The sequence below is a fragment of the Gemmatimonadaceae bacterium genome (assembly GCA_016720905.1).
Lineage (GTDB): Bacteria > Gemmatimonadota > Gemmatimonadetes > Gemmatimonadales > Gemmatimonadaceae > Gemmatimonas.
Window position 1 is genome coordinate 57,672 of sequence record JADKJT010000013.1, and the last position, 56,600, is coordinate 114,271.

Sequence of the window (56,600 nt, forward strand, 5' to 3'; positions counted from 1 at the left end):
TGGTGGCGACGGTGCTGTCGCGTCGCACGGCGGCCCCATTGGCCAGGGCACGCCACGGGCGCGGCGTCACCAGCGAGAGCGTGACGCGGGCCTTGAGATCGGGTTGATCAAAGCACGGAAACAGCAGGTTGGCGTCCGACGGCACCAGCAGGGTGTACAGATAGTCCTGGTTGTCGGTCGCATCGTGCGCGCGGATGATGCTCGCGCCCGCCGCCGCAATGGGCGACCGGAAGTCCACGGTCACGCGATTGTCGCCGGCGGTCAAACGCGCCGCGTCGATCGCGATGTGCGCGCCGTTCCAGACGGTGCGGGTCATTGGGACCGCACCACCGTTCACGCGAAGGGAATCGACCGCCAATCCGCGGAAGTCGAGGACGATGTCGCCGCCGGCCATGCGTTGGAACGCGACGGTCACGCGGCCACTGGCGGTGTCGCGGCGCGTGACATCGAGCGAGAGATCATATCGGACATCGGCAATTTGTGTCCGACGGGCGCCCGCCAATGCGCGCGACACTCCGGCACCCATCAGCGCCACCGTCGACGGCGCGCGTACGGCGGGGGTGGATTGTGCGGAAAGGGACAGGGCGAATGCGAGTATGCCAGTCGCGCAACCACCCACGGCGCCGCGCACCGCACGGCGCGCCGATGGTCCCCTGCTCACGCGATCGCATCCAGCACGTCACGCACCGTGCCCACCAGTTCGTCGATCTGCGCGGCGGAAACGATCAGCGGTGGCGCCAGTGCGATCGTGTCGCCGGTTTGCCGAACCAGCACGCCACGTCGGAAGCACTCCAGAAAAACCTCCTGCGCCCGGGCGCCGGGCGCGCCGTCGCGCGGCGAGAGCTCAATGGCGCCCACCAGGCCCACGTTCCGCACGTCCACCACGTGCTCGTGACCGCGCATCGTGTGAATCGACGATTCGAGATGCGGGGCCATCAGGGCGGCACGCGCGAACAGCCCTTCTGATTCGTACAGGTGCAGCGCGGCCAATCCGGCGGCGGCGGCCAGCGGATGTCCCGAATACGTGTAGCCGTGGAAGAACTCGATGCCCGGGGCCGCCTGCGACACGACCGTGTCATGTATGGCGCGGGCCACACACACCGCGCCCATGGGCACGGAACCGTTGGTGATGCCCTTGGCCAGCGTCATCACGTCCGGCGTCACACCGAATCTCGTGGCGGCAAAGGCCGCACCCGTACGCCCGAAGCCCGTGATGACCTCGTCGAAGATCAGCAGGATGCCGTGCTGGTCGCAGAGCGCGCGCAGTCGCTCCAGGTATCCGACGGGAGGAATCAGCACACCGGTTGAACCGGCCACAGGTTCGACGATGACCGCCGCTATCGTATCCGCACCATGGCGTGCCACCACGCGCTCCAGATCGTCGGCCAATTCCGCACCGAATGGCGGTTGCCCGCGGGAGAATGCGTTGCGCGCCAGATCGTGCGTGTGCACCAGGTGATCGATGTGCGGCAGCAATTGCGCCTCAAATGCCTGTCGATTGGGCGCAATGCCACCAACGGAAATGCCACCGAATCCCACGCCGTGGTATCCCCGCTGACGGCCGATGAACGCCACACGTCGCGGCTCGCCGCGCGCGCGGTGATACGCCAACGCCATCTTGAGCGCGGTATCCACGGCTTCGCTGCCCGACGTGGTGAAGAATACCCGATCGAGCGTTCCCGGAAGGAATCCGGCCAGCCGTTCGGCGAGGGCGAACGAGGACGGGTGACCCATCTGGAAGCCCGGGGCATAATCCAGCACCCCGGCGGCCTCTCGAATGGCGGCCACGATTTCCGCGCGGCCATGGCCGGCATTCACGCACCACAGCCCGGAGACGCCGTCCAGCACCTGCCGACCGTCGGCGTCCTGGTAGTACATGCCTTCGGCACTCACCAGCAGTCGCGGCGCCGCCTTGAACGCCCGGTTATTGGTGAAGGGCATCCAGAGCGCGTCGAGCGAGGCGCTGGCCTGAGGGAGAGAGGGAGGATTCATGCAGGCGAAGGTGGCGGCTTGGGCGCCGCCCGTCCAGTCGGCCAATCGAAAACAGGTGGAGCCCAACCCGGGAATAGATTTCCGTTCCGGCGTGTCCACCCTCCTGTGATGACTGTTACCACCCTTCCTGAGTCTGCGGCCGAACGGCAAGTCCGTTACGAATCGCTGGTCCTGCCGCACCTTGACCGGCTGCTGGGCTTTGCGGTGCGCCGTACGCCTGACCTGGGCGATGCGGAAGACGCCGTTCAGGATATGTGCATGCGGGCCTGGATGGCGTTCGACGACTTGAAGGACGCGACCAGCGTGCGTCCGTGGCTATTTCGTATCCTGCGCACGGTGCTGAGTGACTCGTTGGAGCGCAGCGGTCGCCGCAACCGACTGGTGCCCATGAGTCGGCTCGACGAGATACACGAAGATCTGGTGGCCGGGGAGGCGGACTCGGTTTTCGCTGAGGTCGCGGCGCGCATCGACGCGGAGATGCTGCAGGCAGCCCTGATGTCGATCCCTGAGGACTTTGCGACCGCGGTGGAACTGCACGACATCGATGGATTCAAGTATCAGGAAATCGCCGACATCGTTGGGGTACCCATCGGCACCGTCATGAGTCGCATCTCCCGCGGCCGTCGGCTGCTGGCCGGAGTCATCATGGAAAACCGATCGGCGTGGTCGCTGGGTGCGTCACCGGCGCAGGACGTACCGGATGCCTTGCGTGTCATTCGCGCCAACGGGTCGAATCGACGGAGACCGTCATGACTGAATCTTTGCACGCGATGCGCCCATCGGGTCAGCCCGAAGATGACGCGGCTCGCGAGGCGCGACATCAGGTGCTGGCCACGTTGCTCGGCGCCTACGCCGACGGCGAACTGCCGGTGGAAACGTGTTCGCAGATTGACGCGCATTTGCTGGGCTGTGGACGCTGCCGGAGTGAACTGCGCGTGCAGCAGGCGGTCAGTCTGCGTTTGTCGCGGAGCACCGTGCCCACGGCGACCGCCGCGCTGCAAGCCCGCATCCGTTCGGCGTTGGCGACGACGCCCACGCCGGTAGCCTCGGCGCCGCCTGTGTCGACTGTACGGCGGCCGGTGCGTCGGTGGGCGGCGGTCGGCCTGCTCCTCACAACCATCACCGCGTTCGCCGCTGTTATGCTGCTGCCAGGCGGGTCGCCGCAACTCGACCCGCAGCCGATGGTTGCCGGACCAGCGGTGCCCGCAATTGCCGGCATTCTCGCCGAATCTCGCCGCGTGTTGCAGGGAGACCTTCCGGGGCGCGCACGAGACCTCGAAGCAGTTCGACGGGCGCTGCCGTTTCCCGTGAATCCGATTGCGAATCCGGAGGCGCACCTGCTCGCCGCGTGGACCGCCGCTCTCGATGGCGAGCCGGCCGCTGTGCTGGCCTATCGCTGGAACGAGCAGGTGGTGCTGCAGTTTGTCGTGGCGGAGTCATCGCTGTTTCGCACCCCCGAATTGCGCCGTGCCTTTGCGGAGCGGCGCGCCGTGGTGTCGCAGGATGGTGCGCAGGGACTGATCGCGTGGCCGGAGGCCAGTGCGGGCTCGGTGCTGGTCGGCGATATGCCGTGGGTCACTCTTGTGCCGTTGAGTCGGGCCCACGTGCGCTGATCACCAACGCCGCGCTCGTTGTAGAGCGAGCGGGGCCATATTGCCAACAGGCGCCCGCTGAGGCTGATTGGAGAGGTGATGCCTTTCATCCCTTTCCCTCGCGACGCACGAAGGCGCTGCGGTCTCTTGGCGGTGGCGTGTTCATTGATGTTCGTCGAGACATCGTCAGCGCAAACGACTCCGCCGCGCGATTCAGTCGCGCGATCGGTCAGCGCCGATTCGCTCAGCGCGCGATTGGCCCGCGCCGAGGCCGATATCGCGCTGCTGCGACAGCAGGTCGCAACGGAGTCATCAACCTCGGTGCGTCTGCGCTCGCGGTTGCGTCTCGACCTGCACGCCCGCCTGCTCACCAATGCGTTCTTGACCACAGCTGACGCCAACAATCCTGAGGTGCCTATCTTCGCGAAAGCACCGGGAGGCGTCAGCGCGGAATACGGGGCGTCCGGTGGCCGGGTCCTGGGATTGTCGATTCGGCAGACGACCATTGGTGGTTCCGTCAGCGTGGATAGCGTGCTTGGTGCAACGTTTTCGTCGGACGTCGAACTCGATTTCTTTGCCGGTCAAACAACAGATGGACCGCCGCTCTTTCCGCCGCCCAGACTGCGGACCGTGCGAGGATTTCTCCGCTGGGAGCGCACGGAGCTCATGATCGGTGCGGATACGCCGCTCATGTCCGATCTCGACCCGGTCGGTGTGGCCGCGATCGGCATTCCTGATTTCTCCGCCGCCGGCAACCTCTGGAACTGGTTGCCGCAGGTGCGGCTTACCCGCGACGTCGGCGTGCTGCGCGCCGGCCACCACGCGGTGCACTGGGCGGTGCAGGGGGCGCTCATCAATCCGTTCAGTGGCGATCGCCACGTCGACGAAGTGGACGGCGTCGACGCCGGACTGCGATCGGCGCGCCCCAGCGTCGAAGCGCGGTTGCGCGCCCAATGGGGGCGGGAGCACGACCCCACCTCGTCACAGCGCATCGGTGACCGCGGTGGAGAGATCGGGCTGAGTGCGCATCGCGGATGGCTGCGCGTTTCCGGTGACTCCCTGACCGTGAGTCGCGCCGTCGGCGCGGACGTGCGCATCGGACTGTCATATGGGCTGGAACTGCGTGGTGAGGCGTATCAGGGGCGCTTGCTCCGCGGCCTAGGTGGTGGGGGAATTGGACAGAACTTCGCGCCGTCTTCCCGTGGTGAGACCCTCGGCGATCCATTGACCGACACGGCCGGTTGGCTCCAGCTCAACGCGCAACTGCGTCCGACTCTGATGGTGGGAAGCGGGTGTGGTACCGATCGGGTGCACAATGGGCAGCCGTCCCGGCAGCGGAACAGCGCCTGTGCCACGCATCTCGAGTGGCGACCATCGCTGCCCCTCCTGTTCGGAGCCGAGTTTCGGAGCATCGCGACACGCGGCCCCACCGGGCGGTATGCCACGCGTCACTTCAATCTCTTCTTCGGTATCGAACTCTGATGCGCTGGTGGAGCAGGCCGCACCGCATGCTGGCGATCGTCACCGTGGCGGCGCATTGCGTCGCCGTCCCGAGCGCCCGATCGCAAGGCGCAGTTGCGGGAACGGTTTCGATGCTCGAGCGCGGTTCAAAAGCCAGCAAAGACCTCGCGGATGCCGTCGTCTACCTGACGGCCGACGGCGTGATCGCGCGCGCCGGAACGCCGCTGGACAATACGATAGTGAATATGAAGGACCGGGAGTTCGTGCCGCACGTGCAGATCGTGCGGGTCGGTGGCAGCGTGGCCTATCCCAACAAGGATCCGTTCAGTCACAACGTGTTCTCAAACAGTGCCCTGGGCGCGTTTGATCTCGGGCTGTACCGCACGGGCGCATCGCGCGCCACCATCTTCCCCGCGCCGGCGTGTACGACATTTACTGCAGTATTGAGGCGAGCATGGTGAACTTGGTGCTGGCGGTCAGTACGCCGTATGTCGCGCGCGTCAATAGGAGCGGCGCATTTCAGGTGCCGGGCGTGCCGGCCGGCACCTACCGATTGCATGTCTGGCACGAACGGGCCGCGGAAACGGTGCAGTCGATCACGGTGTCGGCGTCGGGCCTCGATGGTCTCGTGATTGCACTGGATGCGCGGAGTTACGCGCCCGCGCCGCACCCCGATAAGTTCGGCAAGCCGTACGCATCCACGCGTGCCGATCGTTACTGAGCCGCACCGCCAACGGGGCATCGCGTGACCGATACGCGCGCCGACAACCCCGTCGACGCGTCCGGCCGCGGCGAAGGGGCACGTGCCGTATCGAGCATCACCTGGCGCGTGTTCGCCGGTACGGCCATCATCGTCGGCGTGGTCGTGATGGTCGCCTTGCTGATGGCGTCATCGGCGGCCCGTCGATCGGCGGACGCAACCGCGCGACGAAATCTCGAACAGGCGGCAGACCTCGTTGCCCAATTGCTGGCAGGACGCGAACGCAGTCTGGCCGGGGGCGCGCGCGTGTTCGTGCAGGGACCCTATTTCCGCACGCTGGTTGCAGAACGCCGCCGCGATGACATTCTCGATCAGACCTTTGAAGCCGTCGAGCAACTCGACGCCAAATGGGTGTTCATCACGGACGGCGTTGGTACACTGCTCGCCAAGTCGGACGAACCGTCCGCGTCCGGCGATGCATTGGGACGCGTGCCACTGGTGGCGAGCGCGTTGCGCGGCCTGGTGTCCGGCGGATTCGGCGTGTCCGGTGATTCGCTGCTCTTTCAGGCCACGGCAGTTCCGGTGGCGCTTCCGCGAGGGGCGCCGTTTGGTGTGCTGGTGGCGACCCGCGTGATCGACTCCTCGATCGCGGCCGATATCCGGTCTGCCACCGCGAGCGAGATTGTGTTCTTTGCCCGTGATCGCACCGGTCATCCGCATGTGGTCGCGTCCTCACTTCCGTCCACGGACGCGCTCCGCGCCGCCGTCTCCGGGCTCCTCGGGTATTCGCCGGGAGACAGCGTGGCAGGCAATGCGCCGCGGCCGCTGCGACGAGAGCTGACGCTTGCTGATGCCACATGGACCACCCAGAGTGCCTCGTTGGCGACAGCCGGTGGCGAGGTCATCGGCGGTTTCGTGGTCATGCGGCCACAGGATGGGGCCTTGGCGACGCTTGCCGGCGTTCGACGCTCCCTGTTCGCCGCCGGCGCACTCGGGTTCCTGCTGGCATTGCTGGCGGCATGGATTGCCGCGCGGAGTGTGACCCGACCGGTGCGCGCGCTGGCGGCGGCCGTGCGTCGCGCGGCCGACGGCAACTATGCCTCAACCGATGCATCCATGGCGACCGACGACGACAGCGGCGGCGACATCGGTTCATTGGCTCGAGCATTTGATGCACTGCTGGTGGACCTGCGCGACAAGGATTCACTGAGCGCCACGACGGCGGCGGCGGTTGCGGTCGATGAATCACGGCGCGATGCGCAAGCGACGTCCCAAAAGAAGCCTTCCCGCTCTGGCGTGTCGCGCGAGTTGTCATTGGGCGCAGCGGCGTCACGCACGGTGTCCGATGTCGGCGTGAAACCCGGGTACCTGGTACCTGCCCGGGTACCTGCTTGCCAATCGTTATCGCATCGAGGCGTGTATCGGCAGTGGCGGCACAGGCGTGGTCTACAAAGCGCGGGATCGCGTGCTGGGTGAGGCGGTGGCGGTCAAGCTGCTGCGACCCGAGTTCGCCATGGTCGATGACGCGGCCCGTGTGCAGCTGCGCGAGGAACTCCGCATGGCTCGCCGAATCACTCACCGAAACGTCGTACGGACACACGACATCGGCGAAAGCGACGGGGTCCCGTTCCTGACCATGGAGTACGTCGAGGGCGCGTCGCTTTCCACCGTGATTCGGGTGACGGGGGCCTTGCCTGTGCCGGCCGTGTTGTCGTTGGCACGTCAACTCATGCGGGCACTGTCTGCCGCACATGAGCAACACATCGTGCACGGGGACATCAAGCCGCAGAATCTGCTGGTTGGTCCCAATGGAGTGCTGAAGGTGACGGACTTCGGCGTGGCGCACGTTGTTAGAAAGGCCCAGCGTACCCCAGGGGTGATGACGCCAACTACCTCAAGTGTCGCGGGGCGCTTGGCTGGCGCGATTGTCGGCACACCCGAGTACCTCGCACCCGAGCAGCTCATCGGCGGTGCGGCGAGTGTCGCGACAGATCTTTACGAGGCGGGTATTGTCCTGCACGAATGCGTGGTGGGGGCGACGCCATCCGGCGCGGATACACCCATGGCGTTTCTGGCCAACAAGCTTGCCGAACAGCCGGAACGACGGTCGCGAACAGCCGCAGCGATCGCCTCCGACGCGCGGGCGACTCGTGCCGTACCCGGCGGACTTGAGGCGCTCATTGCGCAGCTGACGCGGCCCGACCCCGATCAGCGACCGACATCCGCCTCCATCGTCCTCGCCCGGCTCGCGCATATCGGTTGAGCTCGCCAACAACGATGTGTTTCGGGAATAAGACTGTCGGCTACGCCGTCGGCCTGTACGACTCCTTCCTGCGAGGCCCCGTTGTCGTGTGCGATCGTCCTGTGGTGCGCGGCGATGTCCTGGTCGACCTCGTGGCCACTGGCCAACTCTCCGAATCCGTCTTCCGTCGTTTCGATCGCTGCTGAGACGAGCACGTCGGGAACCACAACTCCGGTAGGGTTGCGGCGCGTCCCGAGGCCCGATGCTGACACGCTGCCGCGACGGCGCGCCGTCACGCTGTCGGAGTGGTACGGGCGGCGACTGACTGTGCATCGCTATGGGAGCTATCTCATGCTTCCGTTGTTCGCCGGTCAATACGTCCTCGGCCAGCGTTTGCTGTCGCAAAAAGACGGCGTCTACAATGGGACTCGTCGTGTGCCGATCGACGCCAATCTGCGTAGCGCGCATCGCGCGGTCGCATTTGGCGTAGGAACGCTGTTCACGGTGAACTCCGTAACGGGGCTTTGGAATCTGTGGGGCGCGCGACACGACGGTTCGGTCAGTACACGTCGCACGCTGCATGTGTTTTCGATGCTGGGCGCCGATGCCGGATTCGCACTGTCGGGACTGATGGCCAGTCGCGCGGTCCAACGCCGACCCGCTGATGCCCGCGCCCATCGCAACGTCGCTATCGCCTCCATGGGACTGGCGTCTGTCGGTGTCACACTCATGTGGTTCTGATCAACAACTCGACCGAGGCCGACCAATGCAACGCTTCATACGTTCCGCGACGCTCACCCTGCTGTTGATGGCCACTGCGTGCGGTGGTGGCGACGACGGCGGCACCACGCAACCCACACCAACCGCCGCGTCCATAACGCTGTCGTCCGCGACGAGCGGCGCGTTTGTGTCCATCACCGAGACCCGGGCCGTGACGGCGTTGGTGAAGGATGCAAGCCAGAACGTGCTCGCCAACGCGACGGTGAGCTGGTCGTCAAGCAACACCTCGGTGGCCACCGTCTCTGGCAGTGGCAGTGGGGCCACCGTGACGGCAACAGGCAACGGTTCGGCCACAATTACGGCCACCAGCGGGTCGGTTCAGGCCACGCTCACCGTGGACGTGCTGCAGAAGTTTGCAACCCTCGCGGTCACTCCGGCGTCGCCGTCGCTGGCCATCGGTGCCGTAGTGTCCCTTGCGGCCTCCGCGCGTGACGCGCGCAACACCACCATCGGGGGTGTCACTGGCACGACATTCGCTACCAGTGATCGCACCAAGGCCTTGGTCGATGCGGCAGGGACGGTGACAGCGATCGCGCCAGGTGCGGTCACGATCACCGCGTCGCTCACGCGCGATGGCGTGACATCCACCGCCAACGCGGCGGTCACGGTCTCGGCGCCAGCGGCCGTGGCGTCGTCGGCCAGCGTCAGTGCAACCGGTGCCAATGTGTTCACGCCGACGAGTGTGACCATCGGCGTTGGCGGCAGCGTGAACTGGTCCTTTACCGGAGACCACAACGTGCTGTTCTCCGGAACCGGTGCGCCGGCCGACATTCCCGTCACCAGCAGTGGGTCTATCAGTCGGGCGTTCAGCACGCTCGGCACATTCAACTATACCTGCTCGCTGCATTCCGGCATGAACGGCATCGTGACCGTGGCCGCCCCCAGCATCTTTGCGCAGATGAACGGCGCCAACGAACGACCGACGGCCAATGCCAGCACCGCCAATGGCGCCGCCCTGTTCACCCGCAGCGGAGCGACGGTGTCGTACACGGTCACCTATCAGGGCATCGGCAGCGCGCCGACTGGTCTACACATTCATGCACCAGCCACATCCGCCGTCGCTTCGGGCATCATCGTGGATCTGCTCACCACGCCGTTGCCCAATCCGAGCGGGGTGCTGACGGGCACGTTCACCGCGTCCAACATCCGACCCATCAGTGGTCAGCCCGTCATCTCGCTGGATTCGCTCTTCGTGCTGCTCCAAACCGGCAACGCCTACGTGAACGTCCACTCCAGCGTGTTTCCGGGCGGTGAAATTCGCGGCCAGACCGGGAACCCCTGAGTAACAGACGGGAGACGGACGACGGGAGACTGAAGAGTGACCGTCTCCCGTCTCCGGTCTCCCGTCTCCCGTCTCAACTACCCGACAAACAGCCCATCCGCGATCGCCGCAATCACCTCCGCATCGCGCCACGCAGATTCCAGCGCCGCCAGTTCGCCCTGCATCGCCTGACGCTCCGTGTCTTCGTGCATGGCAATCTCCAACGCGAGCCGTTCCGTCGGTGTTAGTCCGAGCACACCAACCGAGTCGTCCCAGAAGATGGAATTCTTGCGTCGACGGGTGTACCGCAAAATGCCACTGGCACGGATGTACTGCTCCGGATCACCGGCATCGGTGATCAGGCGCGTGGCATGCCGCCATTCACTGCTCGTGCCACCACGCGGGTTCAACCGCGAGAGCAACTGCCCGGCGATCTGTCCCGCCTTCGGGCCGCTGAGTTCCGTGATGCCATTCTGATGCGCCAGGCGAAAACTCCAGGGTTGACGGTCGTGCGTGGCCACAATCTCCATCCGCACGACGTGACTGAACCGGAGTGGTCGCAACGTACCGTCTGGCGTGCGCACATGCGCCAGCACGCGATCATAGTTCAGTCGCGCTTCGATCTGTTCCAACGGCTGTTGCACGCCATGGCGAATGAGCCGACTGCCTGTTGCCATGGCGGCCACGCCGGCAAGGGCGGCGACCGTGCCGAAGGCCATGGCGGCGCCATTCACGAGCGCGCCGGTGCTTGCGGATGCGGCACGCTGCCATCGGTGACGGCGCATGCGGCTACCGTATCGCCACGCAGCGAACTCCGGACGGAGCGGCTTGCCGACACGCACCAGATCCAACATAAGCAACACAGTCGCCAGTCCGATGTTGTCTGTGGAGACACGAATGGGGGTTGCGCGATACGCGCGTTCACATTCCTCCACCGCTTCCCATCGCTGTTCCAACGGCGACAAATTCCAGCTCTCGCAGGAACGGCAGATCACCCAGAGGCGTGCGCGAACGGGGTCAAATGCCAGGCGGCGGCCCACTGGAAATGATTCCACCGTCTCATTCCGCCCCAGATTGGCATGGCAATACAAGCACGTTGAATACATGACCACTGGAGAGTGGTGCCGCGCAGGCGGCGTGGGAAGGGTACTGACGCCGCATGATTACCCCGGGCTCGACGAATTGAGCCGAGGGTGTGATGGGACAGACTGGCAACGAACTCAGCCATCCGCCAACTTCACGCGATGATTACACCGCCACATACCGACCGCCCGGAGCCGGATAATGCGGCCCAGCATGCGTGTGCACAGTGCGCGCGTCTCGATCGCCGAGGGTTTCTGGGGACGGCGTCAATGGTCTCGATCGGTGCCTTGCTGGCCGCCTGTGGCGACGGGGTATTCGATGGTCCCGAATCGCGGCTGGAGCTGGTCCGTGACCCGATTCGGATTGATCCTCGATTGTATCCGGACCTCCAGACGGTCGGCGGGCGTGCGGTGATCACCGCGCCGGGACGCGCCCCGATGGTGGTGGAAACCACGGCGGTTCGCCAGTACCGCGCGTTCTCGCTGGTGTGTCCGCACAATGGCACGGTCGTCGGTGTTGTTGAAGATGGATATACCTGTCCCAATCACGGGGCGCGGTTTTCGCGCAATGGCGTGTGGACTGGTGGACAGTCAACCGTCGACCTGACGCCGATTGTCGTCACGGTCGATTCGGACGGCAGTCTGAATGTTGGCGGCGTGGTCGCGCCGCCGGGTCCCCCCGTACTGGCCGTCTCGCAGAGTACAATTGCCTTCGCGTCAACGGTCGGTGGTGCCGTGCCCGCGGCGCAAACCGTAACCATCTCGAATGCAGGTGGAGGGGCGCTGACCGGCGTCACGCTCGCGCTCAACTATGGAAGCAATCAGTCATCGGGATGGCTGGCGGCCTCATTGTCGACGTTGGCGACGCCATCCGTGCTGACACTGACGGTCGCTCGCGGCACCCTTGGCGCGGGCACCTATACCGCGACCATCCGTGTCTCGGCGCCGGGTGCCAGCAACGACGCGCAGACGATTGCGGTGACGCTGGTGGTGATCGACACCAGCACACCTCCCGCGGTGCAGCTTTCCGCATCGGCCCTCAGCTTTTCCAGCGACATCGGCCTGTCGCCAGCGGCCAAGGCGGTGCAAGTGATCAACTCGGGCAGCGGAACGGTTGGTGGGCTGTCGATCGGTATCACCTACGGAGCTGGCGCGTCCGGTTGGCTATCGACGTCGTCGTTGAGTGGCACGTCGACGCCCAGTACCTTGACGGTCCGGCCCCTCACCGCGGCGCTGGCCGTCGGAACGTATTCCGCGTCGATTACAGTCTCCGGCGCCGGCGTCGCTTCTCGAACGCTCACGGTCACGCTGACGGTCGCGGTAAGCGGTCTGGCGGTCACCATCGCAGCCTGGCCGGCGCTCGCCAACGTGGGTGGCGTGGCAGGTTCCGTGGGGACGCTCAATTTCACGGCGGTGGCCGTTGTACGAAGCGGAGCCAACAGTTTTGCCGCGTTTTCGCTCACCTGTCCCCACGCGGGCACCACAGTCCAGGTCCAGAATGGCCAGAGTTTCCGGTGCCCCAACCACGGGGCCTTGTGGAATGCCAATGGGGTCCTCCTCCCCAACTCGCCCCAGCGCACCAGCGGGCTGAATCCGCTGCATGTGACGTACACGCCGGGCGATCCGGTGCTGTATGTCTCGTGACGGCTCCACGAACGCGGTGGATTTCGCGGTCGGCCAATTGAACCGACCCCGTAGGTCGGCTATGATTCGTGACTGCGTCGCCCTCTGTCACGTATCGTCCAAGTTTCGATTCCATGCCGACTTACGAGTTCCGCTGCCCCGACGGCACGATCATCGAACGGATCTACAAGATCTCTGAAGTGCCTGCCGAGATCCCTTCGCCAAACGGTGACGGGATGGCTGTGCGCATTATTTCCGGCGGTGCGGCCCTCCTGTTCAAAGGTTCGGGATTCTACATCACCGACTACGGCAAGGACGGCAAGAAGGATCAGCGCACGGCAGGGGGTGGCGACAGTGCGTCTTCGGGTGCGTCGGGGTCATCCGATAGTGGTACGGCCGGCAAGAGTGACAGCAAATCGTCTGATAGCAAGCCCGCCGCCAGTCCTCCCTCGTCGCCGAAAGGCGACTGACCGCCGCGAGTTCGGTTTCCCGCGACCATCAATACGTGAATCAGGCTGAGGCACTTCGCGCCGAGATTGCGCGCGCCGCGCGTGCATTGGGTGCGCCCGATGACATCGCCCCGGTACTCGAACGCCCAAGAGATCCGGCGCATGGTGATTGGTCCACCAATATCGCCATGCTTCTCGCCAAGTCGTTGGGGCGCAAGCCGCGCGAGATCGCCGAAGCGTTGGTGAGTTCGATGGATATGGCGACCGTCGGCGTATCAAGCACCGACATTGCCGGCCCCGGATTCCTGAATTTCCGGCTGGATGCCGGATACCTTGCCAAGGGGCTCCTGCCCATTCTCGCCAACCCCGAAGGATGGGGCCACGCGGACGTCGGCCACGGCGCGCGCGTGGTGGTGGAGTTTGTGTCCGCCAATCCGACAGGCCCATTGCACGTGGGCCACGGCCGTCAGGCGGCACTGGGCGATGCGATCAGTACGCTGCTCGAGTGGACCGGGTGGAACGTCGACCGCGAGTTCTACTACAACGACGCGGGGACGCAGATTGCCAACCTCGCCCGCAGCACACAAGCGCGCGTGCGGGAATTGTCCGGACAGCCGCTGGACATCCCGGAGGGCGGATATCACGGCGAGTACATTCGCGAAATTGCGCAGGCGTATGTCCAGCAACATCCGGCAGATGCCGCCGGGAATGATCTGGAGGCCATGCGCGCTTTTGCCGTCGCCGCATTGCGTCATGAGCAGGACCTCGACCTGCAGGCATTTGGCGTGGACTTTGACACGTACTATCTCGAAAGCTCCCTGTATGCGGACGGTCGCGTCGACAAGACGGTGAATGCCTTGCAGGCGTCGGGTTTCAGCTACGAGGAAGATGGGGCGTTGTTTCTGCGCACCACGGCGTTCGGCGATGACAAGGATCGCGTGATGAGGAAGAGCGCGGCCAAGGGTGGCGACTATACCTACTTCGTGCCCGACGTGGCGTATCACGTCACCAAGTGGGAACGTGGCTACCACCGGGCCATCAATGTGCAGGGTGCGGATCACCACAGCACCACCACGCGCGTGCGCGCCGGACTGCAGGCGTTGCGCATGGGCATCCCGGCCGGATATCCCGACTATGTGCTCCACCAGATGGTGACCGTGATGAAAGGCGGCGAGGAGATGAAGATCTCCAAGCGCGCTGGCGCGTACGTCACCGTGCGCGATCTCATTGACGAGGTGGGCCGCGATGCCGTGCGGTATTTCTACCTGATGCGCCGCGGTGATTCACAACTGGTGTTCGATATCGATCTGGCGCGCAGTCAGTCCGAGGAGAATCCGGTCTACTACGTGCAAATGGCCCATGCGCGCATGTGCGGCATCTTTCGCGTCGGCGAGATCAATGCGGCGACAGTCAGCGCGGAGGGCGTCGACCTCGCAGTGCTCGCCGAGCCGGCCGAACAGGAGCTCATCAAGCAGTTGCTGGATTTCCCGTCGATGGTGCTGGCCGCCGCCGAGCAGCTCGAACCGCATCGCATGGCCGCGTGGTTGCTGGAAACCGCGCGCGCGGCGCACACCTGGTATCACAAGCACCACGTCCTCGGCGAGCCCGAGGCCATTACGCGTGCACGCCTCGTGTTGGCGCGCGCCACGCAGCTGGGTCTTGCCGCCGGGCTGCGGATTCTCGGACTTTCCGCGCCGGAGCGCATGTGAGCATGGGTGACGCCAACACCGTCCTGGTGGTCGGGTCCGTCGCACTCGACTCGGTTGAAACCCCCTTCGGACGTGCCGATGACGTCCTCGGCGGATCCGGAACATTCTTTTCGTCGGCGGCCTCGCATTTCGCACCGGTGCAGCTGGTGGGTGTGGTGGGCGACGACTATCCCATCGACCAACTCAACGTCCTCGGCGAGCGTGGTGTCGATCTGTCGGGCGTCGAGCATGCGGCCGGGTCGAGCTTTCGGTGGCGTGGTCGGTACCGGCACGATCTCAATTCCGCCGAGACGCTGGAGACGCATCTGGGCGTGTTTTCGCATTTCCGCCCCAAAATTCCGGAACAGTTTCGCCGCGCGCCGTTCGTCTTCCTCGCGAATATCGACCCGCGTCTCCAACTGCAGGTGCTGGAACAGGTGGAGAGGCCTCGACTCGTGGCGTGCGATACGATGAACTTCTGGATTGAGTCGCGCCGTCCGGAACTCATTGAATTGCTGGGACATGTCGACCTTATCACGCTCAACGATGGCGAGGCGCGTCAACTCACCGGGCTGACCAATCTGGTACAGGCGGCGCGCTGGATTCTCGAAAAGGGCCCGAGGCATGTGCTCATCAAGAAGGGCGAGCACGGGGCGTTCATGTTCACGAACGACAGCGTGTTCTTTGCGCCGGCGTATCCGCTCGAATCGGTATTCGACCCGACGGGAGCCGGCGACTCCTTCGCCGGCGGGTTCATCGGGTACCTGGCCATGACGGGCGATCTCAGCGATCGCTCCATGCGGCGCGCCGTTGTCGTTGGATCGGCCATGGGTTCGTTTGCCGTCGAGCAGTTTTCCAACACGCGCCTGCTGCAGATCACGCGCGCGGACATTGATGCACGAGTGCAGGAGTTCCGGCAGTTGGTGGCCTTCGACGCGGATCTCGAGACGTGACGGGCGCTCAGGGACAACCGCTCGACTATCGCTCGGCCGGCGTCGACATCGAGGCGGCGGACGACGCCAAGCATCGGCTCGCCAGGCTGGTGCAGTCCACGATGACCTCGGGCGCACGCGGTGTCTTTGGCGGATTCGGCGGCATGTTTCGCGTGCCGGAAGGCTTCCGGGCGCCGCTGCTCGTTGCCAGTGCCGACGGCGTCGGAACGAAAATCAAGCTGGCCATCGAAAGCGAGCGCCATGACACGATAGGGCATTGCCTGGTCAACCACTGCACGAATGACATCCTGGTGCAGGGCGCCGTGCCGCTCTTCTTTCTGGACTATGTGGCCTTCGGAAAACTGGAGCCGCCAGTGGTGGAGGGGGTGGTGGCCGGTGTCGCCGCCGGGTGTCGCGAGAACGGTTGTGCCTTGATCGGCGGTGAAACGGCGGAAATGCCCGGCGTATACACGCCACCGGACTACGACCTGGCTGGCTTCATTGTGGGCATCGTCGAGGAAGACGCGGTCCTGGGCAGCGCGCGCGTGCAACCTGACGATGTCATGGTGGCCCTCGCCAGTGACGGCCTCCACACCAATGGCTACTCCTTGGCCCGCCGCATCATCAGCGAGCGCCTGCAACTCGGTCCCAACGATCCATTTCCTGAAGCCGATGGGGCAAGTGTCGCGGACATTATGCTCAAGGTGCATCGGTCATACCTCGCATGCCTCAAACCGGTGCTAAGCCATATTCACGCGATGGCGCACATCACGGGTGGCGGCTTGCCGGGCAATCTCAATCGGGCGCTGCCGGACACGCTGGACGCTGATGTGATCACCAACACATGGACCATCCCTTCGTGGTTCCGGGTACTTGAGGAGGCGGGCGCCGTTCCGCGACTTGAGATGTACCGGGCTTTCAACATGGGAGTGGGAATGGTCGTGATTACGTCGCCGGAAAAGGCGCGCTTGGTGATGCAGCAGGCCGAAGCGCACGAAATTGCAGCCTGGGAGCTGGGACGCCTGGTGCCGGGTACCGGCAAGGTGCGGTTCGACGGCGTACTCGCGTGAGCAGGCGTTGGGCCTTGTGCGCCCAGCGGTTCGGCATCGCGTTCGGTGTGGCCGTCAGCGTCGCCGAGATCGCCCACGCGCAGGGCATCTCCCCGACTTGCACGGTAACGCCGACGGCGGCAGGCAGCGCCGCCGACGTGTGCCGAAAGGCGTCGGACCTGTTCGCCTTCGTCGTGCCGCAGGTTGGCGTGGCCCTCGCCGGCGGCAATCACGTATTGGGAGAGGGCGGGACACTCGGCGGGTGGGGCAAGCGCACCGTCACGTTGCGCGTGACAGCGGTAGATGGACGGCTGCCGAAGAACACCGTGCCGTTGACGCTCAGTCGCTCGGCGGCCGTTGCTGATGATTTTGGCGCGGATCGCGTGCCGGTGCCGATGCCGTCGCTCGACGCAGCCATCGGCCTGCTGGCCGGACTTCCAATGGGTGTCACCAACGTCGGGGGCGTGGACGTGCTCCTTGGCGTGATCGGCTCGTCAGCGATTTCCTCGGGCAAGTTCGGATTGAAGCCACAGGGTTCTCGTGTCGCCTTGTCGTACGGCGTGCGCGTTGGAGCATTGCAGGAATCGTCGTTCGTGCCGGGACTCAGCGTCAGTTGGGTGCGACGAAAGGTCCCAACGCTCGATCTCGACTACACGCCCGCCAACGACACCCTGCTGGTGCGAAACATGTCGCTCACCGCGAACACCCTGCGCATCGTCGCCAGCAAGCGCTTCGTGCTGTTCGGGGTGGCAGCCGGGGTGGGGCGCGATGAGATCCAAGGCGTGAGCGGATTGCAGGCGGTGGTCAATGAAGCCGTGTTGGGGACACCGACGCGCGCCACGATCACATTCCCGACGCTCAAAGAGACGGTCAGGCGCAACACCGCATTCGTGAACGCGTCGTTCGGTGTGCCGCTGGCGCGTCTGGTGGCGGAGTACGGCCGATCCAGTGCGGGAACGCTGCGCGAGACGCTGAATGCATTCGGCGGACGCCGAGCCAACGAGACGTACGCCTACGGTTCCGTCGGCGTCACCGTCCGGTTCTGATCCAATCGTGACAGATGCGCGTGACGACGACACGCGATACATGCAACGGGCGCTTGCACTGGCCGAGCGCGGGGCGGGGCAGGTCGCGCCCAACCCGCTGGTTGGCGCGGTGGTCGTGCGGGATGGCACCATTGTCGGAGAAGGATGGCACGCGCGATTCGGCGGTGATCATGCCGAGGTGATGGCATTGCGCGCGGCAGGCGCATCGGCGCGCGGCGCCACCATCTATGTCACGCTGGAACCCTGCGATCATGTCGGGAAGACGCCGCCGTGCACGCGCGCGGTGCGTGACGCTGGCGTTGTGCGCGTCGTGTATGCCGTGCCCGACCCCAACCCCATCGCGGCGGGCGGCGGCGCGCACCTTCGTGCAGATGGCGTGCACGTCACGTCGAGCGTGTGCGAGCGCGAAGCGCGGGATCTCAACGCGGTCTTTCTGTTCGCGGTGCGTGAAGGGTCGCGTCCCTTCGTCACCCTGAAACTCGCAGTGTCGATCGATGGGGCCCTCGTGGATGCCAGCCGGGCGCGCGGGTGGTTGACCGGTCCCGATGCGCGACGGGCCGTCCACGCGTTGCGTGCGCAGTCCGATGCGACGGCCGTCGGGATCGGCACCGTGCTTTCGGACAATCCGGCACTCACCGTGCGCGATGTCCCGGCACCGCGCCTCACGCCGCGACGGGTGGTGTTCGATCGGCGCGCCCGACTGCCGCTGGACTCGCTGTTGGTCCGGACCGCACGGGAGGTCCCGGTCATGGTGGTCACCGATGGGAGTCGGCCCGATGCCGAAACGGCCCTGCGCTCGGCCGGCGTAGAGGTCCTGCAGGCGACCACCCTCTCGGACGCACTGCGACAGCTGCGGGCGGGCGGTGTCGAGCATCTGCTGGTGGAGGGCGGAGCGACGCTGGCCTCGGCGATGATGGCCGCCGGTCAGGTCGACCGACTGATTACTTTTCAGGGACCGGTCATTCTGGGGGCGGGGGCGTTGGCGGCATTTGCGACGTTGCCATCGCGGCCTGCCGAGACCGCCCCGCGGTTTCGCGTGATAGCACGTCGCGAATACGGCGCTGACCTGATGACTTCATACGCGGTTTCCGGAGACTGAAGACAGGATGTTCACGGGCCTGGTCGACGATGTGGGAACGATTGACCAGGTCGCGCTGACGCCAGCGGGGCGCGAGGTGCGCATTCGCAGCCGCTATCGCGATCTGGCCGACGGCGAAAGTGTGGCCGTGAATGGCGCGTGCCTGACGGTGCGCGAGCACGGCGCCATTGATGACGACCATGCCTGGTTCACGGTGGCGGCCGTGGTCACGACGCTCGGGCGCACCACCATCGACCGGTGGGCCGTGGGTACGCGAGTGAACCTCGAGCGTGCGATGCGATTGGGCGACCGGTTGGGCGGTCATCTGGTGTTGGGACACGTCGATGACCTCGGCACGGTCACGCGGACGGTCATGCAGGACGACGCGTGGCTGGTGGATCTGGCCTTGCCGCAAGCGCTCCGGCCGTTGATGGTGGCGCACGGATCGCTCGCCGTCAATGGCGTCAGCCTGACCGTGAATGCGCTACTCGACACCGGGGTGCAATTGTCGATCATCGAGTACACCATGCGACACACGACGCTGGGCGATCTGGCGGTTGGAGATCAGGTGCATGTCGAAGCCGATGTGCTGGCGAAACATGTCGAACGCTTGTTGACCCCGCAGCTGTCTCGGGTCGGTGCGGAGGTCCACGCGTGACGGCCGAATCAATAGGAGAGCAGGACATGACGTTCGGAACGGTGGAGCAGGCCTTGGCCGACATTGCGGCCGGGAAGTTCGTCGTGGTTGCCGACGACGAGGATCGCGAGAACGAGGGCGACTTGCTGTGCGCGGCGGAGCTCGTCACGCCGGACATGGTGAACTTCATGCTGGACGCCAAGGGCATGATCTGCCTCGCGATGAGCAATGCGTGGGCCGATCATCTCAACCTGCAACCGCAAGTTGACCACAACACCGAGTCCATGTCGACGGCGTTTACCGTCTCCATCGACGCGGCGGCCAAGTTTGGCGTGACAACGGGGATTAGTGCCAGCGATCGCGCGACTACCATTCGCGTGGCGGTCGATCCGACAAGCACGCGCGCGGATCTGCGCCTGCCGGGACATATCCACCCGTTGCGCGCACGCGATGGCGGCGTGCTGCAACGCGTCGGGCACACGGAGGCCGCAGTGGACCTGGCGCGCCTGGCCGGCCTGCGCAGTGCCGGCGTGATCTGCGAAATCCTCAACAAGGACGGCACCACCGCGCGCCGTCCGCAGTTGGAAGTGTATGCGAGGCAGCATGGCCTCACATTCATCACCATCGCGCAGCTCGTGGCCTAGCGCCTGAAGACCGATCGCCTGGTGCATCGCGTCGCCGACGCGCGGTTGCCAACCGCCTTCGGCGAGTGGCGGGTGGTGGGGTATCGGAATGACGTGGACGCCCGTGAGCATATTGCGCTCACGTTCGGCGACGTTGAGAACGGCGAGAACGTGCTGGCGCGCATGCACTCCAAGTGCCTGACGGGCGATGTCTTTCACTCCCAGCGTTGTGATTGCGGCTGGCAGCTCGAGACGGCGATGCGCATGATACAGGCGGAAGGGCGAGGGGTTATCGTCTATCTCGATCAGGAAGGCCGCGGGATTGGACTGCTCAACAAGCTGAAGGCCTATGAACTGCAGGATCACGGCGCGGATACAGTGGAAGCCAACGAACAGTTGGGATTCAAGGCCGATCTGCGGAACTACGGTATCGGCGCGCAGATCCTGCTGGATCTCGGTCTGAAGAGCATTCGGGTGCTCACGAATAATCCGCGCAAGATCGTCGGACTCGATGGCTACGGCATTGCCGTGACCGATCGCGTCCGACTCCAGGCACCGTCGACCGACGAAAACGCCTCCTACCTCGAGACCAAGCGCACCAAGCTCGGTCACTTGTTCGCGATCTGACAGTGAAAACGGGTTCTATGACGAAGTGTTTCGGGGTGACGCGCTGATGGCGGAATTTTCAGGGCAGCCGCGCGGAGAAGGTCGGCGCATTGTGGTGGTGGCCAGTCGGTTCAACGAAACCGTGACGATGCCCTTGGCCGAGGGGGCCGTGGCGGCCTTGGTGGGGCAGGGTGTCGAATTCGACAACATCGATGTGCTCTGGGTGCCTGGCGCCTGGGAACTCACCGTCGCTGTACGCCGCGCACTGGCCACCGAACGCTATGACGCCGCCGTCACCGTGGGCGCGGTGATTCGTGGCGACACGCCGCACTTCGACATTGTCGCCGGCGAATCGGCGCGCGGCCTGATGGAAGTCTCGCGCGACTTTGACATCCCCGTCACGCTGGGGCTGCTGACAACGGATACGCTTGAGCAGGCGGAGGCACGCGCCGGCGGCGCACACGGCAACAAGGGCGCCGATGCGGCATTGGCGGCACTCGAGTTGCTGGATCTGTTCGACCGGTTTGAACCGGCGACCGACGAGTTGGACGAGGACCCCGACTGATGGCGTCCGACCTGCGCGACGAAACATTCTGGGATGGACCAACTCAGGAACCACCGGCGCCACGCGCTGGAGGCGCCGGGCGCGTACACACGGCAACGAAGAGCGAGCGCGTGGAGACGCGCGGTCGCGCGCGCGCGCTACAGGCGCTGTACGCCGCTGATCTCCGCGACATGACCCAGTTGCGACGGATCGCCATCATGGTGTTCGACGACCTCGCGGTGGAGCCAGGCGAGCGCGCGGTCGCGTCGAAGCTGGTCGCCACCGTGGTCGAGCAAGGCGCGCAGTTGGACGATGCACTGGCGGATGTCACGTCCAACTGGCGGATGGAACGTCTGGGGGTGATTGAACGCAGTGTGCTGCGATTGGCCGCTGCCGAATTCGCGCGCGGCGAAACGCCAGTGAAGGTGGTCTTGCAGGAGGCCGTGCACCTGGCCGAGCGCTACGGCACGACGCGCAGTGCACGTTTCGTCAATGGCGTCCTCGACGCCTACGCGCGACGACTCGGCCTCTTGTGAACGACCTCCTGCGCATTGCCCTCGTCAATTGGCAGTGTCGCGAGAACCCGTTGGCGGGTGGGGCCGAGATCCATCTCCATGAGATCTTCGGACGACTCGCCGAACGGGGCCATCAGGTCGTGCTGTTGTGCGGCGGGTGGCCAGGGTGTCCCCCACGGGCCATGCTCGATGGCATCGAGGTGCATCGCGTCGGCACTCGCGCCACCTTTCCGTTTCTGGCCCGCGGCTATTGGCACCGGCACCTGGCTGCGCGCGACACGGATGTCGTCGTGGAAGACATCAACAAGGTGCCGCTGTATACGCCTACATGGCGCACACCCAAGTTGGTCGGCCTGGTGCCGCATCTCTTTGGAGGCACGGCGTTTCAGGAGCTCGCCGCGCCACTGGCCGCGGCGGTGTGGCTCGCCGAGCGCCCGATGCCATGGTGCTATCGTCATCACGCATTCCAGGCGATCAGCGACAGCACCCGTGACGACCTCGTCTCGCGCGGCGTCTCTCGGGAAAGCATCCGTGTCATCTTCCCTGGTATCGATACCGAGCAGTACACTCCGGATAGCACTGTCAGGTCGGAACGGCCGCTCTTCGCCTATCTCGGGCGACTGAAGCGGTACAAGGGTGTCGACCTGGTCCTTCGGGCGTTCGCCGCATCCAATATTCCGGATGCCGAACTGGAGATTGCCGGGGCTGGGGAATTTCGGGCGGATTTGGAGCGCCTGGCGGGAACATTGGGTGTAGGGGACAGGGTACGGTTCTTAGGACGCATTGACGAAACGACCAAGATCGCCTTGCTGCGACGGGCATGGGCGACGCTCTTCGCTTCACCCAAGGAGGGATGGGGAATCACGAATCTGGAAGCAGCGGCGAGCGGGACTCCGGTGATTGCGTCGAACTCTCCCGGCATCCGCGAATCGGTTCGGCATGGCGAGACTGGGTTCCTCGTGCCGCACGGAGACGTCGCTGCGATGGCAGCATGCATGCGAAACCTCAGCGGCGAGCGAGCGCTCGTCGAACACCTGGGGATCGCCGCACGGCGCTTCGCCGAAGGCTTCACCTGGCAGCGCGCCGCCAACGAGACTGCAGCCCACCTCCGTGAGGTGGTGGGAATGGGAGGAGGTCGCTGATGGAAATCATCCTGCACGCGCACCATGCTGATGTCACCGACTCGCTTCGTGATCAGGCCGAAGCCGCCATTCGCCGCATCGCCAGCCGACTGCATCGCGTGGTCCACGCGATCATCCGATTCATCAGCGACGGACAGACGCGTCGCGTGGAAATCGTCCTGAATGGAACGCGCTCGCGTTCCCTCTTCGCGCACGCTGATGCGCGCGACTTTGCGCCGGCGCTGGTCACGGCGGTCCACCGCCTCGAGAGTCAGGTGGCGCGGGTTCGTACGCGGCAGCTGCGTCGGAACACACCGCCCGGAGAGCGCACCGGGTGACCCGTCGATTGACCGTCGGTACGCTGTTCGAGCGGATGAAGGAACCGCTTGAACTGGAACTGCTCGGCCCGGACGTTGGTCTGGATCGCGAAATCACGAGCCCCGAGGCATCCAGCCCGGGGCTCGTGCTGTCCGGGTACATCAATCGCTTCCCCTATCAGCGCATTCAGGTCCTCGGCGAAACAGAGGTCAGCTATCTCCAATCCCTCGACGCCGGGCAACGCGTCGCCAACCTCGAGCAGTTCTTCGGGTTTCCGTTGCCGTGCGCCTTTATCACCAAACAGCTTGACCCGCCAGCGCCCTTGCTGGAACTGGCCGCGCAGGCCGGCGTTGCCGTCCTGCGCTCGCGCCTGAAGACCGCCGAGTTCTATCGGTTGCTCAAGCCGTACCTCGCCGATCAATTTGCGCCAACCACCACGTTGCACGGATCGCTGGCCGATGTGTTCGGTGTGGGGGTGTTCTTCACCGGCAAGAGCGGGATCGGCAAGTCGGAGTGTGTGCTCGATCTGGTCGAACGCGGCCATCGCCTCGTTGCCGATGATCTGGTTTTCGTCTCGCGACGCGGGAATGACGTGCTGATCGGACGCGGACACGAGTTGCAGCGGCATTTCATGGAAATCCGCGGTGTCGGACTCCTCGATATCCCCGCCATCTTCGGCATTCACGCGGTGCGCCAGCAGAAGCGCATTGAAGTTATCGTGATTCTGGAGGAATGGGACGGCCAGACGCACGTCGATCGCACCGGCCTTGACGTGCAGACGACGAACATTCTCGGCGTCGAAGTGCCGCGCATTACCGTCAACCTGAATCCCGGCAAGAATATCACGGTGATTGCCGAGGTCATCGCGATGAACCACCTGTTGCGTTACTATCGGGGGTATGATTCGGCCACGGCGTTCAATGAACGGCTGATCGGCCGGATGCGACGCACGTCGGATGTACAACGGTACTTGCAGGAGGACGACGAGTAGTGAACGCCGGGAAAGGGCAGCCCACGCAGGCGATTCGGGCGCTCATCGCGGCCCATGGGACTCTGGCGGCGGGGCTTGCTTCGGCCGTTGAGCAGATCACCGGGCGCGGCGCGATCTTCCTGGCGATGTCAAACACCAGCCTCAGTCTGAGCGACATTCAGGAATCGTTGGTGCGCGCGCTTGACGAGACCGGTGCTCGGGTGATCTTCACGGACTTGCCCGCCGGCAGTTGTACCATGGCCGTACGCAAGTTGATGCGGACCCGACCCGATGTCGTCCTCGTCACTGGAGCCAATTTGCCGTTGTTGCTCGACTTCGCGATGCAGGATGACGCCGATCCTGCCGTTGCCGCGCGTGCCGCGCTGGACCGCGGTCGCGCGTCGATGGTGGCGCACGGCGCCTGATTCGTTCAAGATCTTTTTGCCACTCGCATGCCCATTGCGCTGTATCGTATCGATGATCGACTGATCCACGGCCAGGTCGTGGTGGGATGGGGCCAGCCGCTTGAGCTGCGATTCATCGTGCTCGTGGATGACGAAGTCGCCACCAGCGAGTGGGAACAGGAGCTCTACCGCATGGGGGTGCCACCGGAAATGCAGGTGCATTTTCTGACCGTGGAAGACGCCGCCACGGCCTTGCCCGCCATGCACGAGGACGCGCAACCCGGCATCGTCTTGGTGGGCGATATCGGCACCATGGCGCGCCTGGTGGCGAAAACCGGGAACCTCATTCACGCGGTCAACGTCGGTGGCGTGCATCATTCGCCGGGCCGAACCCCGCGCCTGCGGTATGTATTCCTGACGGCCGCAGAGGAGACCGGGCTGCGGGCGATCGAGCAACTCGGGGTCGAGGTGTCGGCACAGGATGTGCCGAGCGCGCGGCCCGTGTCGTTGGATGAGTTGCTGCGTAGCACCCTCGACGGGTGATGGAGGTGAGTGTGCTGTCCACGCTCGGTGATCCCGCGTCGTCGACGTTGGTGGAGCCGCTCTGGCATCTGCTGCCACTTTCGATGCTGGCAGGTGTCACGGGGCTCGACGTGGTCAGCTTTCCGCAGGTGATGATTTCGCGACCGCTGGTCGCGGCCACCGTGGCCGGGGCATTTCTCGGAGCGCCGGTGGCCGGTATGGTGTGCGGCGCAGCGCTTGAGTGTCTGGCGCTCGAGTCGCTACCCGTTGGCGCGTCGCGCTACCCCGAGTGGGGCAGCGCGTCGGTCGTCGCGGGAGCGATCGCCGCCCACGGTGTCGAGGGGGCGGCCTTGCCGCACCCCGGCGCATTTGCCGTGGCCGTCATCGTGGGAATCGTGACCGCGTGGATCGGTGGCCTGTCGATGGTCAAGCATCGCCAGCTTATCGCCGCCTTCGCTCGTCCCCGACTCGGACAGCTCGCGGCGGGCAATCGCAATACGGTCGTTGGACTACAGGTGTTCGGTATGACGGTCGACTTGGCTCGCGGCGCGATGATTGGTGCCCTGAGCTATCTGCCGGCGGCGTGGTTTACCAACTGGGCTGACGCCCGCTGGTCAACGCGTGAGGATGTCACCCGCGCGTATGTGGTGGTCGCCGTCGCCGCGGTGGCTGCTGCGGCCGTGTGGAAGGACTTCCATGCGATCAGCGGAACACGTCGATTGTTCCTGGCGTCGCTGGCCGTGGGCACACTGCTGGTGGTGCTTGGTGTCTGATCAACCGATGCCTACGGCCGGCACCGAGGCAACCCCGGCGCGCGGGACTCCGATGGGGGCGTCGGGCCTCGAGTCTGGCCCGTCGCTCGACAGCGCGACCCGGCTGTCCATGCTGCTCCGCACACTTGCCATTCAAGGCTCCTGGAACTACGAGATCCTCGTCGGGAACGGCATCGGGTTCTGCGTCGAGCCCGCGTTGCGACGCCTGCCCGGTGGCATCGACGGCGAGGCCTATCGGCACGCGCTGGCGCGGCAGTCGGTCTACTTCAACGCGCACCCGTATCTCGCTGCACTGGCGGTTGGTTCGCTGGCGCGCGCGGAAGTGGATCAGGTGGCTCCGCTTCGCATCGAGCGCTTCCGTACGGCGCTTTGTGGTCCGTTGGGCAGCGTCGGGGACCGTCTGGTCTGGGCCTCCTGGCTTCCGGCCTGCTCGCTAATCGGACTGCTGCTCTTTGGTCTCGGCTGGTCGGCCCTTGGGGTGGCGGCAGGATTCCTGCTGCTGTACAACATCGGACATCTGGGATTGCGCGATTGGGGACTGCGGGCCGGCTGGCGACACGGTTTGCGGGTGGCCTCGGCGCTTGGGCACCCGGTGCTGCAGCATGGACCGCGCTACATTGGACGGGCGGCGGCGGTGTGTGCCGGATTGGCGCTGCCGCTGGCGGTACATCGAGCGATTGGTGGGGGGGCGCCGGTCTCGCCGGTGCCGATCGGCGTCGCCGTGGCGACGCCGCTGGTCGCGGTACTGTTGGTCCGATTGCACGGACGCGCGGAGGGGTGGCGCGTAGTGCTGCTGTTGCTGGCGATCCTTGTCCTCTACTCGGTGGTCCGTTGATGGCTGAGCGCTCCGTCCAAATCGTCAACAAGCACGGCCTGCATGCGCGCCCGGCGGCCGAAATGGTCAAGGCCGCATCGCGTTTCCTGTGCGACATCACCATTTCGCGTGATGATCTCGAAGTCAACGGCAAGAGCATCATGGGGGTGATGATGTTGGCTGCGGAGTTCGGGGCCAGTATCACCTTGCGTGCGACCGGTCCGGACGCCGATGCGGCGCTTGATGCGCTCGCGGCGCTCGTCGCGTCGCGGTTCGGGGAGACGTAATGCAGTCGGTGCTCCGCGGCATTCCCGCCTCACCTGGAATCGTCGTTGGACCGGTCCACCTCTTGCGTTGGGAGGTGCCGGAAGTGCGCCAGCGCCTCATCACCGACGCCGACATTACATCCGAAATCGCCCGATTGCATGGCGCGTTCGAGAGCGCCCGTGAGCGGCTGCGTCACTTGCGCACACGGGCGGAGGCGCAGGCCGGACCGAAGGAAGCGGCCATCTTCGACGTGCAATTGTCAATCCTCGATGATCGTTCGCTTACCGAAAGCGTTGAGGCGCTCATCCGCCAGAATCTGGGCGCTGACAAGGCGTTCGATCTTATTCTCCTGGAGTGGCGGCAGCATTTCGCGCGCCATACGGCGCCCATGCTGCGGGAGCGCGTTGGTGACCTCACCGACGTGCACATCCGGGTGCTCACGATCCTGATGGGACTTCCGGACCATGATCCGGTCGACGTGCCACGCGGCAGCAATGCGATTCTCGTGACGCATGATCTCACGCCGTCGCTCACGATGCAGTTGGACCGGGACTGCATCGCGGCGATCGCCACCGATGCGGGCACTGCAACCGCCCACGTGGCCATCCTGGCGCGATCACTCGGGCTCCCGGCTGTCGTGGGCCTGCGCAACGCGCTCAAGTACCTCCAGGGTGGCGAAGTGGCCATTCTGAACGGTGCGGAAGGCACCCTCATGATTGCCCCCAGCGAACATGAGATTGCCGACGCGCGCCGGCAGGTCGTCGAGGAGGCCGGGCACGCCGATCAACTGCGCGAACTGGCGCACAGCGAACCGGTGACCCTCGATGCGGTGCGCATCGTGGTGCGGGCCAACGTCGACATTCCCGAGGAGTCCGAGTTGGCGTCGCAGAGCGGGGCCGACGGGGGTCGGGCTCATGCGGACGGAATTCCTCGTCGTGCAACGGGCCGAGATGCCGGACGAGGACGAGCAGTATCGCGCCTATCAACGGGTGGTGCAGGCCTTCGCGGGACGACCGGTCATCATTCGGACGTTCGATGTGGGCGGCGACAAACTGCCGGTCGGCGGGTTCCCATCCGAGCCGAATCCATTCCTCGGCTGGCGTGCCATCCGTATGTGCCTCGATGAGAGCGAGCTGTTCAAGGTGCAGTTGCGCGCCCTCATGCGGGCCGGTGTGCACGGCGATCTGCGCATCATGCTGCCGCTGGTGGTGACCGTCGACGAAGTCCGCGAAACACGGAAGTTGATCGAAGAGTGCGTCGAGGAACTGTCGGCCCGCCGCATTCCGTTCCGCGCCGACCTGCCGCTTGGGGTCATGGTGGAGACGCCGGCCGCAGCCATTGCCTGCGACACCTTGGTGCGCGATGTCGACTTCTTCAGCATCGGATCGAACGACCTGGTGCAATACACCTTGGCAGTCGACCGGGGCAATGCCAATCTCGCCCCACGCTTCACCCCGTTGCATCCGGCCGTGCTCCGACTGATGGCGCAGGTACAAAGCATCGGTTCGGCCAATGGCATCGATGTCTGCGTCTGCGGCGAGATGGCCTCGCAACCGCTGGCGGTCTTCGCCATGCTGGGACTCGGCATTCGGCAACTGAGTGTCGCGCCACGGGCGGTGGCCGGAGTCAAGCGGGTGATTCGCGGGATTCGCCTGGCAGCCGCGGTCGAGGCGGCGCAGGAGGCGCTGTCGTCGGGCACGGCGCGGGAAGTGGAGACGCTGTTGCGCCGCCGCCTGCGTGCGGAGCTCGACGTGCACAATGGCGCCAGCGGCGGGTTGCCCGCTCTCTTCTAGCGGACTAGCGTACGTGACCGGACGCGATCGGCGTCCTGCATGTTCCCCATCACCCCGAGTGCTGCGTGGCCGACCGTCATCTTTTCACCTCGGAGTCGGTGACCGAGGGACATCCGGACAAGATTGCTGATCAGATTTCCGATGCCGTCCTCGACGCCATTCTGACCGTTGATCCCGCGGCCCGCGTGGCCTGCGAGACGCTCGTCACGACCGGATTGGCGGTGATTGCGGGAGAGATCACCACCTCGGCCTACGTGCACCTGCCGGAGGTCGTACGGCAAACCATCCACGACATTGGCTATAACGACGCCAATTTCGGGTTCGATGCCAAGACCTGTGCAGTCATCAGCACCATCGACCGGCAGTCGCCGGACATCGCGCAGGGTGTCGACACCGGCGGCGCCGGCGATCAAGGCATGATGTTCGGCTATGCAACAGACGAAACGCCGGAACTCATGCCATTGCCCATTCAGCTCGCGCATGCACTGACGCATCGGTTGGCCGCGTTGCGCAAGGACGGCACGTTGCCGTGGCTGCGCCCGGATGGCAAGGCACAGGTGTCGGTGGTGTACGAGAACCATCGCCCGGTTGCCGTCGACACGGTGGTGGTTTCCACCCAGCATGACGAAAAGATCGCCAACACCAAGTTGCGTCAGGCGATTCTGCGCGATGTGATCGAGGCCACGATCCCCGAGGAATTCCGCAGCAAAAAGGTGAAGCACCATATCAATCCCACGGGCCGTTTCGTCATCGGCGGGCCGCAGGGCGATGCGGGGCTGACCGGTCGCAAGATCATCGTCGACACCTACGGCGGCATGGGCCGCCATGGCGGCGGCGCGTTCAGCGGCAAGGATCCCTCCAAGGTGGATCGCTCGGCCTGTTACGCCGCCCGGTGGGTCGCCAAGAACATCGTCGCGGCCAAGCTGGCGCGTCGCTGCGAAGTGCAGGTGGCCTACGCCATTGGCGTTGCCGAGCCGGTGTCAGTGTATGTGCAGACGTTTGGAACCGGCATGGTGCCCGACCGTGACATCGAAGCGGCCGTCCGCGAAGTATTCGACCTCACGCCACGCGGCATTGCCCGCGACCTCGACCTGCGCAAGCCGATCTATCGCGCCACGGCCGCCTATGGGCACTTCGGTCGGACACCATACACGGAGGGACGCGGCAAGTCGGCACGGACGTTCTTCACGTGGGAGCGCACCGATCGGGTGGCCGCACTCAAGCGTCACGTGCGGTAAGGCCTCGCGCCCGGAGAGAACGATGGTGGAAGTGGTCGTCGCTCGACTGGGACTGGACAGCGCGACGAATTCGTACGTCGTGATTCTGCGCGAGAAACACGGCGCGCGGATGTTGCCGATCTGGATTGGCAAGCCCGAGGCCGAGTCGATCGTGATGCAGATGAATCAGGTGAAGCGGGAACGGCCGCTGACGCACGATCTCTGCAAGGCGCTCATCCTGGCCCTGGGCGGCGTACTGCGTCGCGTGACCATCAGTCGCGTGGCGAAGAGCACCTACTTTGCCGAATTGCACATCCAATGCGAGAGCGGGATCGTGCAACTCGATGCGCGTCCCTCCGACAGCATCGCGATCGCGCTCCGCTTCGAGGCCCCGATCTTCGCGGACGCGTCGCTGCTCAATGCGCTCGAGTCGGACGACGAAGCCGCGGCCGGCACGGACGCGTTCTTTGTGGCGCCGCCGAATGACGAGATGACGACGGAGCAGCTCAAGGCGTATCTCGCAACGCTCAGACCGGAAGACTTCGGGAAGTTCTCACCGTGAATCGTCTGGGTGGTGCAGGGTGGTTCGGTGTGCTCGCATTGGCCGGTTCGGTGTCGCTGCAGGCGCAGGCGCCACGGCCCGCGACCGGTGCCCCCGTTCTCACGCCTGGCGCGGCGGCCTCACGCGAGGTGGCCGGGCGCGTGCGTCGCCCGGCCAGCGCGGGTGCCGATTCGACCGGCATGGGACCTGCCGCGAATACCTGGGTCACATTGCACCGCGTGGGGAAGGACAGCGCCGGACCCGTCGATTCCGTGCGCAGTGATGCGGCGGGACGGTATCGCCTCACGTGGCGTCCTTTCGGAGCCAGTGATGCGGTCTACTTTGCCGCAGTGAAATGGGGAGGCATCGCCTATTTCACCGCACCGCTGCGTTCCGCGGTGGCCGTCGCGGATGAAGCCGAGATCACGGTGTTCGATACCACGTCAAGGACGTTTCCCCTGTCCATCAAGGGCCGACATCTGATTGTCGGGGCCGTGGATACCAATAACACTCGCACGATTATCGAGGTCTTCGAACTCTCCAACGACAGTCTGCGAACGCTCGTGGCAACCGCGCGCAAACCGCCGTCGGCGACGTGGAGCGTGGCGGTGCCAAGTGTCGCGAGTGACGTGCGGGTGACGCAGGGCGAAGTGGCACCCGATGCGTTCGCGTACGATTCCGGACGCGTGTCGATCTTCGCGCCGATTGCGCCGGGACTCAAGCAGTTGGCGTTCTCGTATCACCTGCCCGCCGAAAGCTTCCCAATCAATGTCCGTGCCGACGATGGTGCGGTGGTGTTTGAGGTCCTGGTTGAAGAAGAGCAGGGCACCGTGCGGGGAGCGGGATTCACGGCCGTTGATCCGGTGACCATCGAGAATCGCCGGTTCCGTCGGTTTCTTGCGCAGGACGTCAAGCGCGGCGGCACCGTCACCCTGGAGTTGCCAGTCACGAAAACGCGGGGCAGGACGTCGTCTGTGGCCGCGCTCCTCGTCGCGCTTGGATTCGTGGTGCTGCTTGTCCTGTCGCGCGTCGTCCAGCGACGAACCACGCAGCAGGGCAACGGCGCCGTGACGCCAGCCGCATTGCGCGAGCGTGCACGCGCCTATGCGCAGTCGACGGCACCGCCGTTGCACGAGCGACTGGCGCAGGAGATTGCCGCGCTCGATGCCACGTTCGCGAAACTGCATTCGCCGTCCGACGCGGTGCGTCAGGCGTACGAGGCGCGTCGAACCGAGCTCAAGGCGGCGCTCGCTGACGCGCTTGCCAGCGTGGGCACGGCGCGGTAGCTTGGCCGTGTCGCGCATTCCGCGTGAAGCACAATTGCAGGTGAACATGGGATACGGAAGCCGGTGGAAATCCGGCGCGGCCCCGCCACTGTAACGGGCAGTCATCACGCTTCACTCGGAACGCCACTGGTCATGATGACCGGGAAGGCGAGTGACGCGGCCCCGAGCCAGGAGACGACCCACGTTCGTGACTCGGACGAAGACCCTCGTGGGGGGGCTCGCGCCACGTGGTGTCGTCAAGAATTGACGTGCATCGCGCGTGCTCGGGCGTCTTCTCGTGGAACAGGACGCCCCATGGTATTCCCCCGATCGGATGTCCGTGCTGCCGCGCGATGGATGGTGCTTGGCGCGATCGGTCTGTGGGCCTGCAGCCCATCGGACCGGCCGGCGACCATGCGTGCATCCGATACGACCCGGTCGGCGATCAGACAGGTGCTGGTGACGGCGGACACCGACGATTTTGGACGCGCGATTCCGCTGGATGTGTCCTCCGCCGAACGCGTCGTGTCGCTCAATCCCACCGCCACCGAAATCATCTTCGCCATCGGCGCCGAGTCACGGTTGGTCGGACGCAGTGCCTGGGATGAATTCCCACCGGCCGCGAAGGCCGTCCCCGCAGTCGGCAACGGCATTCGCCCCAATGTCGAAGCGGTATTGGGCCTGAAACCAACGCTGGTCATCCTCTACGCGACCGCCGACAATCGCTCGGCCGCGGACGCGTTCACTCGTGCCGGCGTTCGCACGATGGCGTTTCGAGTGGATCATATTGCCCAGTTCATGACGTTGACGCGACGACTCGGCGCGGCACTCGGCGCCGTTGATCGCGCGGCAACGGTGGTCGACTCGGTTACGCGGACGCTGGCCCGCGTCAGGGAAGTGACACGCGGCGCGTCGGTGCGCACCGTCGTGTGGCCGCTCTGGCAGCAACCGGTCATGGTGGTCGGTGGCGGCAGCTACCTCGATGAACTGCTCGAAATCGCTGGTGGCCGCAACGTGTTCCACGATCTTGCCCCACCGTCGCCAGTGGCGAGCCTGGAAGAAATTGCGCGCCGAAACCCCGATTGGATCATCACCTCCGTGAAGTCACGGAAAATCATGCGGAGCCAACCGCAATGGCGCGCCGTGCGTGCGGTACGCGACAACCAGTGGATTATCGACGACCCGGATGTGACCGGGCGACCGTCGGTGGTTCTGGGGATGGCCGCGACCGAACTGGCACACGCACTGCATCCGGAGTTGGGGACGCGGTTGCCGCCGCGACATCGCGCGGCGCCCCGGTGACCGGCCTGCGGTGGGTCGTCGGGCTGGGCGTGCTACTGGGTGTGTTGTTGTTTGTCGTCGCGGTGTCGGTGGGCGCGGTGTCAATCCTGCCCATGGACGTGTGGCGGGCGCTGCGAAGCGTCGGCGAGCCAACGCAGATTGCCATCGTGCGTGACCTGCGCGTCCCGCGTGCGCTGCTGGCCGCGTTGGTTGGCGCCGGGCTGTCCATGAGTGGCAGCGCGTTGCAGGGCACGTTGCGCAATGCACTGGCCGAACCGTATCTGCTCGGCGTATCCGGCGGCGCGGCCGTGGGCGCCGTCATCGCGACGGCATTGGGCGTGGCATCACCAACCGCCATCACGGTGTCCGCCTTCGCGGGCGCCGCAGCGGCCACGATGTTGGTCTCGCTGATTGCGCGAGTCGTCGGCGGCGGAACCGATTCACGATTGCTGTTGATGGCCGGTGTGGTCGTCGGCGCGTTTTCCAACGCGGCCATTCTGGTGGCACTGGCCGACGCGCCGCCGGAGCGCTTGCGTGGCGCGCTGTGGTGGATGATGGGGTCGGTCGCCGACGCCACCTGGAGTGGCGTGCTGCGCTTGTGCGTCATGGTTGTGGGGCTCGGGGCGTTGCTGGTGTGGTGGGCCAGAGATCTGGATGTGCTGGCCATGGGCGATGAGTCGGCTGCTGCGCTCGGCGTCGATGCCAATCGCGTGGCACGACGGATCTTCCTCGTCGCGTCGTGGCTCGCGGCGGCAACAGTCGCGGCGGCCGGACTGGTCGGATTCGTGGGTCTTGTGGTGCCCAATCTGGCGCGTGCCCTCGGCGCGCGGCGTCAGCGCGCGGTGATGCTGGTTGCCGCCGTCTACGGCGCAGCACTCATGATTGGCGCAGATCTGCTGGCGCGCACGGTGCGCGCGCCGGCCGACCTGCCTCTGGGGGCTGTGACCGCGCTCATCGGCGTGCCGTTCTTCCTGCTGCGCCTTCGGCGAATGGAACGATGAACGACACACCCGCGCTGACTTTCGATGATGTGGTGGTGCGATATCCCGGACGGACGATCCGAGCGCTGGATGGCGTGTCGTTGACGGCGCACACCGGTCGTCTCACCGCGGTGGTCGGACCGAATGGCAGTGGCAAGAGCACACTGGTGCGCGCCTTGTTGCGACTGGTACCGCTGGAACGGGGCGGTATTCGCGTGGACAGCGCGCCACTGGCGTCTGTACCACCGCGGCATTTGCCCGACAGGTGGCAGTCGTGCCGCAGCGCGAAGAGCCGGCGGTGCCCATGTACGTGAACGACTTCGTCGCGCTGGGACGTCATGCGCATCGCGCGGCGTTTGGTGCGCTCGGCGTACGGGATCGCCGCTGCATTGACGACGCCCTCGCGCGCGCCGGCATGGCAGACGCAGCGACACGTCGCACCGACCAGCTGTCAGGCGGTGAGTGGCAACGCGTACGCATTGCGCGGGCGTTGGCACAGGATGCACCAGTACTGGTATTGGACGAGCCGACCACGTTTCTCGACATCGCGCACGAGATGGCGGTGTTTGAATTGCTCGACACTCTCGCGCGGGAGGGGCGTGCCGTGCTGCTGGTGAGCCATCAACTCAATCTCGTGGCACGTTTCGCTTCGCATATTGTGGTGTTGCATCAGGGCACCGTGGCCGCCGCTGGAACCGCGAACGATGTCATGCGGGGGGAATTGCTGGAACGGGTATACGATTGGCCGCTGGTCATTACCCGGGATCCGGCCGTGGGCGCACCGTCTTTGCTCCCTCTCAGAAGTAGAGGGCCCCGGCGATAGTAGGGTTCACCCGTCTCCCCGTCTGCTGTCTCCCGTCTCCCGTCTCCCGTCTATTTCCTCCCCCCGTGCCCCTGCTCGTCACCGAAGCGATCGTCCTGCATGTTGCCGACTATCTCGAGTCGTCGCGGATCCTCCGCCTCGCGACGCGTGAGGCGGGCGTGCAGTCGGTGGTGGCGCGGGGGGCGCGCAATTCGCGCAAGCGCTTCGGGAGCGCGATCGATTTGTTCGCGCAGGGACAGGCGCAGCTGGACATCCGACCGGGGCGGGACCTGCATGCGCTGGTCAGTTTCGATGTCGCCCGTTCGCATCCCGGTCTCGCCGAACACTTGGCTCGATTCAGCGCTGCGTCGGCCTTCGCCGAAGTCGCCTTGCGGGTTGTCCACGAGGAAGCCGCGCCGCTGGTGTTCGAGGGGTTGGCCCACGCGTTCGCCGACATGGCCTCGCGGGACGGGGACGCGGCCACGGCCGTCGCCCTCGGCGCGCTCTGGCGGCTGGTGCGCGATACGGGTTTTTCCCCGTCGCTCGATCGGTGTGCCGAGTGCCACGCGGAAGTCAGTGTGAGTGAGGAGGCGATATTCAGCTATCAGGCCGGCGGGATCCTCTGTGGCCGATGCGCAGCTCGCACGCCAGGCGGGCGTCGGCTGCCCGCGGCGGCCAGACGGGTTGTCGTAGGATGGTTGAATGACGATTATGCCGAACTCAGCAGTATTGACGCAAAGGCCCATCAACGCCTACTTCGCGAGTTCATCGGGCATCACCTGACGGACGGACGGCCACTCCGCGCCTTTGCCAGTTGGGAGTCAGGCGGGCTGGCCGCTGACAGGCTCCATAGCGCTCCGTAAAGCTCTAAAAGACATATGGTTATGGTTCACGCGCATTGCCGGCTGGCGGCCCGGTCGGTTGCCTGCCGGCGCTTTCGTCAGTCTCCTGATTGGTGATGCGCGACACAGAGAACAGGCCCGGTCACTTGCTTGACTCCACGAATCGCGCTCCCTAGCTTCACAGATGTAGGTCCCTGATGGTCAACCATTCACCCTCAATTGGAGACTTCGACTAGCCACCTGATTCGTCAGTCGGAGAAGCAACATGAAACGTGTGGGGACAGCACTGGGTCTGGTGCTCGCTCTCGCCGCGTTCATGCCACGAGAGTCTCAGGCGCAGGACACTCGGGCGAAGAAGGCGGACGCAACACTCCGCCAGAACTACCCGAACCCGTTCAATCCTGAGACAAAAATTCCGTTCAGTGTGGGAGACCCGCCAAGCTGTACTGATAACGGCAAGCAGTATCGGGTAAGCCTCAAGGTGTACAACGTGTTGTCACAACTTGTCGCCGTGCCGGTATTGCAGGGTCAAGCACAGTCCTTGGACAACGTGACCATTTCCTGTGGCGAGTACACGGCCTACTGGGATGGAAAGGTGCTGAACACTGGACGAGAAGCTGCCTCGGGTGTGTACTACTATCGCCTTGAGGTCAACGGCGTATCACTGCCGTTAAAAAGGATGCTCGTGGCGAAGTAGCATCGCGGTAGACACCACGAACCCGTACGACAATTCATGATGGCGCGCCGGGTGAGCGGACCCGGCGCGCCATTTTGTATTTTTGGCCGTAGGGAGTGCCATACCAGCAGGCCCGTCATCGATCAGATGACGCATCCTGCAGTTCTGGCCGATTGCGTTCGGCATTCTTGTTGCCAGCTTCTTACGTATGATCAATCCCGATCGCCTGACCGTGAAGAGCGCTGAAGCGCTCAATGAAGCCGTCGCGCTGGCCCGCAAGGCCGGCAACCCCTCGGTATACGACCTCCATCTCCTCCTCGCCCTGTTGGCGCAGGACGAAGGGATTGTCGTGCCGATTCTCCAGAAGGTCGGCGTCAATGTCACCGCGCTGCGCGCGGCGGCCGATCTGGAAGCCGGGCGCTATGCGAAACAGAGCGATGCGCAACCGTCGTTCAGTCGCGAGATCACGTCCGTGGTCGATGCGGCCGAAAAGGAAGCCAAGCTCCTTGGCGACGAGTTCATCTCCACCGAACACATGCTGTTGTCGCTGGCTGATGTCAAAGGCATCGACAGCAGTCGCCTGCTGGCCACGGTGGGCGCGAATCGTCAGGCGTTGCTTGACGCCCTCAAGTTGGTGCGCGGCGCGCACAAGGTCACGGATCAGTCGCCCGAGCAACAGTATCAGGCGCTGCAGCGCTACACGCGCGACCTCACCGACGCCGCGCGACGGGGCAAGCTTGATCCGGTGATCGGGCGTGACGAAGAGATTCGCCGTGTCATTCAGGTGTTGTCACGCCGGACCAAGAACAATCCCGTGCTGATCGGTGAGCCCGGTGTCGGCAAGACCGCGATCGCCGAAGGGTTGGCGCAGCGCATCATCAGCGGCGATGTGCCCGAGGGCCTTCGCAACAAGCGGTTGGTGTCCCTCGACATGGGCGCGCTCATTGCGGGTGCCAAGTTTCGCGGCGAGTTCGAAGAGCGATTGAAGGCCGTGCTCAAGGAAATCACGGCCGCCGAAGGGCTGTACGTGGTGTTCATTGACGAACTGCACACCATTGTGGGCGCAAGCAAGGCCGAGGGGAGCATGGACGCGGGCAACATGCTCAAGCCCATGCTGGCGCGCGGCGAACTGCGCGTCGTTGGCGCCACCACGCTGGATGAGTATCGCCTGCACGTCGAGAAGGACGCGGCGCTCGAGCGCCGCTTCCAGCCGGTGTTCGTCGGCGAGCCCAGCGTGGAAAGCACGATTGCCATCTTGCGTGGACTCAAGGAACGCTATGAATCGCATCATGGCGTGCGCATCACCGACGGCGCGGTCGTGGCCGCGGCCACGTTGTCCAATCGGTACATCGGCGATCGCTTCCTGCCCGACAAGGCGATCGACCTCATCGACGAAGCCGCCTCCCGATTGCGCATCGAGATCGACTCCGTGCCGCAGGTGATCGATGAAGTGGAGCGCCGTATCGTGCAGCTCGAAATCGAGCGGCAGGCACTGCGCAAGGAAACCGATCCCGCGTCGATTGAGCGGCGAGCGACACTCGAGCGCGAGCTCGCCGATGCGAAGGAACATGCCGCGGGGATGCGCGCGCAATGGCAGCGCGAGAAGGACACCCTCGGCGCCGTTGGTCGCATCAAGCAGGAAATTGAGCAGACGAAATTCGAGGCGGAGAAAGTCACGCGCGCCGGAGACCTCAACAAGGCCGCTGAAATTACCTACGGGCGCATTCCGCAGTTGGAGCGCCAGATGAAGGAGGCGGAAGCGCAGTTGGGGAGTCAGGGCGGTCGTCCGCAATTCCTGAAGGAAGAAGTGGGCGCCGACGACGTGGCGGAAATTGTCGCCCGATGGACGGGCATTCCCGTGACCCGGATGCTCGAGTCGGAACGCGAACGCCTCACCAAGCTGGAGGAGGTGCTGGCCACGCGAGTGATCGGGCAGGGCGAAGCGGTGCGCGCCGTGGCCAACGCGGTGCGCCGCTCCCGTGCCGGACTGCAGGATCCCAACCGACCCATCGGGTCCTTCATTTTTCTCGGGCCGACGGGTGTCGGCAAGACGGAAACCGCTCGCGCATTGGCCGAGTATCTCTTTGATGACGAACACGCCATGGTGCGCATCGACATGTCCGAGTACATGGAGAAGCACGCCGTCGCGCGACTCATTGGGGCGCCGCCAGGGTACGTGGGGTACGAGGAAGGGGGGCAGCTGACCGAAGCCGTGCGCCGTCGTCCGTACTCGGTGATCCTGTTCGATGAAATCGAGAAGGCGCATCCCGATGTCTTCAACATCCTCTTGCAGTTGCTGGATGATGGACGGCTGACCGACTCGCAGGGTCGCACCGTCGACTTCCGCAACGCCGTGGTCATCATGACATCGAACGTGGGCAGTCAGTTGATTCTCGAGCGCGCGCAGACACACGAGCCATGGCCACAGGTCGAGCAGGACGTGCTGGCGGCCATGCGTGGGGTATTCAAGCCGGAGTTCCTCAATCGCATCGACGATATTGTCGTGTTTCATCCGCTTGGTCGGAGCGACATCGATCACATCGTCGATTTGCAGTTGGCGCATTTGCGCAAGTTGCTGACCGATCGCAAGCTCACCATCGTGCTCACCGATGCGGCGCGTCGTCAGTTGGCCGATGCGGGATACGATCCGGTGTTTGGCGCCCGGCCGCTCAAGCGCGCGGTGCAGCGCATGCTGCAGAATCCGTTGGCGCTGGCCGTGCTCGAGGGAACGTTCAAGGAAAACGACATCATTGTGGCCGAAGCGGGCGAAGGCGATGCGTTGACGTTTCGCCATGGCGATGGCAGCGAGATCGACGCCGCGAACCCGTCGGCTACGGTGTCGACGGTCGCGATCGCGACGTGACGGGGACGCACGCGCCACTGTTGGCCGGTGAGATGGACGCCATGCGCGCCGCCCTCGAGGAAGCACGGGCGGCGGGACTGGCCGGGGAGGTTCCCGTGGGGGCCGTGGTGGTGCAGGACGGCGAGATCGTGGCGCGGGCGCAGAATCGCATGCGCCGCGACACGGACGCGACCGCGCACGCGGAAATGCTGGCCATTCGTGGCGCCATGCGTTTGCTGGGGGAAGACCGCTTGGCCGGCTGTACCCTGGTGGTTACGCTGGAGCCGTGCGCCATGTGCGCGGGCGGTATCGTGCTCGCGCGGGTGGGGCGTCTGGTATTGGGGGCGTGGGACGACAAGGCCGGCATGTGCGGGTCTGTGGGCGATCTGGTGCGTCATCCGAAGCTGAATCACCGTCCGGAGGTAGTTGGCGGTGTGCTGGAGGCGGAGTCTGGCGCCCTGTTGCGCGACTTCTTTGCCATGCGTCGTTGACACCGGGACGCTTCGTTTTATTAATACGAGCTGTACCGGAACACATTGGTGGTGCTGGAAGGCGTGGCACCAGTGTCCCGTCCCAAGGATAGGTGGCCGAGTGGTTGAAGGCACCGGTCTCGAAAACCGGCGTGCCCGCAAGGGTACCGTGAGTTCGAATCTCACCCTGTCCGTGCTTGACGCAGGACCGCTTCCCCGGATGGGTGGCCGAGTGGTTTAAGGCGCACGCCTGGAAAGCGTGTGGGGTCGCAAGGCTCTCGCGAGTTCGAATCTCGCCTCATCCGCTAACCCCGTAACGACTTAGCCGTCGTTGCGGGGTTTGTGCTTCCGCAGGCGGCCGCCCCCCCTGCCTTTCGTTGGCCGCAGAAGAGTATTGGTAATGTGCATAGAAAGGCCATGTGCGAAGTGGGAGCAGCGGGGTAAACGCCACTTGCCAACGTCACCAGCTGTGGCAAACTTGTTCACCTGCCGCGAGTTCCCGAATAGCCCCCGAAAACGACCATCGGTGCATTCGATTCGCAACCGGAGACTCCCCCAATGACCGCGCAAACCGTTGCTGACTATTTCCTGACGCTCGGTGACCCCGAAGCGGGTGATGGCATCAGCAACATGAAAATCCAGAAGCTGCTGGACTACGCCCAAGGCGTGCACCTTGCCATGGCCAACAAGCCGCTCTTCGACGACCCGATTGAAGCGTGGCGTTTTGGGCCCGTCGTGCCTGACGTGTACCATCGTTTCAAGACACATGGTTTTGAGAGTATCCCCGTGCCTCGCGATTTTGACGTCAGCGCGCTCAGCGCCGATCAGCGCTCCATTCTTGGTGATGTGAATGAAGCGTACGGGCAGTTCTCTGCGTGGAAGCTTCGCGATATGACTCACGACGAAGCGCCGTGGCGTGATGCCGACTCCCGCGGTCCAAACAGCGTCATCACGCACGAGGCGCTGCGTGCATTTTTCCTGACTCGGCTCGTTTAGTCCAGCCACGTGGCCGACCATCGAATTCGGAAGCCAAAGGCCTCTGGAGGTGGCCGGATAGCGCCGCCCGCCGATCCTGCGTCGACTCAGGGCGAGTCGCCCGTGTTTTGTCTTCGTTTCTTGTGCAAGGGATATGGTACTCGAGATTGCGAGGCCGGTGCGTCTCAACAATTTGTTGAGCGCCTGAGCAACATGTGCGCCCTCACGTGGCAGTCAATCCATGACACGGATCACCGGAATGGGATGGGGATGGAAAGCATCCCCAAAGATCAGATTGGCGGGCTGACAACGCCTCGCGTTACCGAGGATGTGAGGAAGCTGCACGTCTTTCGATTCGGCACCGCGAAGGGGCGCATCATTGGGCTGCGGCTCAATCGTGTTTTCGAGGTTTACATGATCGACGCGGAAGGCAGGGCATATTCGCACGAGTAGATTGTGCTGACACCGATTCACCGGCGAACAATTCCGTCGTCCGATATTTCTCCGACGTGATAGAGGCTTGCCAAAAATGGACACCAACGTCGCCCAGGTATTCTCATTTGGCGAGCACCTGCACGAGGAGTTGGAGGCGCGAAGCCCAGACGACGGAGGCGTTCGCCGAGATGATCGATCGGACGTCAGCGGAGGCAAGCGGACTGCTCGACGGGAAGGTGCCCATGACTGGTCCGATGGCTGCGACGATCGACCATGTGCTCGGGACGAGCACACAACTCTGGCTCGATCTCGAGATAGCGTATCGGCGCTCACTGGCTGAGCCCAGTCGCTAGTCGGAGTGAGCGTCGGCCGTCGGTCGCAAACGTCTGCAGAATACGCTGGTGAACCGGCTCGAGCTCAAGTGATTATCGCGCAAAACTCGCCTTCGGAGAATCGCAGCAATGGATATTCGTCCTGGAACCAGGCTCGATGGCCCCGGCGGCCAGTCCATCACCGTCGGCCCACTGCTCGGCCAAGGCGGCTTCGGTCAGGTGTTCGCAGGCGAAATGGCAGACGGAACCCCGGTCGCCATCAAAACGATGCTCACCGGCGCACTCTCGTCAGGTGAGTTGGAGGCACTGCAGAACGAGGGGCGTCTAGCCGTCGGCATCGATCATCCACACGTCGTCCGCGTACTGCACTTTGATGACGGGCTCGGCGGAGCCGGGTTTCCACCATTTCTCGTGATGGAGCGGGTCAATGGGGAAACACTTGCAGACGTGATCGAGCGTCGCCGTTTAGCAGGTGATCGCTTCTCCGAAACTGAGCTTCGCGACCTGTTCGCCGCAATCGCGGACGGGATGGAAGCAGTGAATGCACGGCTTGTTCATCGAGATCTCGCCAAGCAATGTGCTCCTTGATGGTGGGGCCGCCGTGCCAAAGATCGCAGATTTTGGACTCGCGAAGTTGGCTACCGCGGCGACGCGAACCGAAACGTTTAAGGGGTGGGGAACGCCGGCGTACATGGCGCCCGAAGCCTGGGACGGTGCAGCAAATACAACCGCTATGGACCTTTATTCGGGCGGCGTCCTGTTCTTCGAATTGGCAACATTCCAATATCCCGTCCAACCGCGTCTCGGCGATCCGCCAACGATCGCCTGGCGCAACGCGCATCTCCTCGTCGCACCTACGAACGCGCGAACACTTCGCGCGGATCTCTCAATCGAGTTGTGGCAGCTTATCACGAGGCTTCTGCAGAAGGACCCGAAAAAGCGTCCCGCAACTTGGGCTGAAGTAAAGACCTCGCTTGCGCGCAGCCTTCCCGTGAGCGCGCCAGATGTCTCATCGCTCGTGCGTCGCGCCACGGAGCGCACTGTCGCGTCGGATCTCGCTGCGGCTGCCGCGCGTGCGTCGCAAGAGCAGGCGCTCGAGCGCCGACAGTTGCTCACGAACGCGTGCGAGGAACCGATCGCAATTCTTCAAGAGCTCGTGGCGACCTTCAATGCCGCTTCGGATCTTGGGGCGTTAGAGATCTCACGGGAGCGAGATGACGTCGTAACTGTGAGGAAGCAGCCAGGCTCACTTCCGACTCCTTCACTGGTCGTGCGTTTTCGGCAGATCGAAGACCTTGAAGTGCGCGCGGACGGTATTTACCGCGTGATCGGCGCCGCAGCGATCGAACCTGAGCCAAAACCGGCGCAACAATCAGACTACTTCGATAATGAGTCGCTGGGCGGCTTCAACTTGCTGTATCGGGTCCGTCGCGCGGACGATCGGTTTGGCGAATGGTACCAGCTGCGATTTGAGATGAGTCCGATGGGACGCGAACGGCGATATCCGCACTGGTGGGCGCACGGACTGGACAAGCTGCCGCGCGAACTGAGGCTGCTAAGTGCCGTGCACGTGTACCAAAACCAGCGTCGTCCGCTGGATCACGATTGGTTCCGTGACCTACTTGCGCATTTAGTATGAACGAACGGCAGCGAGAGGACACCGCCAACATGCCTGAAGAGCTTCACCGCTACGGTTGGATGCTCCACAAGGACGACGATACGTTCGACATGAAGGTGTTCAGTCAGCCGGTGACGTCGGAGATGCTGCGCGAATTTGAGGAGCTGGTAGCTGTGATCTGTACCTTACAGCCGCTCGCCACCGCGTTCGCGATTTGCGATCGGGAGTATGCGGCGCTGGCATCACTGGCCGAGTCGCAAGAAGCGCGTCTTAACGCCATAGGCACAGCTCGCGTTCCGCTCAAGACCGTCTTTGACCTCATAGTGGAGACGTCAGCATCGGTGACAGCATTCCTAGGCGGAGCGAGTGCGTTCCTTGGCCAAATGGAATACGCCCTCGCGACGCACTGGGGCAAGACATCCGAGAAGTATGCTGTATGGAATCGCAAACGACAGCAGCGGCATGCCGCCTCACTCGGTTATCGGGTGATGTACAAGCTGCGCAACTATTCGCAGCATCACGCGATGCCGCTGTCGACCCTGAGCGTGACCGGCATCCGGGCAACGTCCGACGCAGCGATGACCTTCACCTGCCGCCCAACGCTAGAACGCGACGTGCTAGTCGCGAGTTCGTTCAACTGGGGTCCGCAGAGAGCGGAGCTTGCCGCGTTTCCGCCCGCGTTCGATATCGTGCCACTGCTGACGGAATATTTCGAGTGCCTTCAAGCCATCATGCTCGACGCCGTACAGGTGTTCGACCAAGAGCTGAGGAGTTGCCACGACTATCTCGAAGTGGTGCGCGCAAGCTGAACGCGCCGGCCGGCTCGCAGATCATGATGTTCAAGGAGACGACCCGCAGCCCGATGTGCCAACTGGATCTGTCATCGTAGTGCCGGAAGAGCAATTCCTGTGGTTGCTGAGCACTCTCGCGCGCGCAATACCGACTGCCTCCGCGTAGCTCCGGCCGATTCCGACCCTCAACGCGTCGCCCACTCTTGATACAGGTATTTTTGGAATCCGACGAAAGCGCTCCGGACCTCTTCCGCCCGCCCGAGATCGGCCAAAGCGTCTGAAATCGAATTGTGGTATTTGAGGTTGAGCAGCGGTGTGAGCTTTCCCTGATCAAGCTCCTCGACTCCGACGCGGACGTAGTGCGACAACACGAAGTCGAGAAACGCACGCTGCCTTCCGCTGAACTCCGTGGCGATGACCGACTGCGCCATCGACGCCCGTTTCTCCCGTGTCACGGTCGGCAACGCGTACGCGACATGCGCCAGCACATCGAACAAGTCGCTCTTCTCCGCGTCGATGATCTTCTGCATCTCCGCCAGCTGCTCGCCGCCGAACCCTTTCTCAGCCAACCCTTCCAGCAGCTTCTTGCGCGTATCCGGCACGCTCCAGATCGCCCGCAGCTCCGCCTCGTTCCTGAAAAACGACGGAAGCTTGCCGAACAGCAGCACCATGAACTGCTGCGATGACATCGGCGTTCCATCAGGATGCCAGAAGCTCGTCATCATCATGTGCTCGATCGTGCGCTCCTTCCCGTCGGCGAGCTTCACCTTGATCCGCGCCGGCCGATCCGGCTTGTCATACACCTTCTTTTCGGGCTTCTTGTCCGGACCGTCCGGCGATGGATAGACCGTGTCAGTCGGCGCGTCGGGGGAAGGGGCTCGCCATCCCACTCGGCGTCGCTGAAATGGTGATGCGCCTTCACGAAGTCGTAGATCGTGAAGTACTCCTTTGCCGTCAAACAGGCGCGTGCCGCGTCCGATGATCTGCTTGAACTCGATCATCGAGTTGACCGGCCGCATCAGCACGATGTTGCGGATGTTGCGCGCGTCCACGCCGGTTGAAAGCTTCTGCGACGTGGTCAGGATGGTCGGGATCGACTTCTCATTGTCCTGAAAGTCGCGCAGGTGCTGCTCGCCGAGTTCGCCGTCGTTGGATGTAACGCGCTGGCAGTAGTTGGGGTCCGAGCTCGTCTTCATCTGGTTGATGAGATCGCGCACGGCCAGGGCGTGATCCTGCGTGGCACAGAACACCAGCGTCTTGTCTTGCTGGTTGATCTGGTCCATGAAGATCTTGACGCGATGCGCTTCGCGCTCCCTGATCTCGATGATCTTGTTGAACTCGGCCTCAGTGTACCGCTTCCCGGACTCGATCTCGCCTTCAACCAGCATGTCGTCAGACGTGAAAACATACTCATCGAGCGTGGTCGAGATCTGCTTCACCTTGAACGGCGTGAGGAAGCCGTCGTTGATGCCTTCCTTCAGGGAATAGACGTAGACCGGATCGCCGAAGTACGCGTATGTGTCCACGTTGTCGTTACGCTTTGGCGTCGCGGTGAGGCTGAGTTGGACCGCCGGAGCGAAGTAGTCGAGAATCGCGCGCCAATTGCTTTCGTCGTTCGCACCACCACGATGACACTCGTCGATGACGATGAAGTCGAAGAAGTCGAGAGAATATTCGCCAAAGTAAAAAGACGGTATGTCACCTTTAGGCGCGCCGCTCATGAAGGTCTGGAAGATCGTGAAGAACAGACTGCCGTTCTTGGGAACCCTCCCCTTCTTGGCGATGTCTTTCGGATCGATGCGGACCAGCGCGTCTTCGGGAAACGCCGAGAACGCGTTGTAGGCTTGATTGGCGAGGATGTTGCGGTCGGCCAGAAACAGAATGCGGGGGCGGCGCTGGGGTTCGCGGCTCAGGTTCCAGCGACTGTGGTAGAGCTTCCACGCGATCTGGAACGCGATGAACGTCTTGCCCGTACCGGTGGCGAGCGTCAACAGGATGCGTTGCCGCCTATCGCGATCGCCTCCATCACGCGTTCAACGGCGATGTCCTGGTAGTAGCGACTCGGATGCGAGCCGCCCTTGTCTTCGAACGGCACCGCGGCGAAACGCTCGCGCCAGGCGTTGCCTGGCTGAGAATGCGCGTGCCCAGAGTTCATCTGGTGTCGGGTAGCGAGCGATCTCGCCTTCCTTGCCAGACTTTATGTCAACGCCGTAGATGCCGCGCCCATTGGTCGCGTAGGCAAATCGGAGGGCCAGCTTTGTCGCGTAGTCCTTGGCTTGTGCAACTCCCTCGGTCAGCGGCCGGTCAATCGACTTGGCTTCAACCACGGCCAGCTTGTGACTACGATAGACCAGTACATAGTCGGCCATGTGCGCCTTCGCCCGACGACCGAAGCCTTCGATTCGGCCGGGAGTGATAGGATACTCACGCTGAATCTTGCTGCCCTCTACAACGCCCCAGCCAGCGGACGTCAGCGCGGGATCGATGCGCTCTGCTCTTGTCTCAGCTTCGTTCATTGTCAGTTCAGAGTTGGCCAGCAAACGCCTGATGTAGCAGCGATCTCTTCAAGGCGTCGAGCGCCTGTAGCTTCCGCTCATAGAGGTTGGCGAGGCGTTTGATATCGGCGGCTAGCTCGTCGAGCTTGGCAACTAGCGAGGTTTGGTCAGACGGCGACTCGGGAAACGGAATCACAAGGTCGCCAAGTTTGGTTGCGTTGAAACCGCCTTGGGCACTACCTGAGACGCCTGCGCGAATAGCGTCCCAATACGAACGGGTCTGAAAGAACATGTTCACGAACTTCGGCTGAACCGCCTTGTCACGCAGTTGCACTCGAATCAAGTACGACGCAAAAACGGCCTCGGGCGGATTGGTGACGAGGTGGCTCTTGCCCGTGGTCGCCCCTGTTCGCGCGAAGACGATATCCCCGTCCGCGAGTCTGTATTTCGGAAGATCAGTCTTATCTATCGAGCAGTAGGGAACGGTATCCCAATCCACTCCACTTGGTTGAAGGTCCGTGATTCGCAAAAATTGCGGCCCAACGATCTGAGCGGACGCCGAATCGGTATAGCCGTACTTGATTCGAGACAATTCACCCAACCTCTTCTCCGCCCAACCCGGCCCGCGCTGGGTGAAGACGGATTGGAGGTGGTTTTGGTAGAGTTCGCGCACGTTGCAGAGATTCTGCTCGGCGTTGACCTTCGCGGCGGCGATACCCTCGAACGCTTCGTCGAGGATGCTGACGATGCGCCTCTGTTCGGCGAGCGGAGGAACGGGCAGTTCAAACTGCGCGAGGGCCTCGCCGGTAAAGTGCTGAATTCCCGCGCCGTTGAAGTGCTGCTTCAGCGTACCGTCGAGGTCACGGCTCAGTAAGTAATAGAGAAACCACTTGTTTCGATCGGGTTCGGAAAAGCGCACACGGTGCAGCGCCTTCTGGAAATAGATGGGTTTATCCTGATCCCAGATGGCAGCACGCCCGGGATAGCCGCCTTCGCAGACGACGACATCACCCTTTGAAACCGTGTACTTGGCCAGTTCCTCGGGTAGGAATCGCATCTCTGAGACGTCGGAAAGATCGAAGTCAAACCATCGAACATTCTGGTTGCGAAGATACGGCTTCAAGTCGCCTTTGTTCTTCGACCTATCGAGCATCTTGCCAAGCGAGTGTTTCGCGATCTCGCTGACCTTCTTTCGTGGCCAAGCGCCGCTCACAGCAACGCCCTGATACTCGCCAACACGTCCGCGCTCTCCGCATCCAACGCGGCGATTGCATCCATGATGTCTACTGGACGGCGGTGAGCGACTACCTCGCCGCCGTTGGGGTTCTTCACCGAGAGATCGAACGTCGACTGGTTTACGTCCTTCGCGGCGACCGTCCACGACTTCGGCGAGTCGCCTCGTGCCCCCTGCAACGCCACGAACTCCGCAAGATCCGCATCATTGAGCGGATTCGTCTTGCCCATGTTGCGGCCGGGCTCAAGCTGGTAGTACCAGATCTTTCTCGTCGGGGTCCCCTTCTCGAAAAACAGCACCACCGTCTTGACACCGGCGCCGATAAACGTCCCACTCGGGCAGTCAAGTATGGTGTGCAGGTTGCAACTCTCCAACAAATTCTTTCGCAGGCTCACCGACGCGTTGTCGGTGTTGGACAGGAAGGTGTTCTTGATGACCACCGCGCCGCGGCCACCAGCCTTGATCAGCTTGATGAAGTGCTGCAGAAACAAATACGCGGTCTCCCCAGTGCGAATCGGAAAGTTCTGCTGCACCTCTGGCCGCTCCTTCCCTCCAAACGGTGGATTGGCCAGCACGATGTCGTAGCGGTCCTTCTCCTGCACGTCGGCCAGATTCTCCGTCAGCGTGTTGGTGTGCAGGATGTTCGGCGCTTCGATGCCATGCAGGATCATGTTCATGATCGCGATGACATAGGCGAGCGACTTCTTTTCCTTGCCGTAGAACGTGCGCTCCTGAAGCGTCCGGTCCTGCGCCGTGGTGCGCTTGGGATGCGTCTTCTTGAGATAGTCGTACGCTTCGCATAGGAATCCCGCCGACCCGCACGCGCCGTCGTAGATGCGCTCGCCGATTTCCGGCTTCACCACCTGCACCATGGCGCGAATGAGCGGGCGCGGCGTGTAGTACTCGCCGCCATTGCGCCCCGCGTTGCCCATGTTCTTGATCTTCGCTTCGTACAGGTGCGAGAGCTCGTGCTTCTCGGCCTGGGAGCGAAATCGCAGTTCATCGATGTGATCGATGATTTCGCGCAGGTTGTAGCCGCTCTGGATCTTGTTCTTGATCTCACCAAAAATCTCGCCGATCTTGTACTCGATCGTGTTCGGCCCGCTGGCGCGCTCCTTAAACGCGTGCAAGTAGGGGATGAGCTTCTTGTCCACGAAGTCGCGAAGATCATCGCCGGTCTGCGCCTTGTTGTGGTCGAGCTTCCCGTCTTTGGTCTTGGGCGCAGCCCAGATCTCCCACCGGTATGCTTTCTCCAGGATGAAGCCGTACTTCTTCCCATCCAGCGTGGCGGCCTCGGCGTGGTCCTGCTCCAAGCCATCGAGATACTTGAGGAACAACAACCACGACGTCTGCTCGGTGTAGTCCAGCTCGGTCGTACAGCCGGCTTCCTTACGGAGGACGTCGTCGATGTTCCTGAAGGCCTGCTCAAACATTGGGCGACAATCCTTTTGGGGGTGCAGATTCGGTGACGGGTCGGGCACTGGCGGGTTGTCCAAGGTACTCCCAGGGTCCGACCAATGATCTCACTCCTGCCTCCCGCTGGATAGATGCCACCACTGATGCGCTCGATGCGACTATGAGCAACGATGCCACGTTTCAAACGGTGCTGACCTTCCAGGTGGCCCAGTCGCTCGGATCGACATTGGTTTTGCTGCTGAACCAGCGGCGTGGCCCTACGCCGCTTTTGACCTTCAGGCCTCGATAGATGGATACTCTGCTCCAGACGCGTGGGTGACGCCAATAGAACAGGCCATCGGCGTCGCCCTGGTCGCAGAATTGGCAACCCTCCGTATCGGGTTGGATCCCGGAGACGCGATGGGTCTGGACGGGACCACTTTCCAGTTGACACTCGAAGGCGGCTTTAATCAGCACACTATGCAGTGGTGGGGCCGCATCCCGCCCAGTGGGCCGCGCTGGCTCCCGTAATGCGCCGCCTCATGGACCTGGCCGGACCCCGAGCCACGACCTTTCAGGTTGAATAGCCGGCCAAGTCAAGGGTCGGGACAGGCCGTCCGTGACGGGGCTCACTCGTTGCCATCACGGCCGTTTCCGCACATCTTCCCGATGCGCTCCCATCGGCCCTTCATCCGGACCGACGGCGGCGCCTCACCTGACAGACGGAGGAGTGTGATGCAGGATTTCCAGCGCCCAGCGACGCGAGTACGCCGCATCCTGGCACCGGCCTTGGCCATCGCCGCGCTAGCACTGACCGCGCAGGCCGCCGCGGCGTTCGCGTCGGGCAGCAACCAGCCTAAGCCGCAGTTGAACGTGGAAGCCGAGCGCACGCCGCAGGGCGCCAAGCTCACTTTCAAGGGCAAGAACTGGGCTCCCAACGCCCGCGTGAAGATCACCGGGACACGGGCACCCGGATCAAACAACGCCCAGGACTTCGGGATGTTCAGCGTCGACAGCGCCGGAAGTCTCAGCGGCCGCAAGATTGCCGCCTGCAGTACGCCCCGCGCGGAAGATGGGCAGAATGAATCGGTGACCTTCACCGCCACGGACTCCGCGACGGCCGTCAAGGCGACGGCGCGAGTGGAAGGTGGTGCCTGGGTCTGCATGTAAGCGTCATTCGGGCATGCTTGTCGTTTTCGTAGCCCCGTTGTTCTCGCCGGCCGCCTCACAGATGATCGAGGCGGCCGCGTCGTTGTCTGGCGTCCGCACGGTGGTGATCTCTCAGGAGCCGTTGGACCGGCTGGCCTCGCACATCGCGCAGCGACTGCACGGACACTGGCGCATCGACAACGTGCTGGATGTCGCACAGCTCGAGTTTGCCGTGCAAGCGCTTTCCCGTCTGCACGGGCCGGTTGACCGCTGTTTCGGGCCGCTCGAACAGCTGCAGGTGCCGTTGGCCATCGTGCGCGAGCGACTGGGTGTTCAAGGGCTTTCCAGCAACGCCGCTGGCAATTTTCGCGACAAGGCCCGCATGAAGGACGCCCTGCGCGCGGCGGGGGTTCCGGTGGCCCGGCATTGCCTGGTCGGTACGCGGGCCGACGCCGACGCGTTCGTGCGCGAAGTCGGGTTCCCGATTGTCGTGAAGCCGCCGGCTGGTGCCGGCGCCCTCGCCACGCATCGGTTTGATGACATGGCGGCACTGAACACCTTTCTCACCGCTCATCCGCCGTCGTCGCGGGATCCCATGCTGGCCGAAGAGTTCCTGCGCGGCACCGAGCATTCGCTCGAAACGGTATCCATCAACGGCGTGCCCGTCTGGCACTCGCTCACGCACTATCAGCCAACGCCGCTCACGGTGCTTGAGAATGCGTGGATCCAGTGGTGTGTGCTCTTGCCGCGCGAGATCGATGTCCCGGCCTATGACGACATCCGGGCGGTTGGCGCGCGCGCGCTGACCGCGCTCGGCATGGGTACGGGTGTGTCGCACTGCGAGTGGTTTCGCCGCCCGGATGGCAGTGTCGCCATCAGCGAGATTGCCGCGCGCCCGCCTGGGGCGCATATCACATCGATGATGTCACGCGCCAACGACGTGGATTTCATCGAGGCCTGGATTCGCCTGATGGTGTACGGGACGTTTGATGTGCCGCAGCGGAAGTATGCCGTCGGCACGGTGTATCTCCGGGGGCAGGGCACCGGCCGCGTGGTCGATATCCAGGGGCTCGACGTGGTGCAGCGCGAATTCGGATCGCTCATCTGTGACGTGCGACTGCCCGAACACGGGCAGTCACCCACCGGCAGCTATGAAGGCGAAGGCTACATTATCGTCAGACACCCTGAGACTCGCGTCGTGGAGCACGCGCTGCGTCGCGTGGCCGCCACCGTCCGCGTTCAACTCGCTTAACCAGAATCGAGCCATGTCGCAAACCGTTCTCATGCTGACCCCCGGATATCCGGGCGAGATGCCGCTGTTCACCCGCGGCCTCTCGATGCAAGGTGCCTCCGTACTGGGCGTGGCGAATGGCCCGGCGCACGAACTGCCCGACATGGCGAGGCGTCACCTGTCAGGGTACCTCCAGGTCACCGACCTGTTCACGAATCCGGCGTCGGCCATCGAGACGATTCGCCGCTGGCTGGCCGGACAAGAAATCGATCGCGTGTGCTGCCTGTGGGAGCCAAATATTGAACTGGCGGCGCAGATCCGCGAGGCGCTTGGCGTGCCGGGGCAGTCGTACGAACAGGCGCAGCGTTTCCGCAACAAGGACCTCATGAAGCAGGCGTTGCTGGCTGGCGGCGTGCGGGTGCCGCGCGCCGAAACGGCTACCACCGCGAAGGACGTGTGGGCGGCAGCGGAGATCATCGGCTATCCGCTGATCATCAAGCCCATTGCCGGTGCCGGGTCGATGGACACGTTTCGCTGCGATGACGTGGCGGCGCTCACGAGTGCGCTGGCACAGCTGGGACATATCGCGGAAGTCAGTGTGGAGGAATTCGTGGACGGCGAGGAGTTCACGTTCGACACCATCTGCGCGCGCGGTCGCATGAAATACTTCCACATTGGCTATTATCGCCCGCGTCCGCTGATCGCGCGCACCAATGAGTGGATCAGCCCGCAGACGCTGAGCTATCGGCACGTCGACGATGCCTGGGTGGCCGGCGGACGCGCGATGGGTGAGAAAGTGCTGGAGGTGCTGGGATACGACACGGGCTTCACGCACATGGAGTGGTACCGCAAAGCCGACGGCGAAACGGTCTTCGGGGAAATCGCCGCCCGTCCGCCTGGCGCCCGCACCGTGGACCTGATGAACTACGCGTCGGATGTGGACCTGTTTGACGGATGGGCCGAAGCCGAGCTCAAAGGCACGTTCTCGCTGGAAATCGAACGCAAGTACAACTGCGCCTGCATCACCAAGCGGGCACACGGGCAGGGGCGCATCACGCGCATCGAAGGGCTCGAGGCGTTGCAGCGCCGACTGGGCTCGGCCATTTGCACCGTCGACCTGTTGCCGATCGGAAGTCCCCGTCGCGATTGGAAGAGCACCCTGCTGTCTGACGGCTACGTGACCCTCCGACATCCCGATTGGCAGACCACCATGGACATGGCGGACCTCGTCGCGACCGACCTGAACCTGTACGCCAGCTGACCGCAGGGGATTGGCGCCCCGACGCCGAGGCGAACCGGTGTCGGGATGTGGCGTCAAAGCCCCACTGGCAGTGGACCGGAGTCCACGATTCCTGGGTGCGACACCACGTGTGAGAAGGCAATTCCCCGAGGAGCAGGCGGCACGCGCCTTGCCATTTCTCCTTGTGGATGCGCCCGCGCTTCGGCGAGCCACCTCCACGTCAGTGCCGGATCCAGCCATGTCCAGAATCCTCGAAGAGCCGCCGGTCGATCCAGTCCGCAGCTTCTTCTCGCAGCAATGTGTGCTGCTCACGGGTATCGCATCTGGCGTGGTCGAGCCGTTCGCCGGTGAGCCATCTGTGTCGTCCACGTTTCAAATGGGTCGACGCGACGGCTATCACGTGGTGGTGGCGCATTTGGCCTCCAGCCGGTCTCTACGGGAAGCCGCCGACAAGTGTTTGGCCTTTGGACGCGGTGTCGACGAGCGAGCCGAGGCGCACCCGTACGGTCCCGATTGGTGTCACGGATTCGCCCAGGCGACGATGGACGCGGCGCACGACATTGCGATGTACGCGGCCACGGAAACGCTCCCACCGGTGGACAAGGCGCGCCTCAGGGCCGCACGCACGGCCGCGCGCCACCTCTCTCCCTTACCTGGACTCTGGCCGTCGCGCCCGGCCAAGCAGGAGCCGCCCCGCAGCCATCACGAATGGTAAGACCGCCAGCGCAGTAGGCGCGGCGGACCGCTTGCCGGGTATGTCGCAGACGGTACGCCACCCACGGTACGCCACCGACGGGGCGACCGGTATATTGTCCGGTCATGTCCAAGAAGCCCTCAACTGTGCTCGACGCGCGTGCGCTTGACCGAACGCTTCGTCGAATGGCCGACCAGATTCTCGAACTCAACGCGGGCACCGAGGGATTGATCCTCATCGGCATCCAGCGTCGGGGCGTGCAACTCGCGGAACGGCTGGGCCGCATCATCGAAGAGCGTGAAGGGGTCACCGTGCCGCGGGGCGCGCTGGATATCACGCTGTACCGCGATGACCTGCAAACGGTCGGGCCACGCCCGGTCGTCGGCGCCACCCATCTGCCGTGGACGCTTGACGCGCAGAACGTGGTGATTGTCGACGACGTGCTGTACACCGGCCGAACCGTGCGCGCGGCCCTCGACGAACTCGCCGACTTCGGACGTCCGGCACGCATCGCGCTGGCAGTCCTGATCGATCGCGGCGGGCGTGAATTGCCGATTCATGCCGACATCGTCGGTCGCACGATCACGGTGGCCAGTGGTGAACGGGTTGATGTGTTCGTGGCCGAGCTGGATGGCCATGACGACGTGGTGATCGCCTCCCGCGATGAGGACTGAGCCGTGATCGGTCCCCTGGGCAAGGATTTGCTGGGACTCGCGCCCCTGTCCGCGGAGCAGATTCGCCTCGTGCTCGATACGGCGGTGCCATTCCGCGAGATTTCGGAGCGACAGATCAAGAAGGTGCCGACGTTGCGCGGCATGACCATCGTCAATTTGTTCTTCGAAGCATCCACCCGCACGCGCATTTCATTCGAGTTCGCGGAAAAGCGGTTGAGCGCCGACACGGTGAATGTGGCCGTGGCCGGTTCCAGTGTGTCGAAGGGGGAGACGCTGGTGGATACGGCGCGCAATCTCGAGGCGATGAAGATTGACATGGTGGTCATTCGCCATCCCGCGTCGGGTGCCGCGCAGTTTCTGGCCGAGCGCATCGAGTCGAATGTCATCAACGCGGGCGACGGGACCAACGAACATCCGACGCAGGGACTGCTGGATCTGCTCACACTGCGCGACCGCTTTGGCGATCTGACGGGTCGCCGCATCTGCATTGTGGGCGATGTGCTGCATTCGCGGGTCGCGCGCTCGAATATCTGGGGTCTCACCAAACTCGGCGCCGAGGTGGCGGTGTGCGGCCCGCGCTCGCTCCTGCCCAATGCCATCGGCGAGATGGGCGTGACCGTGTTTGATCGGGTCGAGGCGGCCATCGAGTGGGCGGACGCGCTCAACGTATTGCGGCTCCAGCTCGAGCGCATGGAAGCCGGGTACATCCCGTCGCTGCGTGAGTACAATCGGGTGTTCGGCATCACGCGCGCGCGCCTGGAACGGGCACCACGTGACTTGTGCATCCTGCATCCCGGCCCGATGAATCGCGGGGTGGAAATCGACAGTGATGTCGCCGACGGCCCGCATTCGGTCATTCTCCACCAGGTCACCAACGGCGTCGCCGTGCGGATGGCCGTGCTGTATCTCCTCGCCGGCGGCAAGCCGGAACTCGCTGAAGCCGCCAAGAAGGGAGCAAGCTGATGTCGCGTGATGTGCAGAGAGACGTGCTGTTGAAAGGTGGTCGCATCGTCGATCCGTCCCAGGGAATGGATACGGTGGGCGACGTGTTGCTGCGTGGCGGCCTGGTGGAGTCGTGCGGCGCCGTGGTGGCCGCACCGGATGGTGCGGACGTGATTGACTGCGCGGGGTTGATCGTGTCGCCCGGATTCATCGACGTGCACGTGCACCTGCGCGAACCGGGCCGTGAGGACGTCGAAACCGTGGCGACGGGCGCGCACGCGGCGGTGGCCGGCGGATTCACCGGGCTCTGCGCCATGCCCAACACGAAACCCGTCACCGACAATCAGGCAACGGTGGGCTTCGTCAAGCGGCGAGGGGAAGACGCCGGGTATGCGCGGGTCTACCCGTACGGCGCGATCAGTGTCTCGCAGAAAGGCGACACGTTGGCCGAGATGGGCGAGATGGTGGCGGCCGGGGCGGTGGCCTTCACCGACGACGGCAGGCCCGTGGAAAGCGCGCACATGATGCGCACGGCCCTGGAGTATGCCCGCGCGTTCAACGTGCCGGTGGCGGAACATTGCGAAGACATGTCGCTGGCGCGCGGCGGGGCGATGAACGAGGGCGTCGTGTCGGCGCGCCTGGGTTTGAAGGGCATCCCCGCTGAAGCCGAAGAGATCTACGTGATTCGCGACATTCTGCTGGCGCGGCGCACCGGCGGACACATCCACCTGTGCCACCTCAGCACGAAGGGGTCGGTGGAACTGGTACGGTGGGGCAAGGAGCGTGGCATCAACGTGACCGCCGAGGTCTGCTCGCATCACATCTCGCTGACGGAAGACGCGGTCGAAGGCTACAACACCAATGCCAAGATGAACCCGCCGCTGCGCACGGCGGTGGACGTGCAGGCCCTCCAGCAGGGACTCGCCGACGGCACCATCGATTTGCTGGTGACGGATCACGCGCCGCATCACTACGATGAAAAGGAACGCGAATTCGCCGATGCGCCGAACGGTATTGTCGGTCTCGAGACCGCCCTCGGCGTGAACTGCACGTATCTGCTGCATCGCGGCGTGCTGTCGTTGGCGCAGATGATCGATGCCATGAGCTGCAAGCCCGCCCGCGTCTTCCACTTGCCCGGCGGATCGCTGGCTCGTGGCCAGGTGGGCGACGTGACCATCTTCGATCCGTCCCGCGCCTGGACGGTCGACGCCTCGCGCTTCAAGTCGAAAGGACGCAATACGCCGTATGGCGGTCATGCGCTCACGGGACAGGCGCGTATCACCCTCGTCGGTGGCCGCGTCGTCTATCGCGCCACGGACTGAACCAGCTCCGGCGGATCGTGCCTCGGTGACCCCGTTACTCCGCGAACCCGTTCGCGACACTGAGGTCGCGGAACAGGCTGCCGCGCTGGCCGCCTGCAGTCGTCGACTGCACGCGCGGGGCCTGCTGGCTGGTGCGGAAGGGAATTGCTCGGTGCGGCTACGAGACGGTACGCTGCTCGTCACCCCGTCCGGAGCGGACAAGGCCTCGCTCACGGCGCCGCAGGTGCTTCGGCGACACGCCGACGGCACCGAAGTATCACAACGGCGGCACCGCC

At 64.0% G+C, this 56,600-nt stretch carries 58 protein-coding genes, 2 tRNA genes, 2 pseudogenes and 1 riboswitch (1 of these 63 only partly in view); of the genes and pseudogenes, 55 read left to right on the top strand and 7 right to left on the bottom strand.

The genetic code is table 11. The annotated features are described in order from the left end of the window. A protein-coding gene (locus tag IPP90_12155) for an ERAP1-like C-terminal domain-containing protein (protein ID MBL0171465.1) crosses the window boundary here: on the bottom strand, positions 1 to 526 show its 5' portion. It extends 2,033 nt beyond the left edge of the window; 526 of the gene's 2,559 nt are visible here — the first part of the coding sequence; its start codon is at positions 524 to 526; its stop codon lies beyond the left edge, outside the window. Positions 527 to 657: 131 nt separating this feature from the next. Further along, on the bottom strand, positions 658 to 1,992 hold the full coding sequence (locus IPP90_12160) for an aspartate aminotransferase family protein (protein ID MBL0171466.1): 1,335 nt from the start codon (positions 1,990 to 1,992) through the stop codon (positions 658 to 660). 108 nt (positions 1,993 to 2,100) lie between these two features. Here IPP90_12160 and IPP90_12165 point away from each other — a divergent pair, with 108 nt between their 5' ends. The 9 genes from IPP90_12165 (at position 2,101) to IPP90_12205 (ending at position 10,049) form a co-directional block, all read left to right on the top strand. Further along, entirely contained in the window at positions 2,101 to 2,745 is a 645-nt protein-coding gene (locus IPP90_12165; protein MBL0171467.1) for a sigma-70 family RNA polymerase sigma factor, read from the top strand. Beyond that, positions 2,742 to 3,605: a zf-HC2 domain-containing protein gene (locus IPP90_12170; protein ID MBL0171468.1), complete on the top strand. Its 864-nt coding sequence runs from the start codon at positions 2,742 to 2,744 to the stop codon at positions 3,603 to 3,605. The genes IPP90_12165 and IPP90_12170 overlap by 4 nt, the downstream gene beginning before the upstream one ends. A 147-nt stretch (positions 3,606 to 3,752) precedes the next feature. Beyond that, positions 3,753 to 5,066 carry a hypothetical protein gene (locus IPP90_12175; GenBank protein MBL0171469.1) on the top strand — a complete coding sequence of 438 codons (1,314 nt, stop codon included), beginning with the start codon at positions 3,753 to 3,755 and terminating at the stop codon, positions 5,064 to 5,066. A 26-nt stretch (positions 5,067 to 5,092) separates the two neighbouring features. Next, on the top strand, positions 5,093 to 5,506 hold the full coding sequence (locus IPP90_12180) for a hypothetical protein (protein MBL0171470.1): 414 nt from the start codon (positions 5,093 to 5,095) through the stop codon (positions 5,504 to 5,506). Then, entirely contained in the window at positions 5,500 to 5,766 is a 267-nt protein-coding gene (locus IPP90_12185; GenBank protein MBL0171471.1) for a hypothetical protein, read from the top strand. The genes IPP90_12180 and IPP90_12185 overlap by 7 nt, the downstream gene beginning before the upstream one ends. A gap of 24 nt (positions 5,767 to 5,790) precedes the next feature. Beyond that, positions 5,791 to 7,221, top strand: a complete 1,431-nt coding sequence (locus IPP90_12190) for a HAMP domain-containing protein (protein MBL0171472.1) — start codon at positions 5,791 to 5,793, stop codon at positions 7,219 to 7,221. Then, complete coding sequence (locus IPP90_12195) at positions 7,187 to 8,008, top strand: serine/threonine protein kinase (GenBank protein MBL0171473.1); 822 nt, start codon at positions 7,187 to 7,189, stop codon at positions 8,006 to 8,008. Before IPP90_12190 ends, IPP90_12195 begins: the two co-directional genes overlap by 35 nt. A 330-nt stretch (positions 8,009 to 8,338) precedes the next feature. Further along, positions 8,339 to 8,728 carry a hypothetical protein gene (locus tag IPP90_12200; protein MBL0171474.1) on the top strand — a complete coding sequence of 130 codons (390 nt, stop codon included), beginning with the start codon at positions 8,339 to 8,341 and terminating at the stop codon, positions 8,726 to 8,728. A gap of 25 nt (positions 8,729 to 8,753) precedes the next feature. Further along, positions 8,754 to 10,049, top strand: coding sequence for a CHRD domain-containing protein (locus IPP90_12205; protein MBL0171475.1), 1,296 nt, complete (start codon positions 8,754 to 8,756; stop codon positions 10,047 to 10,049). Between the two features lie 77 nt (positions 10,050 to 10,126). Here the strand turns inward: IPP90_12205 and IPP90_12210 are convergent, their stop codons facing one another. Then, positions 10,127 to 10,813: a hypothetical protein gene (locus tag IPP90_12210; GenBank protein ID MBL0171476.1), complete on the bottom strand. Its 687-nt coding sequence runs from the start codon at positions 10,811 to 10,813 to the stop codon at positions 10,127 to 10,129. Positions 10,814 to 11,272: 459 nt separating this feature from the next. Here IPP90_12210 and IPP90_12215 point away from each other — a divergent pair, with 459 nt between their 5' ends. The 38 genes and pseudogenes from IPP90_12215 (at position 11,273) to IPP90_12400 (ending at position 43,967) form a co-directional block, all read left to right on the top strand. Continuing rightward, complete coding sequence (locus tag IPP90_12215) at positions 11,273 to 12,754, top strand: Rieske 2Fe-2S domain-containing protein (protein MBL0171477.1); 1,482 nt, start codon at positions 11,273 to 11,275, stop codon at positions 12,752 to 12,754. Between the two features lie 113 nt (positions 12,755 to 12,867). Further along, positions 12,868 to 13,203, top strand: coding sequence for a hypothetical protein (locus tag IPP90_12220; GenBank protein MBL0171478.1), 336 nt, complete (start codon positions 12,868 to 12,870; stop codon positions 13,201 to 13,203). Positions 13,204 to 13,238: 35 nt separating this feature from the next. After that, positions 13,239 to 14,891 carry an arginine--tRNA ligase gene (locus tag IPP90_12225; protein MBL0171479.1) on the top strand — a complete coding sequence of 551 codons (1,653 nt, stop codon included), beginning with the start codon at positions 13,239 to 13,241 and terminating at the stop codon, positions 14,889 to 14,891. Between the two features lie 2 nt (positions 14,892 to 14,893). Further along, positions 14,894 to 15,823, top strand: coding sequence for a sugar kinase (locus IPP90_12230; protein ID MBL0171480.1), 930 nt, complete (start codon positions 14,894 to 14,896; stop codon positions 15,821 to 15,823). Continuing rightward, complete coding sequence (locus tag IPP90_12235) at positions 15,820 to 16,872, top strand: phosphoribosylformylglycinamidine cyclo-ligase (protein MBL0171481.1); 1,053 nt, start codon at positions 15,820 to 15,822, stop codon at positions 16,870 to 16,872. Before IPP90_12230 ends, IPP90_12235 begins: the two co-directional genes overlap by 4 nt. After that, positions 16,869 to 17,897, top strand: coding sequence for a hypothetical protein (locus tag IPP90_12240; protein ID MBL0171482.1), 1,029 nt, complete (start codon positions 16,869 to 16,871; stop codon positions 17,895 to 17,897). Before IPP90_12235 ends, IPP90_12240 begins: the two co-directional genes overlap by 4 nt. Positions 17,898 to 17,904: 7 nt before the next feature. Beyond that, positions 17,905 to 18,996: a bifunctional diaminohydroxyphosphoribosylaminopyrimidine deaminase/5-amino-6-(5-phosphoribosylamino)uracil reductase RibD gene (gene ribD / locus IPP90_12245; GenBank protein MBL0171483.1), complete on the top strand. Its 1,092-nt coding sequence runs from the start codon at positions 17,905 to 17,907 to the stop codon at positions 18,994 to 18,996. 7 nt (positions 18,997 to 19,003) lie between these two features. Further along, entirely contained in the window at positions 19,004 to 19,633 is a 630-nt protein-coding gene (locus IPP90_12250; GenBank protein ID MBL0171484.1) for a riboflavin synthase, read from the top strand. A gap of 26 nt (positions 19,634 to 19,659) precedes the next feature. Next, positions 19,660 to 20,862: pseudogene (locus IPP90_12255) on the top strand (bifunctional 3,4-dihydroxy-2-butanone-4-phosphate synthase/GTP cyclohydrolase II). 46 nt (positions 20,863 to 20,908) lie between these two features. Then, entirely contained in the window at positions 20,909 to 21,406 is a 498-nt protein-coding gene (locus tag IPP90_12260) for a 6,7-dimethyl-8-ribityllumazine synthase (protein ID MBL0171485.1), read from the top strand. Continuing rightward, the gene (nusB, locus tag IPP90_12265; GenBank protein ID MBL0171486.1) at positions 21,406 to 21,921 is read left to right on the top strand and encodes a transcription antitermination factor NusB; all 516 of its coding nucleotides are present in this window, start codon (positions 21,406 to 21,408) and stop codon (positions 21,919 to 21,921) included. The genes IPP90_12260 and nusB overlap by 1 nt, the downstream gene beginning before the upstream one ends. Next, positions 21,918 to 23,042, top strand: coding sequence for a glycosyltransferase family 4 protein (locus IPP90_12270; GenBank protein MBL0171487.1), 1,125 nt, complete (start codon positions 21,918 to 21,920; stop codon positions 23,040 to 23,042). The genes nusB and IPP90_12270 overlap by 4 nt, the downstream gene beginning before the upstream one ends. Further along, positions 23,042 to 23,359, top strand: coding sequence for an HPF/RaiA family ribosome-associated protein (locus tag IPP90_12275; GenBank protein ID MBL0171488.1), 318 nt, complete (start codon positions 23,042 to 23,044; stop codon positions 23,357 to 23,359). The genes IPP90_12270 and IPP90_12275 overlap by 1 nt, the downstream gene beginning before the upstream one ends. Continuing rightward, entirely contained in the window at positions 23,356 to 24,330 is a 975-nt protein-coding gene (gene hprK / locus IPP90_12280; protein MBL0171489.1) for an HPr(Ser) kinase/phosphatase, read from the top strand. The genes IPP90_12275 and hprK overlap by 4 nt, the downstream gene beginning before the upstream one ends. Next, positions 24,330 to 24,734: a hypothetical protein gene (locus IPP90_12285; protein MBL0171490.1), complete on the top strand. Its 405-nt coding sequence runs from the start codon at positions 24,330 to 24,332 to the stop codon at positions 24,732 to 24,734. Before hprK ends, IPP90_12285 begins: the two co-directional genes overlap by 1 nt. A 27-nt stretch (positions 24,735 to 24,761) precedes the next feature. Continuing rightward, the gene (locus tag IPP90_12290) at positions 24,762 to 25,256 is read left to right on the top strand and encodes a PTS sugar transporter subunit IIB (GenBank protein ID MBL0171491.1); all 495 of its coding nucleotides are present in this window, start codon (positions 24,762 to 24,764) and stop codon (positions 25,254 to 25,256) included. A gap of 11 nt (positions 25,257 to 25,267) precedes the next feature. Next, a complete protein-coding gene (locus IPP90_12295; GenBank protein ID MBL0171492.1) occupies positions 25,268 to 26,008 on the top strand; it encodes a PTS sugar transporter subunit IIC in 741 nt (246 codons plus the stop codon). 7 nt (positions 26,009 to 26,015) lie between these two features. Further along, on the top strand, positions 26,016 to 26,843 hold the full coding sequence (locus IPP90_12300) for a PTS system mannose/fructose/sorbose family transporter subunit IID (GenBank protein MBL0171493.1): 828 nt from the start codon (positions 26,016 to 26,018) through the stop codon (positions 26,841 to 26,843). Beyond that, on the top strand, positions 26,843 to 27,109 hold the full coding sequence (locus IPP90_12305) for an HPr family phosphocarrier protein (GenBank protein ID MBL0171494.1): 267 nt from the start codon (positions 26,843 to 26,845) through the stop codon (positions 27,107 to 27,109). Before IPP90_12300 ends, IPP90_12305 begins: the two co-directional genes overlap by 1 nt. Beyond that, on the top strand, positions 27,109 to 28,215 hold the full coding sequence (locus tag IPP90_12310) for a phosphoenolpyruvate--protein phosphotransferase (protein MBL0171495.1): 1,107 nt from the start codon (positions 27,109 to 27,111) through the stop codon (positions 28,213 to 28,215). Before IPP90_12305 ends, IPP90_12310 begins: the two co-directional genes overlap by 1 nt. After that, complete coding sequence (locus IPP90_12315) at positions 28,202 to 28,882, top strand: phosphoenolpyruvate--protein phosphotransferase (protein MBL0171496.1); 681 nt, start codon at positions 28,202 to 28,204, stop codon at positions 28,880 to 28,882. The genes IPP90_12310 and IPP90_12315 overlap by 14 nt, the downstream gene beginning before the upstream one ends. A gap of 65 nt (positions 28,883 to 28,947) precedes the next feature. Next, positions 28,948 to 30,120: a methionine adenosyltransferase gene (locus IPP90_12320; protein ID MBL0171497.1), complete on the top strand. Its 1,173-nt coding sequence runs from the start codon at positions 28,948 to 28,950 to the stop codon at positions 30,118 to 30,120. Positions 30,121 to 30,142: 22 nt separating this feature from the next. Next, positions 30,143 to 30,661, top strand: coding sequence for a bifunctional nuclease family protein (locus IPP90_12325; protein ID MBL0171498.1), 519 nt, complete (start codon positions 30,143 to 30,145; stop codon positions 30,659 to 30,661). Further along, a complete protein-coding gene (locus IPP90_12330) occupies positions 30,658 to 31,926 on the top strand; it encodes a hypothetical protein (protein ID MBL0171499.1) in 1,269 nt (422 codons plus the stop codon). Before IPP90_12325 ends, IPP90_12330 begins: the two co-directional genes overlap by 4 nt. A 30-nt stretch (positions 31,927 to 31,956) precedes the next feature. Then, a riboswitch (cobalamin riboswitch) is annotated at positions 31,957 to 32,125 on the top strand. A 194-nt stretch (positions 32,126 to 32,319) separates the two neighbouring features. Further along, a complete protein-coding gene (locus IPP90_12335) occupies positions 32,320 to 33,207 on the top strand; it encodes an ABC transporter substrate-binding protein (GenBank protein MBL0171500.1) in 888 nt (295 codons plus the stop codon). Next, positions 33,204 to 34,187, top strand: coding sequence for an iron ABC transporter permease (locus tag IPP90_12340; protein MBL0171501.1), 984 nt, complete (start codon positions 33,204 to 33,206; stop codon positions 34,185 to 34,187). The genes IPP90_12335 and IPP90_12340 overlap by 4 nt, the downstream gene beginning before the upstream one ends. Further along, complete coding sequence (locus IPP90_12345; protein ID MBL0171502.1) at positions 34,184 to 34,480, top strand: ATP-binding cassette domain-containing protein; 297 nt, start codon at positions 34,184 to 34,186, stop codon at positions 34,478 to 34,480. Before IPP90_12340 ends, IPP90_12345 begins: the two co-directional genes overlap by 4 nt. After that, positions 34,441 to 34,989, top strand: a complete 549-nt coding sequence (locus IPP90_12350) for an ABC transporter ATP-binding protein (protein MBL0171503.1) — start codon at positions 34,441 to 34,443, stop codon at positions 34,987 to 34,989. Before IPP90_12345 ends, IPP90_12350 begins: the two co-directional genes overlap by 40 nt. Before the next feature lie 65 nt (positions 34,990 to 35,054). Beyond that, positions 35,055 to 35,831, top strand: coding sequence for a DNA repair protein RecO (recO, locus tag IPP90_12355; protein ID MBL0171504.1), 777 nt, complete (start codon positions 35,055 to 35,057; stop codon positions 35,829 to 35,831). A gap of 244 nt (positions 35,832 to 36,075) precedes the next feature. Further along, positions 36,076 to 36,507: a hypothetical protein gene (locus tag IPP90_12360; protein MBL0171505.1), complete on the top strand. Its 432-nt coding sequence runs from the start codon at positions 36,076 to 36,078 to the stop codon at positions 36,505 to 36,507. A gap of 187 nt (positions 36,508 to 36,694) precedes the next feature. Continuing rightward, complete coding sequence (gene clpB / locus IPP90_12365) at positions 36,695 to 39,349, top strand: ATP-dependent chaperone ClpB (GenBank protein MBL0171506.1); 2,655 nt, start codon at positions 36,695 to 36,697, stop codon at positions 39,347 to 39,349. Positions 39,350 to 39,390: 41 nt separating this feature from the next. Further along, the gene (locus tag IPP90_12370; GenBank protein MBL0171507.1) at positions 39,391 to 39,819 is read left to right on the top strand and encodes a nucleoside deaminase; all 429 of its coding nucleotides are present in this window, start codon (positions 39,391 to 39,393) and stop codon (positions 39,817 to 39,819) included. An 86-nt stretch (positions 39,820 to 39,905) separates the two neighbouring features. Next, positions 39,906 to 39,992 (top strand) — tRNA-Ser (locus IPP90_12375). A 24-nt stretch (positions 39,993 to 40,016) separates the two neighbouring features. Then, positions 40,017 to 40,103, top strand: a tRNA-Ser gene (locus IPP90_12380). Between the two features lie 253 nt (positions 40,104 to 40,356). Further along, positions 40,357 to 40,794 carry a SocA family protein gene (locus IPP90_12385; protein ID MBL0171508.1) on the top strand — a complete coding sequence of 146 codons (438 nt, stop codon included), beginning with the start codon at positions 40,357 to 40,359 and terminating at the stop codon, positions 40,792 to 40,794. A gap of 875 nt (positions 40,795 to 41,669) precedes the next feature. Next, complete coding sequence (locus tag IPP90_12390) at positions 41,670 to 42,128, top strand: protein kinase (GenBank protein MBL0171509.1); 459 nt, start codon at positions 41,670 to 41,672, stop codon at positions 42,126 to 42,128. Next, positions 42,082 to 43,179, top strand: coding sequence for a protein kinase (locus IPP90_12395; protein ID MBL0171510.1), 1,098 nt, complete (start codon positions 42,082 to 42,084; stop codon positions 43,177 to 43,179). Before IPP90_12390 ends, IPP90_12395 begins: the two co-directional genes overlap by 47 nt. Further along, positions 43,176 to 43,967 (top strand): hypothetical protein, encoded by a 792-nt coding sequence (locus IPP90_12400; GenBank protein MBL0171511.1) that lies wholly within the window; start codon positions 43,176 to 43,178, stop codon positions 43,965 to 43,967. Before IPP90_12395 ends, IPP90_12400 begins: the two co-directional genes overlap by 4 nt. A gap of 167 nt (positions 43,968 to 44,134) precedes the next feature. Here IPP90_12400 and IPP90_12405 read toward each other — a convergent pair. The 4 genes and pseudogenes from IPP90_12405 to IPP90_12420 form a co-directional block, all read right to left on the bottom strand. Then, positions 44,135 to 46,465: pseudogene (locus IPP90_12405) on the bottom strand (DEAD/DEAH box helicase family protein). A gap of 7 nt (positions 46,466 to 46,472) precedes the next feature. Further along, positions 46,473 to 47,657: a restriction endonuclease subunit S gene (locus IPP90_12410; protein ID MBL0171512.1), complete on the bottom strand. Its 1,185-nt coding sequence runs from the start codon at positions 47,655 to 47,657 to the stop codon at positions 46,473 to 46,475. Continuing rightward, on the bottom strand, positions 47,654 to 49,111 hold the full coding sequence (locus tag IPP90_12415) for an N-6 DNA methylase (GenBank protein MBL0171513.1): 1,458 nt from the start codon (positions 49,109 to 49,111) through the stop codon (positions 47,654 to 47,656). Before IPP90_12415 ends, IPP90_12410 begins: the two co-directional genes overlap by 4 nt. 163 nt (positions 49,112 to 49,274) lie before the next feature. Further along, positions 49,275 to 49,550 carry a hypothetical protein gene (locus IPP90_12420; GenBank protein ID MBL0171514.1) on the bottom strand — a complete coding sequence of 92 codons (276 nt, stop codon included), beginning with the start codon at positions 49,548 to 49,550 and terminating at the stop codon, positions 49,275 to 49,277. A gap of 258 nt (positions 49,551 to 49,808) precedes the next feature. On the opposite strand from IPP90_12420, the gene IPP90_12425 reads away from it, so the two are divergent. From IPP90_12425 to IPP90_12460, 8 genes are all read left to right on the top strand, one after another. Continuing rightward, positions 49,809 to 50,243, top strand: a complete 435-nt coding sequence (locus tag IPP90_12425) for a hypothetical protein (GenBank protein ID MBL0171515.1) — start codon at positions 49,809 to 49,811, stop codon at positions 50,241 to 50,243. A 13-nt stretch (positions 50,244 to 50,256) separates the two neighbouring features. Next, positions 50,257 to 51,474: an ATP-grasp domain-containing protein gene (locus IPP90_12430; GenBank protein MBL0171516.1), complete on the top strand. Its 1,218-nt coding sequence runs from the start codon at positions 50,257 to 50,259 to the stop codon at positions 51,472 to 51,474. A gap of 13 nt (positions 51,475 to 51,487) precedes the next feature. After that, positions 51,488 to 52,714 carry an ATP-grasp domain-containing protein gene (locus IPP90_12435; GenBank protein ID MBL0171517.1) on the top strand — a complete coding sequence of 409 codons (1,227 nt, stop codon included), beginning with the start codon at positions 51,488 to 51,490 and terminating at the stop codon, positions 52,712 to 52,714. Positions 52,715 to 52,931: 217 nt separating this feature from the next. Next, positions 52,932 to 53,408, top strand: coding sequence for a hypothetical protein (locus IPP90_12440; GenBank protein MBL0171518.1), 477 nt, complete (start codon positions 52,932 to 52,934; stop codon positions 53,406 to 53,408). 104 nt (positions 53,409 to 53,512) lie between these two features. Continuing rightward, complete coding sequence (gene pyrR / locus IPP90_12445; GenBank protein ID MBL0171519.1) at positions 53,513 to 54,061, top strand: bifunctional pyr operon transcriptional regulator/uracil phosphoribosyltransferase PyrR; 549 nt, start codon at positions 53,513 to 53,515, stop codon at positions 54,059 to 54,061. Positions 54,062 to 54,064: 3 nt separating this feature from the next. Continuing rightward, positions 54,065 to 55,024: an aspartate carbamoyltransferase catalytic subunit gene (locus IPP90_12450; GenBank protein MBL0171520.1), complete on the top strand. Its 960-nt coding sequence runs from the start codon at positions 54,065 to 54,067 to the stop codon at positions 55,022 to 55,024. Then, complete coding sequence (locus IPP90_12455) at positions 55,024 to 56,325, top strand: dihydroorotase (GenBank protein ID MBL0171521.1); 1,302 nt, start codon at positions 55,024 to 55,026, stop codon at positions 56,323 to 56,325. The genes IPP90_12450 and IPP90_12455 overlap by 1 nt, the downstream gene beginning before the upstream one ends. Continuing rightward, positions 56,258 to 56,600, top strand: a 343-nt coding sequence (locus IPP90_12460; GenBank protein MBL0171522.1) for a class II aldolase/adducin family protein, incomplete at its 3' end; no start/stop codon positions are given. The genes IPP90_12455 and IPP90_12460, both read left to right, overlap by 68 nt.

Excerpts from the sequence above, each read along its gene's own strand:
- IPP90_12160 (MBL0171466.1), bottom strand. The coding sequence starts at position 1,992 with ATGAATCCTCCCTCTCTCCCTCAGGCCAGCGCCTCGCTCGACGCGCTC.
- IPP90_12165 (MBL0171467.1), top strand. The coding sequence starts at position 2,101 with ATGACTGTTACCACCCTTCCTGAGTCTGCGGCCGAACGGCAAGTCCGT.
- IPP90_12170 (MBL0171468.1), top strand. The coding sequence starts at position 2,742 with ATGACTGAATCTTTGCACGCGATGCGCCCATCGGGTCAGCCCGAAGAT.
- IPP90_12175 (MBL0171469.1), top strand. The coding sequence starts at position 3,753 with ATGTTCGTCGAGACATCGTCAGCGCAAACGACTCCGCCGCGCGATTCA.
- IPP90_12180 (MBL0171470.1), top strand. The coding sequence starts at position 5,093 with ATGCTGGCGATCGTCACCGTGGCGGCGCATTGCGTCGCCGTCCCGAGC.
- IPP90_12185 (MBL0171471.1), top strand. The coding sequence starts at position 5,500 with ATGGTGAACTTGGTGCTGGCGGTCAGTACGCCGTATGTCGCGCGCGTC.
- IPP90_12200 (MBL0171474.1), top strand. The coding sequence starts at position 8,339 with ATGCTTCCGTTGTTCGCCGGTCAATACGTCCTCGGCCAGCGTTTGCTG.
- IPP90_12205 (MBL0171475.1), top strand. The coding sequence starts at position 8,754 with ATGCAACGCTTCATACGTTCCGCGACGCTCACCCTGCTGTTGATGGCC.
- IPP90_12210 (MBL0171476.1), bottom strand. The coding sequence starts at position 10,813 with ATGCGCCGTCACCGATGGCAGCGTGCCGCATCCGCAAGCACCGGCGCG.
- IPP90_12215 (MBL0171477.1), top strand. The coding sequence starts at position 11,273 with ATGATTACACCGCCACATACCGACCGCCCGGAGCCGGATAATGCGGCC.
- IPP90_12220 (MBL0171478.1), top strand. The coding sequence starts at position 12,868 with ATGCCGACTTACGAGTTCCGCTGCCCCGACGGCACGATCATCGAACGG.
- IPP90_12230 (MBL0171480.1), top strand. The coding sequence starts at position 14,894 with ATGGGTGACGCCAACACCGTCCTGGTGGTCGGGTCCGTCGCACTCGAC.
- IPP90_12250 (MBL0171484.1), top strand. The coding sequence starts at position 19,004 with ATGTTCACGGGCCTGGTCGACGATGTGGGAACGATTGACCAGGTCGCG.
- IPP90_12260 (MBL0171485.1), top strand. The coding sequence starts at position 20,909 with ATGGCGGAATTTTCAGGGCAGCCGCGCGGAGAAGGTCGGCGCATTGTG.
- nusB (MBL0171486.1), top strand. The coding sequence starts at position 21,406 with ATGGCGTCCGACCTGCGCGACGAAACATTCTGGGATGGACCAACTCAG.
- IPP90_12275 (MBL0171488.1), top strand. The coding sequence starts at position 23,042 with ATGGAAATCATCCTGCACGCGCACCATGCTGATGTCACCGACTCGCTT.
- IPP90_12290 (MBL0171491.1), top strand. The coding sequence starts at position 24,762 with ATGCCCATTGCGCTGTATCGTATCGATGATCGACTGATCCACGGCCAG.
- IPP90_12300 (MBL0171493.1), top strand. The coding sequence starts at position 26,016 with ATGCCTACGGCCGGCACCGAGGCAACCCCGGCGCGCGGGACTCCGATG.
- IPP90_12305 (MBL0171494.1), top strand. The coding sequence starts at position 26,843 with ATGGCTGAGCGCTCCGTCCAAATCGTCAACAAGCACGGCCTGCATGCG.
- IPP90_12310 (MBL0171495.1), top strand. The coding sequence starts at position 27,109 with ATGCAGTCGGTGCTCCGCGGCATTCCCGCCTCACCTGGAATCGTCGTT.
- IPP90_12315 (MBL0171496.1), top strand. The coding sequence starts at position 28,202 with ATGTGCCTCGATGAGAGCGAGCTGTTCAAGGTGCAGTTGCGCGCCCTC.
- IPP90_12325 (MBL0171498.1), top strand. The coding sequence starts at position 30,143 with ATGGTGGAAGTGGTCGTCGCTCGACTGGGACTGGACAGCGCGACGAAT.
- IPP90_12335 (MBL0171500.1), top strand. The coding sequence starts at position 32,320 with ATGCGTGCATCCGATACGACCCGGTCGGCGATCAGACAGGTGCTGGTG.
- IPP90_12345 (MBL0171502.1), top strand. The coding sequence starts at position 34,184 with ATGAACGACACACCCGCGCTGACTTTCGATGATGTGGTGGTGCGATAT.
- IPP90_12360 (MBL0171505.1), top strand. The coding sequence starts at position 36,076 with ATGAAACGTGTGGGGACAGCACTGGGTCTGGTGCTCGCTCTCGCCGCG.
- clpB (MBL0171506.1), top strand. The coding sequence starts at position 36,695 with ATGATCAATCCCGATCGCCTGACCGTGAAGAGCGCTGAAGCGCTCAAT.
- IPP90_12370 (MBL0171507.1), top strand. The coding sequence starts at position 39,391 with ATGCGCGCCGCCCTCGAGGAAGCACGGGCGGCGGGACTGGCCGGGGAG.
- IPP90_12385 (MBL0171508.1), top strand. The coding sequence starts at position 40,357 with ATGACCGCGCAAACCGTTGCTGACTATTTCCTGACGCTCGGTGACCCC.
- IPP90_12390 (MBL0171509.1), top strand. The coding sequence starts at position 41,670 with ATGGATATTCGTCCTGGAACCAGGCTCGATGGCCCCGGCGGCCAGTCC.
- IPP90_12395 (MBL0171510.1), top strand. The coding sequence starts at position 42,082 with ATGCACGGCTTGTTCATCGAGATCTCGCCAAGCAATGTGCTCCTTGAT.
- IPP90_12400 (MBL0171511.1), top strand. The coding sequence starts at position 43,176 with ATGAACGAACGGCAGCGAGAGGACACCGCCAACATGCCTGAAGAGCTT.
- IPP90_12415 (MBL0171513.1), bottom strand. The coding sequence starts at position 49,111 with ATGTTTGAGCAGGCCTTCAGGAACATCGACGACGTCCTCCGTAAGGAA.
- IPP90_12425 (MBL0171515.1), top strand. The coding sequence starts at position 49,809 with ATGCAGGATTTCCAGCGCCCAGCGACGCGAGTACGCCGCATCCTGGCA.
- IPP90_12430 (MBL0171516.1), top strand. The coding sequence starts at position 50,257 with ATGCTTGTCGTTTTCGTAGCCCCGTTGTTCTCGCCGGCCGCCTCACAG.
- IPP90_12435 (MBL0171517.1), top strand. The coding sequence starts at position 51,488 with ATGTCGCAAACCGTTCTCATGCTGACCCCCGGATATCCGGGCGAGATG.
- IPP90_12440 (MBL0171518.1), top strand. The coding sequence starts at position 52,932 with ATGTCCAGAATCCTCGAAGAGCCGCCGGTCGATCCAGTCCGCAGCTTC.
- pyrR (MBL0171519.1), top strand. The coding sequence starts at position 53,513 with ATGTCCAAGAAGCCCTCAACTGTGCTCGACGCGCGTGCGCTTGACCGA.
- IPP90_12455 (MBL0171521.1), top strand. The coding sequence starts at position 55,024 with ATGTCGCGTGATGTGCAGAGAGACGTGCTGTTGAAAGGTGGTCGCATC.